This window comes from Devosia sp. Leaf64 (genome assembly GCF_001421945.1).
In the GTDB taxonomy this organism is placed as follows: Bacteria; Pseudomonadota; Alphaproteobacteria; order Rhizobiales; family Devosiaceae; genus Devosia.
Genome location: NZ_LMLO01000018.1, coordinates 170731 through 226583 on the forward strand (window position 1 = coordinate 170731; position 55853 = coordinate 226583).

The window sequence follows — 55853 nt, forward strand, 5'->3', positions numbered from 1 at the left end:
ACGGCCACGCGGCCGTCCTCGTCCGAAATCGGGCTAGCGAAAACGTCGGCAATCCGCTCGTCGCCAAATCGGGACGAGCCAATCCGCACCCGGTATTCCGTCATCGGCGCGCGGCGCGTGATCACGGTCTCGACCAGCGAAATGATGGGCGAACCAAAAGCAATCAGGTCATCGAGCTTCTGCCGCGTCAGCACACTCAGCGACGCACCGAAGAAGGCCTCGGCCGCGTAGTTCACGAACTGGATTTTCCGCGATTCATCGAGCACGATGATCGGCTGCGGCAGCGCCTGCAGCACGGAGCGGGACGGGAAAGATTCGAGGGCAGACATGGCAGCGTTCATGCGGCCACACTCCAGTCATTTGAAAACACCCGCCCGATCAGTTTGATGACCTCTGCCGGCTGGTCATTGTCGAGCAGCGCCTTGCGGGTGGGTTTGTCGAGATTGAGATTGGCCGCCTCGGCATACCAATCGAGGTGCTTTCGCGCGGCGCGCAGCCCGACCTCGGTGCCGTATTCAATGAGCATTTCCTGATAGTGCTCCTGGATCAGAGCGATCAGCGCATCCTCTGTCGGCGCCTCACCAACAGGTTCTCCCGCCAACGCCGCGCCGATCTGGCCGACGCGCCATGGCTGCCCCTGTGCGCCGCGGCCGAGCATCACCGCAGCCGCGCCTGACTGTTCGAGGGCCGTCCGGGCACCAGCTTCATCCAGAATGTCGCCATTGACGACCACAGGCACCGAAACGGCCTCCACGACCGATCGTACAAGCTCCCAGCGGGCCGTGCCCTTATAAAACTGCTGCCGCGTGCGCCCATGCACGGTGATCATCTGCGCGCCAGCGTCGACCGCCATGCGCGCAATCTGCGGCGCATTGAGGCTCTCGTCGTCCCAGCCTAGCCGCATCTTCACCGTCACCGGCGAGCTAGTTGCGCCAACCACCGCCTCAACGATGGCCAGCGCCTGATCCGGCACCCGCATCAGCGCCGAGCCGGCATAGCCGCTCGTCACCCGCTTGGCAGGACAGCCGAAATTGATGTCGATGATATCGGCGCCCGCGTCCGCGGCGATGCGCGCACCTTCCGCCATCCAGGTCGGCTCGCATCCGGCAAGCTGCACCATATGTGGCAAACCGCCAGCCTTGCGCAGCTTCCTGACCATATCCGCATGGCCAGTCCCAAGCGCCGCACTTGCGATCATTTCGGAAACGACCATGCCGGCGCCATAGCGCTCGGCGATCTCGCGAAAAGGCCGATCGGTGATTCCAGCCATTGGCGCGAGCAGCGCGCGATTGCGAAGGCTGTGGCCGCCAATGCTTAATGTGAAGGCACTACCAGACAATCGCCTGCCCCAGAAATGACCATTTAGCGCGAGGTGCCCGCACAATAGTCATTTTTATATCCTGTGCAATACAGAACCAATGCGCGACCACCGGGAACCAGCGGTGCTCTTGCCGCATGGCATGCTCGGGGCTAGACCAGTCAGATGTATGACGGTTGAGTTGCATCTGCCTATATGTCCACACGCCCAAAATCCATAGCCGTAATCATCGTCGCAGCGGGAAAAGGCGAGCGCGCCCAAGGCAGTGGCGATGCAACTCCCAAGCAGTATCGCACCATCGCTGGCCGCGCCGTCCTCGCCCGCACCATCGACGCGTTTCTCGCCTTCGACGCGATCAGCCAGATCCTCCCAGTCATCCACCCCGATCATACCGAGCGATTTGATGCTCTTGGCTTGAGCGACCGGCGCATTCTCGCGCCGATCCCTGGCAGCACTACACGTCAAGCCTCTGTTCTCGAGGGCCTGAAGGCCCTGGCACCCAGCCGCCCCGATCTCGTGCTGATTCAGGATGCAGCCCGCCCCTTCACCGACCCGAAGGTCATTGGCGACGTCATCGCCGTGCTTGGCCAGTATGATGGCGCGCTGCCCACCGTGCCGCTCACCGACACCATAAAGCGCTCGCTCGATGGTCGCGAAGTCGTCGCCACCGAAGATCGCCGCTTACTCTCTGCTGCCCAGACCCCGCAAGGCTTCCGCTTCGGACAGATCTTTTCGGCCCATATGCGCGCCGGCAATGTCCGTCGCGAATTTACCGACGATGCCGAAATCGCCGAATGGGCGGGCATGCGCGTGGCCATGGTCATGGGCGACCGCAACAATATCAAGATCACCCATCCCGAAGATTTTCAGCGCGCCGAGCGCATGCTCCAAGGAGATATCGCCATGGAAACTCGTGTCGGCACAGGCTTTGACGTCCATTCCTTTGAGCCCGGCGATCATGTCTGGCTTGGCGGCGTCCGCATCGAGCACCATTCAAAGCTCAATGGCCACTCCGATTCCGACGTCGCGCTCCATGCATTGACCGACGCCATTCTGGGCGCCATCGGCGAGGGCGATATCGGCATTCATTTCCCGCCGAGCGACATGCAGTGGAAGGGCGCGGCCTCCACTATTTTCCTCAAACATGCCGGCGATCTCGTCGCAAAGCGCGGCGGGCGCATTGTCAACCTCGATGTGACGATCGTTTGTGAAGCGCCGAGGATTGCCAAACACGTCCCGGCGATGTGCACTGTGATTTCCCAGACGCTGGGGATCAAGCCTGATCGCATTGCGGTCAAGGCGACGACAAGTGAAAGGCTCGGGTTTACCGGGCGGGAGGAAGGTATCGTGGCCATGGCAAGCGCAAGCGTAGAAGTGCCGAGGGATGAGTGATGGCAAAATCCCCCGAACCGAGCGTCAGCAAACACATCATCGATCTGCTGCGTGACAGCAGCAAGACGATCGTCACCGCCGAAAGCTGCACGGGCGGCCTGATCGCAGCAGCCCTGACCGACGTGCCCGGCTCGTCCGCCGCGGTCCATGGCGGCTACATAACGTATTCCAATGCCGCCAAGTCGCGGATGATCCAGGTCCCTTCTCGCCTCATCCACGATTATGGCGCGGTCAGCAATCAGGTCGCCCGCGCCATGGCCGACGGCGCCCGCAATACGGCCCGCGTCGATGTTGCCGTCTCTGCCACCGGCATAGCCGGCCCCGATGGCGGCACAGATAAGAAGCCGATCGGCCTTGTCTATGTCGCCGTATCGACTGATCTCGCGACGGTCGTCATCGAGCATCGCTTCGGAGACATCGGCCGCGACGCGGTGCGCAAGGCAACCGTCGCCGCTGCGCTTGATCTTGTGCATCAGGTGCTGACGACAGACGAAGCCGACTGAAGCCTTCAGTCGCCGTAGCGGCGGTCGGCCTCTTCGGCAAAGGCGCGCATGATCTCATCCTGTTTCGCCGCAAAGGCCGGTTCGGCCACAGCGGCGATCAGCATGTTGGAGATCTTGAAGTCAATCTCGAAGCGCACGCGCGTCCCCTGCCCTTCGGCTTCGAACCGCCAAAGGCTGTCGAGATGGGCAAAGGGACCATCAACGGCCTTGGCGGCGATGGTGAGCGCCTCGGTGTCCGAGGTTACGCGGCTCGTATAGGCTTGCGTGATCGGGCCGAAATGCAGCGTCATGCGCGCGAGCCGCACATCCTTGCCCCGCGCCGCAGGATCGGGACGCACGTCCATCGCCTTGCAGTTCGGGATGAAGGCCGGATAGCTTTCGAGATCGGCCACGATATCGAACATGGCGCGCGGCAGATGCGGCACATGCCGCTCGAAGAAACGCTTCATCAGTGTCCGAGCCTGGCCAGCCGCGCTGCCTTGAGGTTCGCAAAATCCTCGCCGGCATGGTGCGACGAACGGGTCAGCGGGCTCGAGGAGACGAGTAGAAAGCCCTTGGCCGTCGCGACCGTCGCAAACGACTTGAACTCTTCCGGCGTCACGAAGCGCTGCAGCGGGTAGTGTTTCTTGGTCGGCTGCAGATACTGCCCGATGGTCAGGAAATCGACCTCGGCCGAACGCAGATCGTCCATGAGCTGCAAGACTTCGTTCCGCTCTTCGCCCAGGCCCACCATGATGCCGGACTTGGTGAAGATGGTCGGATCAAGTTCCTTGACCCGCTGCAACAGCCGGATCGAGTGGAAATAGCGCGCGCCCGGACGCACCTTGAGATACTTGGACGGCACTGTTTCAAGGTTATGGTTGAAAACGTCGGGCTTTGCCGCCACGACGATCTCCAAGGCGCCATCCTTGCGCAGAAAGTCCGGCGTCAGGATTTCGATCGTGGTCTTGGGCGTCGCGGCGCGGATCGCACGAATAACGCCGGCAAAATGCTGCGCACCACCATCGGCCAGATCGTCACGGTCCACCGATGTGATGACGACATGCTCGAGGCCAAGCTTGGCTACGGCCTTGGCGACGTTTTCCGGCTCGTTGGGGTCTAGTGCGGTCGGCAGGCCCGTCCGCACATTGCAGAAGGCGCAGGCGCGGGTACAGATCTCGCCCATGATCATCATGGTCGCGTGCTTCTTGCTCCAGCACTCGCCGATATTGGGGCAACCGGCTTCCTCGCAGACCGTGACGAGATTGTTCTCGCGCACGATCTGCTGAGTTTCCTTATAAACCGGCGAGCCCGGCGCCTTGACGCGAATCCAGTCCGGCTTGCGCAGCACGATGCTTTCGGGCCGATTGGCCTTTTCCGGATGGCGCGGGCGGGCCGCATTATCGATGAGCGTGACCATGATAGTCCTGTCTGGGCGTGTGCCCGTTATATCGCTCCCTTGGGCGGCCGGTTCAACCCGGCCTTATTGCTAGGCTGGTTTGCGAGACTCAGCCCAGGACTTCTTCCATTTCGACCCAATCACCGCCGCGCGACGCCGACATGATGCTGGCCTGCACCAGCGCCAGCGAGCCAAGATTGTCCTGACCCGAGCTGAACCCGGTCGGGATGATCCCCGTGTCGACGACGCCGGCAATGGCGTTGAGCGTACCTGTGCGGTCAGGATATTTGACTGGCGATAAAGAAACCGTCTCCGCTGACTGATCGATCGGCTGTAGCGTCAACACGTCCGGGCCCGCCTTGTCGCGGAAATGATCGCGCGAACTCCAGCGAATCTGGCCCTCGGCCGCATCCATCACCCATTCGCCCGCCCATGGCGTCACCGGACCCGAATTCATCCAACTGCCGCGATAGGACAGCATGGTGCCGCGCGAAAATTCGATCGTCGCAACGCCGCTCGGATGGAAATGGAATGGGCTGCCCGGCGGATTCCACGTACGGCAAGAGAGCCGCACCGGCTCGTCGCCCAGCACATAGCGCATCAGGTCGAAATGGTGTATCGACATGTCGGCGAGGAGCGGATCGGGCATATCCCAATAGCGATAGCCCTGGGTCGGACCATGGCGTCGGAAATCGAGCGACACCATGTTCATGGCGCCGAATTTGCCGTTGGCGATCAGCTCGGCGACCGCGATCGGGCCCGGCTGGTGCCGGTAGTTCTGGCTGACCATCAGCACCTTGCCCTGCTGAGCCGCAAGCGCAACGAGCTCCTTGCCCTGGGCAATGGTGGTGGTGAAGGGCTTCTCGACGATGACATTGTAGCCAAGCTCGAGGCAGCGCTTGACGACCGGATAATGCGCTTCGGTGCGCAGCGTACAAATTGCCAGCGTTGCATCGGTGCGCTTGGCCGCCTCATCGAGGCTCGTAAAACAGAGTTTTGGATCGATCCCAAGTTCCCCTTGAACACGTGCCGTGGCGTCGGGGCTGGTGTCGACATAGCCCACCATTTCAACAGCGTGAACTTTGGGGATAACTTCTTTGGACCAACTGAAACCCCAGTGTCCCAAGCCGATCTGAATTGCCTTGACCATGTGGATAACTCCTCTGGTTTGGTGATCTTCCCAAGCCCGCACTGTCCGGATCGTCGTCATTGCCGGGCTTGTCCCGGCAACCCACTCTCGCGGCGGTCTGCGATTCCTTTGGATCCGCATAGACCACCGGGACAAGCCCGGTGGTGACGACGGACACTGGTCACCAGCGACCGTCGGCCGATCAGATGTTCAGCGCGCGACCATAAGCATCGAGCACGCTTTCCTTCATCGTTTCGCTTAGTGTGGGATGGGGGAAGATGGTGTGGATGAGTTCTTCTTCGGTGGTTTCGAGATTCATGGCGACAACGAAGCCCTGGATGAGCTCGGTCACCTCGGCACCAATCATATGCGCGCCGAGAAGTTCCCCGGTTTTGGCGTCGAAAATGGTCTTAACAAGGCCATCCGGCTCGCCAAGGGCAATCGCCTTGCCATTGCCCACGAATGGGAAGCGGCCCACCTTGATCTCGCGGCCGGCTTCCTTGGCCTTGGCTTCAGTCAAACCAACGCTGGCCACCTGCGGCTCGCAATAGGTGCAGCCCGGCACCTTGGTCTTGTCGAGACCGTGGACCTTGAGCCCGGCAATCTTTTCGACCGTGATGACAGCCTCATGCTCGGCCTTGTGCGCCAGCATTGGCGGGCCAGCGACGTCGCCGATGGCCCAGATGCCGTCGACATTGGTCTTGCCATAATGGTCGATGACGATGGCGCCGCGCTCGGTCTTGACGCCGACCGTTTCGAGGCCGAGGCCTTCGATATTGCACATGACGCCGACAGCCGAGATCAGCTTGTCGCCGGCGATCTGCTGGGTCTTGCCGTCCTTGGTTTCGACATGCGCAACGACGCCGTTACCGGTCTTTTCGACCGTCGCGACCTTAGCTTCGGTAATGATCTTGATGCCGCGCTTTTCCAGACGCTTGCGGGCAAGGCCGGAAATCTCGACGTCCTCCACCGGCAGGATATTCGGCAGCAGCTCGATGACGGTCACTTCGGCACCGAACGAACGGTAGAACGAGGCAAATTCGATGCCGATCGCGCCCGAGCCCATGACCACCAGCGACTTCGGCATTTCGGCCGGCTTCAGCGCTTCGAAATAGGTCCAGATCTTGTCGCCATCTGGCTCGATGCCCGGCAACACGCGCGGACGCGCACCAGTCGCGATGATGATGTTCTTGGCCTTATAGGTGCCTTCGCCGAGCGCATTCTTCGGCACGGGACCCTGCGGCTGAACGACCGGTTTCTTGCTCGGCGCAACCTTGATCTCACCCGGCTTGGTGATCGTCGCTTCGCCCCAGATGATGTCGATCTTGTTCTTCTTCATCAGGAACTGCACGCCATTGTTCATCTGCGCCGCAATGGCGCGCGAACGCTTGACGATGCCGTCGAGATCGAAGCCGAACTTTTCGGCGGTCAGCCCATAGTCCTTGGCATGGCCCATATGGCCGTAGATTTCGGCCGAACGCAGCAGCGCCTTGGTCGGGATACAGCCCCAGTTCGAGCAGATGCCCGCCATGTGCTCGCGCTCGACGATGGCGACTTTCATGCCCAGCTGCGCGCCACGAATGGCAGCGACATAACCGCCGGGGCCGGCGCCGATGACGAGAAGATCGTATTGGTCAGCCATGAGGGCCTCCAGAAAGAGTCGGGCTCAGAGGCCCAGTACTTGTTTGACGAGCGGCACGAGGCCCTCGCCGATGGCGCGGGTATTGGCCGCGTCGAGATGAATGCCGTCGAGCGGCGATGCTTTGGCAACGGTCGCGGCGTCGAAGAAGCCGGTGTTCCACTCCCCTGCCCGCTTGGCATAGTGCGTCGCGAACTGGCTGGATTCCTTCAGCCCGTGCTCATAGCCGCCGAAGTGGCCCATCATGTCAGCATTGTCGCTGTCGCAAACGAGCGGCGGTGCGACGAGAATGATCTCAGGCGCCTGTTCGCCCTTGCCGGCATAATGGCCGCGGATGATCTGCACCAACCGCCGCATGCCGAACGAGGCTTCGATCGCCGAGCCGCAGATCGCGGGCTTGAGATCGTTGGTGCCGAGCATGATGATGACGAGATCGAGCGGTGAATGGCTTTCAAGGATTGTCGGCAGGATGCGCCCGCCATTGCGATCGGCCGCCGCATACCAGTCGTCCGAAACCGTCGTGCGACCACCAAGACCCTCGGCAATCACACGCGCTGCGCCGCCGAGACCACGCTCAAGCGCAGTCGGCCAGCGATCCTCATAGGCATGACGGGGACCACCCGGCTGCGGATTGGCCCCATACGTCAGGCTGTCGCCATAGGCGAGGATGGTTTTCATATCCCCTCCTTAAGCCAGCATCATCACCGGGTTTTCGATCAGCCCCTTGAAGACGCCGAGCAGTTCGGCGCCGAGGGCACCATCGACCGCGCGGTGATCGCAGGAGAGCGTGACCGTCATAAACTGGCCGATCTTGATCTGACCATTCTCGGGATAGACGCGCTCTTCACCGGCGCCGACCGCGAGGATCGTGCCATGGGGCGGGTTGATCACGGCCGAAAAGTGCTTGATCCCGAACATGCCGAGATTGGACACCGAGGACGAACCGCCCTGATATTCATGCGGCGCCAGCTTCTTCGATTTTGCGCGACCCGCCAGATCCTTCACCTCTTCCGAGATTTCGCGAAGGGTCTTGGTGTCACAGGATTTGACCACCGGCGTGAAGAGACCGCCCGGCACGGAAACGGCAACCGCGACGTCCGAACGCTTGTGGTAGAGGATCGAGTCCCCGGCCCAGGTAGCGTTGGCGGCGGGCACCCGCTGCAGCGCAATGGCCCAGGCCTTCATGACGAAGTCATTGACCGAGAGCTTGTAGCCGGGCTTGCCGTCCTTGCTCTTGGGGGCCGCGGTATTGATCTGCTCGCGGGCGGCCATCAGCGCATCGATCTTGCAATCGAGCGTGAGATAGAAGTGCGGAACGGTCTGCTTGCTTTCGGTCAGTCGCGCGGCCACGACCTTGCGCATGCCGTCGTTCGGCACGACCTCGTAGGTGCCTTCTTCGTAGAGCGCCATGACCTGGTTCTTGCTCATGCCCGTCGCAGGCGCAGCGGCAGCAGCCGGCGCACCAGCAGCAGGCTTGGCAGAGCCCTTGCCGGACTTCGCCGCTTCCACGTCAGCCTTGATCACGCGACCCTTGGGGCCTGAACCCGCCACGGAAGCGAGATCGATCCCCGCTTCCTTGGCAAGACGCTTGGCGAGCGGCGAGGCGAAGACGCGCCCGCCTTCAGACTTAGCCGGAGCCGGAGTAGCAGCCTTCGGCGCGCTGGAGCCGGAATTGGAATTGCCAACAGGCGCGGTCGAGGTCGTCGACGTGCCCTTGTCATATTGCAGCGTGCCCGCATCGCCCTTGGGCGCTTCGGTCTTGGCCTCAGCCTTCGACGCCTCGGCAGGCTTGGCCCCGCCCGAACCAATGGCACTGGCGTCTTCGCCTTCCTGCAGCAGGACGGCGATGACGGCATTGACCTTCACATTGTCCGTGCCTTCGGCAACGAGGATTTTGCCGATCTTGCCTTCGTCGACGGCCTCGACTTCCATCGTGGCCTTATCGGTTTCGATCTCGGCGATCACGTCACCGGAAGAGACCGAGTCGCCTTCCTTGACGTGCCATTTGGCAAGCTTGCCCTCTTCCATCGTGGGAGAGAGCGCCGGCATGGTGATATTAATGCTCATTTCGGTCCCTTGTCCGGTTCCGCGCCAATATCGGCGATCTTTTCTAGTACACTCGGGTCGCCGACCCCGCCGTAGCGAAGTCGAGCAACGGGTTTTGTCACGTAACTAGTTTTTGCAATTATTGGGCTTACGACATCGAAAAGACGATCCGCGCTAGGACCGTAGATATAAAGATACCCATCTGATCCATCGACCGCAATTTCATGTCCGTCAACCTGTCCCAACTGCGCGCCTTCAACTGCAGCAGTAAGCTGCTTTTCAAGCTCAACTAGGTTGCCAAGGTCAGTCGAATTATACTGAAAATGCACTATCAGTGCCTGTTCGCCGACCTGCTCGGCACTCGTTGCCGAGGCGCCGAAAAGACCAGCACATAGAACAGAGATAGTTTGCAGCAGTTTCATTCGGCCTCACCCCTGCCCAATTCCTAGCTCCGATAGGTCACGGCATTCACGGCCGCGATCACTTCGTCAACATGGGGCAAGGCCAGCTTTTCAAGGTTCGCGGCATAGGGCATCGGAACGTCCTTGCCAGTCACGCGCAGCACGGGCGCATCGAGATAGTCGAAAGCCTGTTCCATGACGCGTGCGGCGAGTTCGGCGCCAATGCCGCCCTGCGGCCAGCCTTCTTCGACGGTCACGAGGCGGCCGGTCTTCTTCACCGACTCGATGACAGTGTCGCTGTCCATAGGACGAAGCGTGCGCAGATCGATGAGTTCGACGTCGACACCGGCCGCAACCAGCTTTTCCGTCGCTTGGGTTGCGTAGCGCATGCCCATGGAGAACGACACGATAGTCACATCGGCACCCTTGCGGGCGATCCGCGCCTTGCCGATCGGCAGCACAAAATCGTCCATCTTCGGCACGAGGCCGGTGGAGCCGTAGAGAATTTCGTTTTCAAGGAAGACGACCGGGTTCGGCGAGCGGATCGCCGCCTTGAGAAGGCCCTTGGCGTCGGCCGCGCTATAGGGCGCGATCACGGTCAGCCCTGGCACATGGCTATACCATGCCGAATAATCCTGGCTGTGCTGGGCGGCAACGCGCGAGGCGACGCCGTTGGGGCCGCGGAACACCATCGGCGCCTTGACCTGGCCACCGGACATGTAAAGCTGCTTGGCAGCAGAGTTGATGATCTGGTCGATTGCCTGCATGGCAAAGTTCCAGGTCATGAATTCAACGATCGGCTTGAGGCCAGCAAAGGCCGCACCAACTGCGAGACCGGCAAAGCCGTGCTCGGTGATCGGGGTATCGATAACGCGCTGCGGGCCGAATTCCTGCAACAGGCCCTGGGTCACCTTATAGGCGCCCTGATATTCGGCCACTTCCTCGCCCATGATGAAGATATTGGCGTCAGAGCGCATTTCTTCGGCCATGGCTTCGTTGAGCGCCTGACGGACGGTCAGTTCGACCATCTCGACGCCTTCGGGCAGATCGGGATCGTTCTGCGCCACGAATTTCGGGGCTTCGCCGCCGGTCTTGGGCTCGGCGGGCACTGGCGCGGGAGCGGCTTCCGGCACAGCCGACCGGCCTTCCGGATCGGACGAAGTGGCCTGAGCTGCCGGGCGATTGCCCTCGCCGGCTTCTTCGCCTTCGCCGAGGACGAGCGCGATTGGCGTATTGACCTTTACGCCTTCGGTGCCTTCCTCGACGAGGATTTCCTTGACCACGCCTTCATCGACCGACTCGACTTCCATCGTCGCCTTGTCGGTTTCGATTTCAGCCAGCACGTCGCCGGATTTGACGGTGTCGCCGACCTTGACGAGCCACTTGGCGAGCTTGCCCTCTTCCATCGTGGGAGACAGGGCGGGCATGAGGATTTGGGGCATATCAGCTCTCCAGAATAAGCGCGCCGGGCATGTCAGCCGCGCGGCGAATGTCAAAGTGTTCGGCGAGACGGGCGGGACGCACGTGCCAATCGGTTGAGGTGACGGCGCTGACCTGCGCCGGACCCTGACGTTGATTGACGACCCAGCCGCTTAGGATCAGGCCGAAAATGATAAAGACGAGGCACGCGATAACGGCGCGCTTATAGGTGGCAGCCTGCACTTCGCCGCTGAGACCGGCCCAGCCGGAAATCCGCTCGAAACGCCACCAGCCAAAAAGCCAGTCGCGCAGGCTCGGTCCGCTGACCGATGCACGGCGGCTGATCGCCACGGCCTGTCCGGCGGCAAGCGCGCCGGACAACAGGGCAAACAGCATGATAACGCCGAGCAGGATGCCCATCTGCGCTTAGGCCTCGATCGTGATGTCGGTCCAGAGTTCCGAAGCATCGGGTTCTGGGTCGTTCGTCGCAAAATCGGCCGCTTCCGTGACGATAGCGCGAATATCGGTCTCGATCTTCTTGAGATCTTCCTCGGTGACGCTGCCGGCTTCGAGAAGGCGTGCACGCACCTGTTCGATCGGGTCGCGTTCCTGGCGATACTTGGTCACTTCGTCTTTTGAGCGATACTTCGCCGGGTCGGACATGGAGTGGCCGCGATAGCGATAGGTCAGCATTTCGAGGATATAGGGACCATTGCCCGAACGCGCATGCTCGATGGCGCGCTTGGCGGCATCATGGACCATGCGCACATCCATGCCGTCGACCTGCTCGCCCGGAATGTCGAACGAAGCGCCGCGCTTGGAGAAGTCGGTGGTTGCCGCGGCGCGCTCGATCGAGGTGCCCATGGCATATTTGTTGTTCTCAATCACGAAGACAACCGGAAGCTTCCAGAGCTTGGCCATGTTGAAGGTTTCGTAGACCTGGCCCTGATTGGCCGCGCCGTCGCCGAAATAGGCAATGCTGACCGAACCGTCGCCGGTATATTTTGCAGCAAAGGCCAAGCCGGCGCCGAGCGAAACCTGCGCGCCGACGATGCCGTTGCCGCCATAGAAGCGATGTTCATTGGAGAACATATGCATCGAGCCGCCCTTGCCCTTCGACAAGCCGCCCTGGCGACCGGTGAGCTCAGCCATCACACCCTTGGGGTCGAGACCCATGACCAGCATATGGCCGTGGTCGCGATAGCCAGTGATCTGGGCGTCCTTGCCCTTTTCACTCGCCATGGTGATGCCGGTCACGACAGCTTCCTGGCCGATATAGAGGTGACAGAAGCCGCCGATGAGGCCCATGCCATACATCTGGCCGGCCTTTTCTTCGAACCGGCGGATGAGCAGCATCTCGCGGAATGCGTCGAGATCCTGTTCATTGGTGAACTGTGGGACGTTGGGCTGCGTCGTGGCCGAAGTGGCCGTCGCCTTGCGCGCCATGGTAGGCTCCCGTCTAGAATGGAATTTGCCGCTGGGCCGATCAGGCCATCTCCGACACTATAGCGCAAGCTTAGAGCAGATAAAATTGCCAAGAGCAAGCAACGCAGATCAACCTAAAGCGTTGACCCGTCTTCAATAATCTTGATTAACTCGCCGTCGGTTAATTCTTCGAATTTACCGGAAATAGGTTTACCGGTAGTCGGATCCACCATCACGAGGATGTCGTCGGCATTGGCCATGTTGAGCAGTGCACGGGCCCGCTCGGTGACGATATCGGGGTCGAGATGGCGCGGATTCATCAGCGAATTGCGATGTTCGAAACTGTCGATCTCGGCCTGCAGTGCCGAAGACTTATCCTTCAAAACCTGGATGTCGTTATGAATAGCTTCGCGGCTTTCGATGCCGAATTGCCCGCTGATGGCCGAATAGCCAAGATAGCCTTGAAAGGCCAGGAGCGCGATGGCAAGCCCCAAGGGGCGCCAGAAAGGCCGGCGTTTTAAACGAGTTGGCATAGTAGAACCAATTCCCAGGAAGGTTCACTATCTCAGCTATCGATTAATGCGCAGTTAGCTATTCCGCCGCCACGCGTGGCATGGATGTATTTTCGTCAAATAGCGCACTGACCGACTCGCCCGAACTGATCCGGCGCATCGCTTCGGCCAAAGCTGGCGCAACCGACAGAACCGTCAGCTTGCCATGAGCCTGCCGTGCCGCATTGGGCAAGGTATTGGTGCAAACGATCTCGACGACATCAGGCTCCGCCGCGAGCCGGGCCACCGACCCGCCGGCAAAAATCCCATGCGTGCACGCGACCCGCATGGATCGCGCGCCATTGGCGCGCAGATGCTTGAGCAGTTCCAGGATCGACCCGCCGCTCGCGATCTCATCGTCGAGAATGATCACATCCTTGCCGCGCACATCACCGATCACGGCCGAGATCCGCACCTGCGTATCCGAAATCCGCTCCTTGGCGCCCGCCGCCACCGGCAAGCCCAACCGCTTGGCAAAAGCCGCCGCCGTCTTAGCGTTGCCAAGGTCGGGCGAAACCACGACGGAGTTCGAGAGATCGAAGCGCTTGAAATGCTCGGCCAGTTCCGTGAGCGCATGGAGGTGGTCGACCGGCACGCTGAAAAAGCCATGCACCTGCGGCGAGTGCAGCGTCATGGTCAGAACGCGATCGGCGCCCGCCGTCTTGAGGAGATCGGCAACAAGGCGCCCGCCGATCGAAATGCGCGGGGCATCCTTCTTGTCCGATCGGGCATAGGAATAGTGCGGGATGACAGCCGTGATCCGCGCTGCCGAGGCGCCCCGCGCCGCATCGAGCATCAGCAGCAATTCCATTAGATGTTCCTGCACAGGCTCCGCCAGGGTCTGGACGAGGAACACATCCTGTTCGCGGCAATTGGCCTGCAATTGCACTTCAATACAGTCGTTGGAAAAGCGCTTGATCCGCGTCGGCTGCAGCGGAACCTCAAGTTCCGCGCAGATCTGGCTGGCCAGCTCCGGATGCGCACTGCCACTGAACACAGCGATCTGGTTCATGGTGACTTCCTCGGCTGTTCGTCGCGGGATGTGCAGCAGGTCTTACCCTGTCACACCTCAGAGCGCAACGTAGTCGATCTCCTGGAACCGCGCGACTTCAGGCACCCAACGATCCCGCACGAAGGCGACGTGATCGGGATGCACATTATAGCCGTCATAGGCGGCCTGATCGGCGAACTCCATCGAGAAGCCAAAGGCATAATCCGCCTTCGGGCTCACTTGTCGAAGACGCTCGAATTTCTGGACGCCCGGAATGGCCTCGAGCACGAGGGCTGCGTCCAGAAATGCCTGTTCCTCAGACGAACCCGAAGCATGCTTGAGCGAGAAAACCACAGTGTGACGAATCATCGCTTAAGCTCCCACAGCTTCATTGGCCGCAATTGCCGCCATATTGACGATGCCACGGCTCGTCACCGACGGCGCGAGAATATGGGCCGGTGCCTTGGTGCCCATCAGGATCGGCCCGACGGCGAGCGCATTGTTCATTTCCTTGAGCAGCGTCATGGAAAGGTTGGCCGCATCGAGATCTGGGAAGATCAGCAGATTGGCTTCGCCGCGCAGCACCGTCTCGGGCACATAGCGCTCGCGCAGTTCCTGGTTGAGCGCCAGGTCGCCCTGCATTTCGCCTTCGACGATCAGGTCTGGCGCCGCGACCTTCAGCTTGGCATAGACTTCGCGCATCTTGAAAGCGCTGTCGCCATCGCGCGAACCGAAGTTCGAATAGCTTAGCAGCGCCACACGCGCTTCGATATTGAAGCGCTTGAGGTGATCACGGGCCTGCAGCGTAATGCTCACCAACTCATCGGCCGACGGGTTCATGTTCACATAGGTGTCGGCGAGGAAGAATGCGCCGCGCGACATGATCAGCATCGATAGCGCCGAGGCGTCATTGACGCCGTCCTGCAGCCCGATGATCGAGCGGATATCGCGGACGTGCTTGATGAAGCGGCCCTGCAAGCCACAGATCAGCCCATCGGCCTCGCCACGCTTCACCGCCAACGCCCCAATGACGGTGGTATTGGTGCGAACGATCGTGCGCGCCGTATCCGGCGTCACGCCATTGCGGCCCACCAGCGAGTGGAACAGGCTCACATAGTCGCGATAGCGCGGATCGTCTTCAGGGTTGATCACCTCGAAATCGCGGCCCGGCTGGATGCTGAGGCCAAAGCGCTCGATGCGCGCCTCGATGACGGCCGGACGGCCGATGAGAATCGGCCGGGCGATACGTTCTTCAAGCACCACCTGTGCCGCACGCAGCACGCGCTCGTCTTCGCCATCGGCAAATGCAATCCGCTTGCCCTTCCCCTGCGCCCGATCGACGATCGGCTTCATCACGAGGCCTGAGCGGAACACGAAGCGGTTGAGGCGATCCTGATAGGCGTCCCAATCTTCGATCGGGCGCTTCGCCACGCCCGATTCCATGGCCGCCCGCGCTACAGCCGGCGCAATGCGCAGGATCAGTCGCTGGTCGAACGGATTAGGGATGATGTGGTCCGGCCCAAACACGGCCGGCGCACCCGAGGGCGAGACCTCAAGGCCCGGCTCATGCGCGAGCTTGGCGATCGCCCGCACCGCAGCCAGCTTCATCTCTTCATTGATCGTCGTCGCATGCACATCGAGCGCACCGCGGAAAATGAAGGGGAAGCAGAGGACGTTGTTGACCTGGTTCGGATAGTCCGATCGGCCGGTGCAGACCATGGCATCGGGCCGCGTCGCCTTGGCGACTTCGGGCATGATTTCTGGATTTGGATTAGCGAGCGCGAGGATGAGCGGCTTGGGCGCCATCTTCATCAGCATTTCAGGCTTCAACGCACCGGCAGCCGAGAGGCCGAGGAAGACGTCGGCACCTTCGATGACTTCAGCCAGCGTCGTCGCGTCGCTTTCGCGCCGGAATTGGCCGCGCCACTTGTCGTTGACGTCATTGCGCTTATGGGTAACCAAACCGTCCTTGTCCGCTACCCAAATGTTCTCATATTTGGCCCCAAGTGCCACGAGAACGTTAAGGCAAGCGATGGCCGCGGCCCCTGCCCCGGACGTACAAATTTTGACCTCTTCGATCTTCTTTCCGGTCAGCTCGAGCCCATTGAGTACCGCTGCTCCGACAATGATCGCCGTGCCATGTTGGTCGTCATGGAATACAGGGATCGGCATGCGCTCGCGCAGCTTTTCCTCGATCTCGAAGCAGTCCGGCGCCCGGATATCCTCAAGATTGATGCCCCCAAACGTCGGCCAGAGCGGCGCCACGGCATCGACGAATTTGGTCGGCTCGATTTCATCCACTTCAAGATCGAACACGTCGATCCCAGCGAATTTCTTGAACAGAACCGCCTTGCCTTCCATCACTGGCTTCGACGCCAGCGCCCCAATATTGCCGAGCCCCAGCACAGCCGTACCATTGGAGATCACGGCGACGAGGTTCTGCCGCGATGTATAGCGTGCGACCGTTTCAGGATTTTCGGCGATTTCCTCGCACGGCGCGGCGACGCCAGGGGAATAAGCTAGTGCCAGATCGCGCTGGTTGCCCAGCGGCTTGATCGGCTGGATTTCAAGCTTGCCGGGCTTGGGGAATTCGTGGAAGTGCAGAGCCGCGTCGCGCAGGATCTTGCGTTGCTCATTGGGATCGGTCGACACGCTTTCCTCCGGCACAGGCAAATACGTGCCGTACCTGCCACCAATCGGCGCCGAAGAAAAGGGGCGTCAGCCCACAGCCGTCGCAAGAATCAGCGCCGGCCGTCTAAGCAATTGGTCTTGGTTGGTCTCAGGCCGCGTCGGTAACGATTTCGCTGGCGTCAGGCGCATCGCCATAGCCGAGAGGCACGGACTGCAGCGCCAACGCCAACTCCTTGAATGCGCCCACTTTTAGCGCCGGTGCAAAAATATAGCCCTGCGCCTGCACCACGCCTCGCGAGCGGAGATAAACCGCCTGCGCCTCCGTCTCAACGCCCTCGGCGACGATTTCGCACCCAAGGTTGGCGGCCATAGAAATCAGCCCGTCGAGCACGGCAACCTGCGTCGTCCCCGGCTTGACCATATCGACGAACACACGGTCGATCTTGATCACGTCGACACCCAGCGTCGCAATATAAGCCAGGTTCGAGTGCCCGGTGCCAGCATCGTCCATGGCAATCTTGGCACCAAGCGCATGGAGCCCCGAGATGACGCTATTGACCGCAGTCGAGTTCTCGAGCGGTCGGCGCTCGGTGATTTCGAACACGAGCTGATCGTAGCTGATCGGCGAATTCCCGAAGATGGCCTGCACGTCGTCGACAATGCCGACATCGCGGAAATGCCCTTCGAAGAGATTGATCGAAATCTTGAGGCCCGGCATCTTCTGCGCCAGTTCGCTCAGATCATACCGCACCTGCTGCATCAGCGAGAGCGTCATCGGAATCGCCATGCCGCTGTTCTCGGCATAGTCGATGAACACACCTGGCGGCACGATTTCGCCATTGGGCTTTTCCCAGCGGCATAGCACTTCGCAGCCCACAAGCCCGCCAGTGCGGAGGTTGATCACCGGCTGATAGTACGGCTTGATTTCGTTACGGCCGATAGCGCGCTCGAGATCGAAAGACGGCGTCCGCGACCGGCGGGCATAAGCCAGCGTCACAAGAAGCAACATTGCGCTGCCGACGCACGAGAGCAGCGTGAAAACCACATCGAGATCTGCATACCCCGCGCGGGCTTCCGCAAATGGCAGAAGGTACCGCACCTTGATCGGCAACTCGCCGGCATAGCTTTGCACCGCCAGATAATCCTGCCGGTTCACCGAGCGGTCGAAATCCATCGATTCACCCAGGGACAGCACCGGCGTGCCGCTCGTGAGCGCAATGTCGATCATCGCGCCCTGCGGCAGGTTCTCGACCAGCGACTCCTCGGTCGTCGCCATCAGCGGCACGAACGCCGAAATCCGGCGCACCCCACCGAGCGTCTGCGTCACCTTCAGCGCCGGCATCGTCATGTCGGCAAACTTGACCACCGTAATGGTCTCGGTCAGCCCCGGCACGGGCAGAGACGTCGATAGCGGGGAATGCGAGACGCCACGCCCGAACGCGTCGCAATACTGCACGCCGTCCATATTCTCGACGAGGATCTGCTTGACGTTATAGCTGTTTTCGATCGCCGCCTGCGCGATCCCAGTAAAGGTCGGCGTGCAGAATGATGGACTATCCGCAACAACCTTGCGCAACACGCTGACAGCGTTATTGGCGTTGTAATTGATCTCGGCGCTGAGGGCATCCATCCGCGTCTGCAGCGCGGCGGTCTCCTTGGAGCGCACATAGGCGTCGAGTGCGAAGTCGACCGACAGGATCGGCACGAACGCCAAAAGGCCGCCAAGCAACATAAGGACGTGCGAGAACTTGGCCTTCACCGACGAATCCACTTCAACATGGCTTTATTGCATTGTTAAGGCAGCCCCACTTAAGGACCCCTTAAGCACCTTTAGAGCGCTGGGCGAAAAGCAAAAAGCGGGCCTTGCGACCCGCTTTCACCTATGCCGTATCGCTCAAAGTTATTGAACGTTGAGCCGAATGCTGAGCTCGCGGAGCTGCTTGTTGTCCGCCGGGCTTGGCGCGCCCATCAGCAGGTCTTCCGCCTGCTGGTTCATCGGGAAGGCCGTGATTTCGCGTAGGTTCGCAACGCCGCAGAGCAGCATGACGATGCGGTCGATACCGAACGCCGCGCCACCATGCGGGGGAGCGCCATATTGGAACGCACGATAAAGACCGCCGAACTGTGCCTCGACTTCCTCACGCGACTTGCCGGTCAGCTCGAACGCCTTGACCATGGTCTCCGGCTCCTGGTTACGAATCGAACCGGAAGCGATTTCAAAGCCGTTGCAGACCGCGTCATACTGATAAGCCTTGAGCGATAGCGGCTCGGCCGAGTTCAGCCCTTCGATTCCGCCCTGCGGCATCGAGAACGGGTTGTGCGCGAAGTCGATCCGCTTTTCTTCCTCGCTCCATTCGTAGAACGGGAAGTCGACGATCCAGCACAGTGCAAACTGTTCGGTGTCGACGACGCCGAGATCGGTACCAACCTTGGTGCGGGCTTCGCCGGCAAACTTGTAGAACTTCTCCGGGCGGCCAGCGACGAAGAACACGGCATCGCCGTCATCAAGGCCGAACTGGGCCTTGATCGCAGCCGTGCGCTCTTCGCCGATATTCTTGGCGATCGGGCCGGAACCGGCACCGTCCTTGAAGAAGATATAGCCAAGGCCCGGCTGGCCTTCGCCCTGTGCCCAGGCGTTCATACGGTCGCAGAAAGCGCGTCCGATCGGCTCGGCACCGGCCTTGTTCTTGGCTGGAATTGCCCAGACTTCGACCTTGGGATCGCTCTCGATCTGGTTGGCAAAGACCTTGAAGCCCGAACCGGCAAAGTGCTCGGTCACGCCTTCGATCTCGATCGGGTTGCGCAGGTCCGGCTTGTCCGAGCCATACTTGCGGATTGCCGTATCATAAGGAATGCGCGGCCAGCTCTTGGTGACGCGCTTGCCATCGGCAAACTGCTCGAACACCGAAGTCATCACCGGCTCGACCGTTTCCCAGATTTCTTCTTGGGTCACGAAGCTCATCTCGAGGTCGAGCTGGTAAAATTCGCCCGGTAGACGATCGGCACGCGGATCTTCGTCGCGGAAGCATGGCGCCACCTGGAAGTAGCGGTCGAAGCCGGCCACCATCAGCAGCTGCTTATACTGCTGCGGCGCCTGCGGCAGCGCGAAGAACTTGCCGGGGTGAATGCGGCTCGGCACGAGGAAGTCGCGCGCGCCTTCCGGCGACGAGGCCGTCAGAATTGGCGTCGAAAACTCGGTAAAGCCCGCCCCGCCCATGCCAGACCGCATGGCCGAGATGATCTTGGTGCGCTTGAGGATATTGGCGTGCAGCTTTTCGCGGCGCAGATCGAGGAAACGATAGCGCAGGCGAATGTCTTCCGGATATTCGGCATCGCCGAACACCGGCATCGGTAGCTCCTTGGCAACCGACAGCACCTCGATCTCGCGAATAAAGATTTCGATCGCGCCGGTCGGAATGTTGTTGTTCACGGCCGAAGCGTCGCGCAGCTTCACTTCGCCATCGATGCGCAGCACCCATTCCGAGCGCACCTTCTCCGCCTGCGCAAAAGCCGCAGAATCAGGATCGATGACGCACTGCGTGATGCCGTAGTTGTCGCGCAGGTCGATGAACAGCAGGCCGCCATGGTCGCGGATACGGTGGACCCAGCCACTCAAACGGACATTATTGCCGGCATCACCCGCCGTGAGAGCGCCACAGGTGTGGGTACGGTAGCGATGTATCGTCATTTTCTTTTCCGAATTGAGCAAAAAGGGCCGGATTCTCGGGCGCGAAAAGCGCATGGAGCACCCCGCTTGTCAAGCTCTTGGGCATTCCGTGCCCAAGGCGGAATTCCGAGGTGGAGCAATCCTTCAGCACCTGCTAGGAACGAAGTTGACGATATTGAGACGGTAGCCGTATGGACCTGATAGTTTCCACAGAGGCGCTCTCGGCTTTCTGCGAGCGTGCAGCCCAGTTCGACTTTGTAACTGTTGATACAGAATTCTTGCGCGAAACCACTTATTGGCCGCGCCTTTGTCTGATCCAGGCAGCGACCGACGAAGAAGCCGTCCTTATCGATCCGTTGGCCGATGGCCTCGGCCTGAAGCCCTTCTTTGCTCTCCTCGCCAATCCTGCGGTAACCAAGGTTTTCCATGCCGCACGGCAGGATATCGAAATCTTCGTGAAGCTGACCGGTGCCGTCCCTCACAACATCTTTGATACCCAGATTGCGGCCAGCGTCTGCGGCTTTGGCGATAGCGCCTCCTATGACAGCCTCGTCCGCGCCATCTGTAAGGTCGAGCTCGACAAGTCTTCGCGCTTCACCGATTGGTCCGCCCGTCCGCTGTCCGAAAAGCAGCGCCTCTACGCGCTCGCCGACGTCACCTATCTCCGCGATATCTATCGCGAACTGCGCAAGCAGGTCGAACAGACCCGTCGCTGGGATTGGGTCGAAGACGAGCTGACCACGCTCCGCAGCATCGATACTTATGTCGTCCAGCCAGAAGAGGCCTGGGAACGACTCAAGATGAAGATCAACCGTCCGCGCGATCTGGCAGCCTTAAAAGTCCTGGCCGAATGGCGCGAGCGCAAGGCGCAGCTCACCGATCAGCCGCGCAGCCGCATCTTCAAGGATGATGCGCTTTACGATCTCGCCATGCAGCGACCGCTGACCCCTGACGCTTTCGACAAGTTGCGCGCGGTGCCGCGCGGTTTCGGCCGTAGCTCCGCCGCCGCCGAGATCATCGAATTGCTCAAGGGCGTCGAAGCCATCAATAAGGCCGAGCTGCCGGTTCTCCCCGAACGCTATCGCGGCCCGTCGCCAAAAGGCGCCGTCGGCGATCTGGTCCGGGTCTTGTTGAAGTCCGTTGCTGAACAGCATGGCGTCGCCGCACGCATCCTCGCGACCTCCGACGAAATCGATGCGCTCGTTCTCGATGACGAGGCCGACGTCCCTGCCCTCAAAGGCTGGCGCCGCAAACTGTTCGGCGAAAAAGCGCTCGCGATCAAACATGGCCGCATAGGCCTCGTCGCGACCCGCAAGGGCATCGTTGAGTTCACCGTCCCGAAGACCGAAGCAGCAGAATAGATCTCGCGGGTCAGCCGACCTCGACCCGCGAATCCTCATGCTCTGCAAAGCTGGCAAACTGATTGAGCCGGTTGCGCAGATGCTCGCCATTGAGGAAAGCAAAGTCTGATGGCAGCGCGAGGACGATCGTGTTGCCCTCGAGCCGGAACCGGATGCGCGGCAAAACCCCAGGCATGGCGGCGCTCATCGGATAAGCGACGCGGAACATCGCCCCCAAAAGCCGTCCGCGCCGGATCATCTCGGCAGGCGCCAGTGTGTTGAGGCTATTGGCCGATTTGGATTTGAGGCCGTCGTAGCGCACGGCGATCATGTGCGCGAGTACGGCTCGGCCCGGGTGATCGACCCCCGTCAGCGAACCATAGGCCAGAGAATCGACGCTCTGCGGCCCACGATAGTCAGGATGCGCGCGCCAGCCGATATCGGCGAGCAAACACCCAACCTGCCGCACACGCTTTTCTTCGGCGGTCTCGACAACCCCGACAGCATCGAAATATTGAGCCGTGAATTCAATCAGATCCGCCGCATGCGCCGGCGAGCGCGAGCGCAGCACCGAAAGCTCTTCCGCGCCCTGGATCAGCGGATCGACATGCTTTTCCGCCTCGGACAAAAGCCCGTAGAGATAGCCCTCGCGCACACCGAGCGCTGAGAATACGACACTCTCGAACTTTCCGGCCCGCAGCACTTCGGCCAGCACAGCCGCGCCGAACGGCACCAGTTCGCGCCGCGAATTGCTGGCGCTGCCCGATCCGGGATAGCTCTTAAGCGATTCTGCCGCGACGATCTCGTCGCAGACCGAAATCATCTCTTCGGCTGGCACCACATAGTCCTGCACCATATGCAGCGGATAATCGCGCAGCTCGAGATGAAGTTTGGCGAGCGATCGCCAAGTGCCGCCGATCGCAGCGAACTGTTTGCCGGGCACCACATCGGCCAGGAGCGATGTCGCCAGCTTTTCGCGGACCATCGTCGCTGCCTTTTTCGGTGACCCATCGGCGTCGTCCTGCAGGCGGATTACGCCGAGCTCGTAGGATTGGCCCTCGCCATCCCCCCCGACGGAAATCGCCGAGAGTTCGAGACTGCCGCCGCCAAGGTCGCCCATAACGCCTTCAAAGCCGGGAATGCCGGCAACCACCCCGAGCGCCGCATAATGCGCTTCCTGCTCCCCCGAAAGTACCCGCACCGGCGCTTCGATGATCGCTTCGACCGCCGAGACGAACTCTTCGCGGTTGGCGGCGTCGCGGACAGCGGAGGTCGCCAGAATATGCACCTGCCCCACGCGCATCATCTTCGCAACCAGCGCAAAGCGCTTGATGGCATCGATCGCCTTGGCAACGTTTTCGTCGGCCAATCGCCCGCTTTGCGCGATGCCGCGCCCTAAGGCGCAGGCCGATTTTTCATTGTAGAGCGGCGTCAGCGAGCGGGCATGCCGCTCATAGACAACCAGACGAACCGAGTTCGAGCCAATATCGAGCACCGCCACCGGCAATGCTCCTTTTAGACGGCCCTGTGCGGTGGGATCAGCGTCGACCCCCCAGAATTGCGTCAAATTCAACCCTCGTCGCCGTCCCCAATACCCGCACTGCCACGACCGGACAGCGACGGATTGGTCATGAAATAGTCATGCGCATTAAAGGGTTCCGCACCCTCGGCAACGCGTAGCCGATGTGAACTCCCATCGGGCAATACTTCCCAACTCTGCTGATTGTCCCGCAAATAGGCAACCAGGATCCGGTCGAGAATCTGCTTGTGCACGGTTCTGTTGAGAATGGGAACCATGACCTCGACGCGCCCGTCGAGATTTCGACCCATGATATCAGCCGACGAAATATAGACCAGGGCCCGCTGCGATGGCATCGCCTCGCCATTGCCAAAGCAATAAATGCGGCTGTGTTCAAGGAAGCGGCCAACGACCGATTTCACCCGGATATTGTCCGAGAACCCCGGAATCCCAGGCCGCAGACAGCAAATTCCACGCACGATCAGGTCGATTTTCACCCCGGCCTGGCTCGCATCGTAAAGCGCATCGATCACCTGCGGATCGACCAGCGAATTCATCTTGAGCAAAATCGAAGCCGGCTGGCCGCTGCGCGCAAATTCGATCTCGCGACCGATATTGTTGATCAAAGTTTCGCGCAGGTTCACGGGCGAAACCGCGATCGTCTCAAGCTCGGTCGGTCTGGCATAGCCGGTGATGAAGTTGAACACCCGCGCCACGTCGCGCGTCACGGCCGGGTCGATCGTGAAGAAGCTGAGGTCGGTATAAACCTTGGCGGTGATCGGGTGATAATTGCCGGTGCCGATATGGCAATAGCTGACGAGCTTGCCCTTTTCGCGCCGCACCACCTGGCTCATCTTGGCGTGCGTCTTGAGTTCGATGAACCCGAAAACCACCTGCGCCCCGGCGCGCTCGAGGTCACGCGCCCAGCGGATATTGGCTTCTTCATCAAACCGCGCCTTAAGTTCGACAAGGCACGTCACCGATTTGCCGGCCTCGGCCGCCATCACCAGTGCCTTGACGATCGGGCTATCTGAGGAGGTGCGATAAAGCGTCTGCTTGATTGCCACGACGTCCGGGTCGCGCGCTGCCTGCATCAGGAATTGCGCCACCACGTCGAAGCTTTCGAACGGGTGGTGGACCAGAATATCCTTGGCGCGGATGGCGGCGAAGTTGTCGCCATTGTAGTCGCGAATGCGTTCGGGGAAGCGAGCGATATAGGGGGGGAATTTGAGGTCTGCCCGATCGACGTCGCAAATCTTGCGCGCGTCGGCAAGGCCGAGAAAACCCTGCACCACGAACACATCGGCATCCTTGATGCCCATTTGCTCGCCGATCTGGCGCTGCAGGCCGCGCGGCATGCTGCGCTCGATTTCAAGCCGGATCACCTGCCCGCGCCGCCGCTGCCGCAGCGCGCTTTCGAACTCGACCACCAGATCGGCCGCTTCGTCATCGATTTCGATTTCGCTGTCGCGGATCACCCGGAAGGCGCCGGAGCCAACGACTTCATGTCCCGGGAACATCTTGTGGAAGAACAGTTTGACCAGCGTGTCGATGGTCACGACCTCGGTCCGCCCATCCGAAACCAGCCCCGTCGGCAGGTTGATGAACCGATCGAGATTGCCCGGAATACGGACGAGCGCCGTCAGATGCTGATCGCTATCGGGGCGCTTCAATTCAAACGCGAGCGCCAGACCCAGATTGGGAATGAACGGGAACGGATGCGCCGGATCGACCGCGATCGGCGTAAGCACCGGGAAAATCTCCTCCCGGAACAGCTTCTGCAGGTAGGCGATCTGCTCTTCCGACAGATCATTGGATTCGTGAATGACGACGTTCTGCGCGAAAAGCTCTTCGCGCAGCGATTCCCAATGATCCTGCTGGTCGCGCTGCAGGTGCTGGGCGAGCGTCGCGATTTCTTCGAGCTGTTCGGCTGGGCTCAGTCCGTCGGCGCTCTGCTTGGTCAGACCCGCACGGATCTGACCCTTCAAGCCCGCTACGCGGACCATGTAAAATTCATCAAGATTGTTGGCCGAGATCGAGACGAATCGCAGGCGCTCGAGCAGCGGGTGGGATTCATTCCCCGCCTCTTCCAGCACGCGCATGTTGAACTGGAGCCAGCTCACCTCACGGTTGACGAAGCGCGCCGGGCTCGTGCGCAATGCTTCGATATCCGGCCCCGTCGCTTCGGCTTCGGTGATCTCGCTCATGTCATTCATCTTGAAGAGGATCCCACTCCTGTTTGCCAACACTATCGCGCTCTGCGTCGCGAAGCGAAAGGGCCTCGGCCGCTATAGCGCGCGTAATGGCAGTGGCCCGCGCCAGCGCCAGCCTGTCCATGCTCTCGACCAATGCTGTCACCTCCTCGGGGCTCCGCTCCATGCGCGCCACGAGATAGTGGATGATCTTGGGGTCAACCTTGATCTGCCGGTCGCCAAAAAGCTTGGCGAACATGTGTGACAGTTCTATGTCGTCGCTGGCCTCGAGCCGGAACGCCGGCGCCCGCCGCACCCGCGAGCGAACATCATCCGTCGCCAGTGGCCAATCGCCGATTTCGGCTCGCGCGGTCAGCAAAATCGTCCGGTTTCCGCGCATCGCCTGGTTGAGCAGGTGAAAGAAGCTCGGCTCGTCATAACCATCCCGATCGACATCCTCGATCACCAGTGGCCCGCGACCATCCGCCTCGGCCACGGCCTTGATCGTATCCGGCGTCACGATCTCCGCATGGCTGCGATCGGCAAAAATCCGCGCCAGATGCGATTTGCCCGATGCGGCCGGCCCAATCAGCAAAGTCACGGCATCAGGCCAATGCGGCCAGGCCAACACCCGCGCATGCGCCAGCGCATTGCCTTCGCCCACCAGAAAATCATCTGCTGTGTGCGAAGGTGTATGGTCGAATTCGAGCGGTAGTTGCCGCGGGGTCAGGTCACGCAGTGGGGTTACCACCGTGACCACCATGGGTTGATCCGAGATAGAGGCTGCTTCCCTTATATTTGCGCACGCCATAGCGCACGAGCACCCCGCCAATCGCCGCCAGGGGCACCGCCAGCAGTAGCCCGAGGAAACCGAACAGCGCCCCGAAGGCCAACAGCGCGAACATCAACCACACCGGATTGATGTTGATCGAAGAGCTGACGAGCTTTGGATAGAGCACATTGCCCTCTATGAACTGCCAGCCCATGAAGATGCCGAAGACGACGGCGACCATCCACCAGTTCGGCCAGAACTGGACGATGGCGATGCCGACCGAAAGGGCGAGGCCCACGCCAAACCCGACATAGGGAATAAAGCTCAGGAAACCGGCGATCAGCCCCACGGCGAGCCCGAAATTGAGCCCCACCAGCGAAAGGGCGGTCGCATAAAACACCGCGTCGATCAGCAAGACACCGCCCTGCCCGCGGATCACGCCGGCCATGGAGCTGTCGATATCCCGCAAGATCCCAAGAATTTCCGGGCGATGTTTTCGCGGCAGCAGATCATGCACGCCGCGCACCATGCCCTGCCAGTCGAGCAGGAGGTAGAACGTGACGACCGGTGTAAAGATCGCAAAGCCGATCACGCTGATCAACGTCATGCCCGAATTGACGATTTCCGAGGTGACGACACCAACGAGACCAACAAGCTGTCCGAGCATGTCCGACATCGTCCGCTGCACCTGCGCAGCGCGCTCGGGCCCCAGCCATTGGTTGAGTTCCGGCGCCCAGCGCCGCGCGAGCGCTTCGAGGTCGACCGCATAGCCCGGCAAGCGCTGCACAAGGCCCAGCACCTGCGTTGCGACCATCGGCAAGAGCATCACGAAGATACTGATAATGATGGCCAAAACGCTTAAGAGCACCACGGCAGTCGCCCAGCCGCGGCTAAATCGCCACTTCTGCAACTGCGCGACCAGCGGGTTCAGCAGATAAGCCAGCGCCGCCCCGACCACGAAGGGAAGCAGGATGCCGCGGAAGATCCACAGGGCGAGGATCAGGACCACGAAGAATCCGATCCAGATCAGCACTTGATTTCTAAGGTTCATAGCGCCCGGCGGCCCTTGCGTCTGACTATCCAAGAAGCTATCAGGCCCTCAGGCGAATTCAGCAACAAGTCTTGTTCACCTTGTGCACGTGAAACGCCATAAAAACAAAGACCTGGAGCATTGCGCGATTCGAGAACCGCACAAGAAGCTCTAGCGGCCAGCACCGTTAAGTTCAACCAGACCGGGTTTCGAGCGCCACGGCGTCCCCGATATCCCCAGCATTGGCAAGAAGCTCATGTCCGACGCGCAAAACCTGCCATCAAATGGGCTCTCATACAAGCAGGCGGGCGTCGATATCGATGCTGGCAATGCGCTGGTGGAAGCCATCAAGCCCGCCGTGCGCTCGACGCGCCGCCCTGGTGCCGATGGCGAGATTGGCGGCTTCGGTGGCCTCTTCGATCTCAAGGCTGCAGGCTTCAAGGACCCGGTCCTCGTCGCGGCCAATGACGGCGTCGGCACCAAGCTCAAGATCGCCATCGATACCGGCAAGCACGACACGATCGGCCAGGACCTTGTCGCCATGTGCGTCAATGATCTCATCGTGCAGGGCGCCGAACCGCTGTTTTTCCTCGATTATTTCGCAACCGGTAAGCTCGATGTTGCGCAAGGCACAGCCATCGTCACCGGCATCGCCCATGGCTGCCGCCTCGCTGGCTGCGCCCTGATCGGCGGCGAAACCGCAGAAATGCCGGGCATGTATCACGGCAACGATTATGACCTGGCCGGCTTCGCCGTCGGCGCCGCCGAGCGCGAAAACCTCCTCCCCCGCAAGGATATCGCTGCCGGCGATACGCTCGTAGCCATCGCTTCCTCTGGCGTACACTCCAATGGCTATTCGCTTGTGCGCAAGATCGTCGAGCTCTCCGGCCTCGCCTGGACCGACGCTGCCCCCTTCAAAAGCGGCAAGACCCTCTCCGAGGCGCTCCTCGAACCGACCCGCATTTACGTCAAGCCGCTGCTCGCCGCGCTGAAATCCGGTCTCGGCATCAAGGCCCTGGCGCACATTACGGGCGGCGGTTTCATCGACAATATTCCCCGCGTCCTGCCCGATGACCTCGCGGCCGATGTCGATCTCGCTGCCGTCACCGTTCCGCCCGTCTTCGGCTGGCTCTCCAAGGTCGGCGGCATGAGCGAACGCGAAATGCTCCGCACCTTCAACTGCGGCGTCGGCATGCTCGTCGCCGTGACACCTGAAGATGCCGAAAAGCTCGTCGAAAGCCTCACCGCCTCAGGCGAGACCGCCGCCATCGTCGGCCAAGTGACGCGCCGCACCGGCGAGCCGGTGACCTTCCGTGGGCGCCTCTCGCTCTGACCATGTCGAACCCGGGCCGTCTGATCATCATCGCCGGACTGCCCGGGACCGGAAAATCGACGCTCGCCAAAAAACTCGCTCTGCGCTTCCAGGCAACCATCTATTCTCCTGACGACTGGATGGACGCGCTGGGCGTCAATCTCTGGGACAATGCCGTCCGCGACGCCGTCGAACGCCTGCAATGGCAACAGGCGCAAGACATCCTGCGCCTTGGCGGCACCGCCATCATCGAATGGGGCACCTGGGCCCGCAGCGAGCGCGATATCTTGCGCATTGGCGCGCGTGCATTGGGCTCAGCAGCAGAACTCCACTTCCTCGATGCCGAGCCGGCCGTTCTTTACGCCCGGATGAGTGCCCGCGGCCGCGAAAACCCACCCATTACACTGGACCAGCTCCAGGCCTATTCCGCCGCTATCGAGCGGCCGACAGCCGAAGAACTGGCCTTCTACGACGCCCCATCGGAGCCGCTCTCATGACACGCAAAAAGGTCGCCATCCTCATTTCTGGCCGCGGCTCCAACATGTCGGTTCTGATCGAAGCCGCCAAGGCGCCGGATTATCCCGCCGAAATCGTCGGCGTCCTTTCGAACCGGGCCGCCGCCCCCGGCCTCGAAATCGCCAAGCAGCATGGCATCGCCACGGCATCCCTCGCCCAGAGCAAGTTCCTCAGCCGGGACATGTTCGAGGACACGATGACTCAGATCCTTGAAAGCTGGGAGGTCGACATTGTCTGCCTCGCCGGGTTCATGCGCATCCTCGGGGAGGATTTCGTGAACCGCTGGGAGGGTCGGATGATCAACATCCACCCCTCCCTCCTCCCCGATTACCGCGGCCTTGATACCCACGCCCGCGTCCTCGCCGATGGCGGCAAGGTCCATGGCTGCACGGTCCATTTCGTCACGCCCGGTCTCGACGAGGGCCCCTCCATCCTCCAGGCCCAAGTGCCTGTCCTGCCCGGCGACACGCCAGATACCCTCTCTGCACGTATCCTCATCGAAGAACACCGCATCTACCCCGAAGCCCTCAGCCTCCTCGCCAGCGGCAAGATTGCCTTTGCTTGAAAGCCGGCCGCATGAAGCGGCCAGCCGGGTATCATTCTGGCAGGGCCGCGATAAAGGCCTCGACCACTGCAGCGGAGTTGTCCGAGGCAAGGCCCATGAACGTGCCCATCTCGTTCTCCCCTTCCCCGCCGCCTGCCAAGTCAGACAACGAACGGAATGCGATGAAGGGCACGTTGTTGGCATAGGCCACATGCGCAACCGCAGCGCTCTCCATGTCGAGCACCTGCGCATCGAACGTGTCGAAGGCGTAGGAGCGAAATTCCGCATTGTCGACGAAGGCTGATCCAGACACGCCGTTGCCACCGACATAGACCTTGGGCGCAGTCGTAAGGCATGCATTGTCCGGCGTGCAGTCTTTGAGTGAGATGGATTCTGCCACGCCCTCTGCGACCTTGAGCAGATCGGGGTCCACGGCAAACCAGAATTTGTTCTCCGGCTCCGAACCCTCTCGCGTAACTGTCACGTCCTGAGGAAACATCATTCCGTAATTGGGCAGCGAATGTGGCAGAAAGGATGGTGGGGTGAACTCGCCCGGAGCGGTCTCACGCGCCAGAATCATGTCGAGATACTGGCCCCACTGCGTTGGGACGATCACGTCCCCGATATGCCGATCCGGATTGACCCCGCCGGCGATTCCGGAAAACACGATGTTTTTGACGGCGAAGTGGTCGAGCAGCAATTGGCTGTTCATCGCGGCATTGACCATGCTGACCCCCGTCAGAAACAACACCACGGGTTTGCCCTCGATTGTCCCCGTTGCGAAGGTGACGCCGTTGACGCTGAAGTCTTCGCGGTCGCTCATAGCTGCTTGCAGGGCCACCCATTCCGGCGCGAAGGCGGACATGACTGCGGTGCGCGGCGTGTCATCCAACATTTCGGCGCCTGATGCGGTCGAGATGCTTCCGGCGAGAAGAGCGAGGCAGCAGAGTTGTTTCAACATGGTTTTTTTCCCTTGGTCATTGCCCCCCCACGCTAGGTGAGACACTCGTCTGGCGCCACTTCGGCGGGCGCATGGCAGCCAACCGCCGCCCATCACCACGATTGATGCGATCCATCGTCAAAATCGGTTCGACCTTTGTTCCTGCGCGGCGTAGCGTCCGGCCTTCTCAGTGAAAGGCACCCGAGATGAGTCTGCGTGATTGGTTCTGGATTATTCTCCTCGGCGCCATCTGGGGATGCTCGTTTGTCTTCAACGCCATCCTCATCCGCGAGATCGGCCCGCTCTGGGTCACCTCGCTGCGCGTCAGCATCGGTGCCCTCGCCTGCTGGGTCGTCATGCTGGCGCTCAAAAAATCCGTACCGCGCGATCCAAAACTCTGGCTACAGCTCGGCGGCCTCGGCATCATCGCCTATGCCATTCCTTTCGCGCTTTTCCCCCTCGCCCAGGCCCACCTCGCGAGCGGCATCGCCGCAATCATCAATGCCCTGACCCCCATGGTCACCGCGCTGATTTCCCACGCTTGGGTCGGTGGCGAAAAGGCGACGCCCACCAAATTCGCCGGTGTCGCGATCGGCTTTGTCGGGGCTGCCATTCTGGTGTCACCAGCCCTGGCCGGCGGCGGCTCCTCGCAGCTCTGGGCCATCGCCGCCTGCCTCGGCGCCACGCTCTGCTACGCCATCTCGCTCAACATCACCCGCAGCTATAAACACGTCGAACCGACGGCTTTCGCCTCCATCGCGCTCACTGGCGCGGCGATAGTCGCGGTCCCGATCGCATTCTTTTCCGAAGGCGTCCCGGTCATGACGCGGCCCGAAACGTTCGGCGCGGCCCTCGCCATCGGCCTTCTCTCGACCGCCTTCACCTTCCAGATCATGTACCGAATCCTGCCCCGCGTCGGCGCCACCAATTTCGCCACCACGACCTTCATCGCCCCGATCTCGGCACTGATCATCGGCGTCACCGTCCTCGGCGAAAGCATCCTGCCGATCCAGATCCTGGGCATGTTCGTGATCTTTTTTGGCCTGCTGTTTATCGACGGCCGCATCCGCCACATCTGGAGCCGCCGCGCCGCGACCCCATGATTGCGGAACCTCCCGCCGGGCCCATCGTTGGCCCGTCAGGAGGTGCTCATGCCCAATTCACCTGAAATCGATCCCCGGCCCGACGAGCCTGTCGTCCCGCAGCCCGAGCCGCCACAGCCCGTCCCGGCCGATCCAGTGCCCACTGGCCCGACGGAAATCCCTATGCCCGATCAACCTGTCGAAGACCCCGGCCCGTCCGTCGAGCCCGAAGTCCCACCCATGCCCAGCGATCCCCCGCGGCCGCAGGAGATTTGACATGAGCGATCCGCACGATCACGACCCCAAAGTGCCGCACAATCCGCCACAGCCCGTGCCGCCCATGCCGGTCAACCTGCCCACTGGCGATGCGCTCAACCCGCACACCTCGCCCTTGCGGCATGATCAGGATACGGAAAAGCCCGACCCGGCACTACCGCCGGAGCCGGGCCACGATATCAATCCATAGCGCAGTCAGCGCTTATTCGATCCCGAGCTTGCGCTTCATCAGATCGTTGAGGGCCTGTGGGTTGGCCTTGCCGCCCGAGGCCTTCATCGCCTGACCAACGAACCAGCCGATCATTGTCGGCTTGGCGATCACCTTGGCCACCTGATCGGGATTGGCCGCAATGATCTCATCGACGATCTTTTCGATCGCGCCAAGATCGGTCACCTGCTTGAGCCCACGGCGCTCCACGATCTCTGCCGGATCGCCCTCGGGTTCCTCAGCAATGAGAATCTGCAGCACATCCTTGCCGCCCTTCGACGAAATCGTACCGCCTGCAATCAGGTCGACCAGCCCAGCAATCTGCGCCGGCTGCAGATGCGTCTCCCACACCGCCAGACCCTGGCTATTGGCAAACGCCGCGACGTCCGCATTGAGGATATTGGCAACGGCCTTGCCATCACGCTTCGTGCCGCCGTGAGCGACGCAAGCCTCATAATAATCCGCCGTTTCGCGGTCGAGCGTCAGCACCATCGCGTCATAAGCGGTAACCCCATAGTCACCGATAAACCGCGCCTGCTTCTCGTCTGGAAGCTCCGGCAACCCTTCAGCCATTTTGGCAATGAAGGCATCGTCGAATTCGAGCGGCAGCAGGTCGGGATCGGGGAAATAGCGATAGTCATGCGCTTCTTCCTTGGAGCGCATAGACCGCGTTTCGCCGTTCTTGGGGTCGAACAGGCGCGTTTCCTGGTCGATCGTGCCGCCATCTTCCAAAATATCGATCTGGCGCCGCGCCTCATATTCGATCGCCTGACCGGCAAACCGGATCGAATTGACGTTCTTGATTTCGCAGCGCGTGCCGAATTCGCCGCCCGGACGACGCACCGAAACGTTGACGTCGGCGCGCATGGAGCCCTGCTCCATATTGCCGTCGCAGGTGCCGAGATAGCGCAGGATCGTCCGCAGCTTACCCAGATACGCTTTGGCCTCGTCCGACGAGCGCAGATCGGGCTTCGACACGATTTCCATCAGCGCCACGCCCGACCGGTTGAGATCGACAAAGCTCATGTTGGGGTGCTGATCGTGGATCGACTTGCCGGCGTCCTGCTCGAGATGCAGACGCTCGATCCCGATTTCGATCTGCTCGCCATCGACATCGAGCAAAACCTTGCCCTCGCCGACGATCGGATCTTTGAACTGGGAAATCTGATAGCCCTGCGGCAGATCGGGATAGAAATAGTTCTTCCGATCAAACACCGAGTGCTTGTTGATCTGCGCCTTGAGCCCGAGCCCGGTGCGCACAGCCTGGCGCACGCATTCCTCGTTGATGGTCGGCAGCATGCCCGGCATGGCCGCATCGACGAAGCTGACATTCGCATTAGGCGGATTGCCGAAGGCCGTCGAAGACCCCGAAAACAGCTTGGACTCGCTCGTGACTTGCGCGTGCACTTCCATGCCGATGATCACTTCCCAATCCCCGGTCGAACCGGAAATCAGGCGCTTCTTGTCAGGGGTGCGGGTGTCGACGAGGGTCAATTGAATGTCCTGAAAGGCAAGGCAAAATGTAAGTAAGTGCTTACTGAGATTGGCGCAGCGATGCAACCGCGATGGCCGGAAATCCGCCCGCTACCCGCGCTCAATCCTCGCCGATATCGCCATCGAACGGATGCAGTTCCTTTTCGAGATGCACGCTCATGAACAGCTCGTGGGCCGCCCGCGCCGCGGTCCGCAGCGCGAGAATATGATAGCCCTGCCGCTCGTAAAACCGCACTGCCCGCACATTGTCCGCCGGCGTTTCCAGAAGGACCCGCTCAGCCCCTTCGAGCTCGAGCATGGTCTCCATGCGGTTCAGCAGCCGCGCGCCGATCCCATGGCCCTGCATATCGGGCATCACGAAGAGAAATGGAATGTAGTTCCGCCGCCGGGATCGGCAGCACCAGCCGACGACGATCCCATCAATCGTCGCCACCACGCCATTTTGCCAATTGGACGCGGCCGCATGCGACAAGCGCAATCGCTCGCTATCCCGTTGCCCCGGCTTTTCGTCGAGCAGCGGCCTTATCCCGGTATCCCAGGCGGAAAAAGCAATGTGGGCCATGCGCGGCACATCGGCGAGTTCAGCTTTGCGGATGTCGATAACAGCCATTCCAGTCTGCTCCTCGCTCGCCGTGTCCGCGGCGCAGCGTTATCGTGCCCGGCGTCGAGCGGCGATGATGCCCTTTTCGTAGTTCACATTCCAGTCGATCAGCGTCCGCCAGATTAGCTCGGCCTGGTCTTCGTCGAGGTCGAGATCAAGGCTCCGCGCCCGCACCTTGGAGACGACGGCTTCGATCCGCGCCGGGTCGAAGGCTTCGTGCGGATCGGTCTTGATCTCTGCCATACGCGTAACATAGCGGTGACGCTCGGCAAAAAGGCCCAGCAAAGCTTGGTCGATCCGGTCGATTTCGAACCGAACGTCATCCTTGCTTTCACATTCGGCAGGCAGTTTTGCGGCAGCAGTCACGGTCCATCCCCAGATCTTGGTCTGTTGCTGGTTTGCACCGGCCTGAGGTGGATTTCAACCGCTCGCGCGCAGAATGTGGACGCCCCGCAGTCCAAGCGCTAGACAAAGTCCATGTCTAGTCAGTCCGAGACCGCTTGAAGCCCCGTCCTATCGGCGGCGGGGCATGAATGAACCGACCAGCCGCTGAGCGCGATGCCAGCGGCACGGTCTTGTTTGTTCGCGCGTTCAAAAACGCGCCTCTCAGGCATCAGACACAGTGGACATTTCCCGAGACGATCAGCGCGTGCTCCATGCACTCGCCCAAGGCGGCTACATCGCCGTCATCAAAAATTCCCGCGGCAAGATCGCCGAATTCGAATTCATCAACCGCGAAGGCTGGCAGATGAGCGGGCTCACGCCCGTTCTCTTCTCAAAACTCAAAGCGAAAAAGGCCATCAAATCCCAAGGCGGCAAACCCTACCGCATCACCAAGCGCGGACTGGAATTGGTGAGGAGCCAAGTCGATAACCGATAGGATCAAGTCAGAGAAAACTAAGTCGATGCCCACCAAAGGTCACCCCTGCGAAAGCCGGGGCCCAGCCTGAGATCTCAAAATCGACTTGCCCTAAAGCGGCACCGAAGCCAGAAAAACAAAAAGGCCGCAGCACAATGCTGCGGCCCTCAAATCCAAAACCACTTAAAACCCTAGTGCTTGGTCACTTCGCTCAGCGCCGCCGAAATGTGCTCCCATTCGGCACTCACGCTCGCCGTCGCCCGGCGCTTGCCTGCGCGGCGATACCAGTAGTCGGCATTGCCCATATCGGCCTCGATCCAGTGCATCAGCGCATGCACCCAGTCAAAAGCGGGCACGCCCTCCATCGACTGAACGATAGCATGCGCCCTTTCCCATTCGGGCCCGACGCGGAACTCGCCCTTCTTGAGCCACCAGAGCGCCTGCAGCGGCTTGCTCATATCCTTGGGCGGCTCGGACCAGTCGAGCGTCGTAAAAATATCAACGGCCATCGGCGACATTCCTGTTGGCCCGGACGCTGCCATCGGGCGCGTCACAACCAGTTTAAATTTGTGCATGGGGCGCAAATAGTGCGGAACGGCGGCGCAATCAAGCGCTGCCGTCATGCAAGGCCCCGCGGCTTACCACCACTGGGTGGGGGCAAAAGTGGTGCCGGTGCTCTTTTCGATCACCCGCGCCGCCGCAAACAGCGTCTCTTCATCGAACGGCTTGCCGATGAGCTGAAGACCGAGCGGCAGACCCTTGCCGTCCTTGCCCGCAGGCACCGCAATGCCGGGAAGACCCGCCATGTTTACGGTCACCGTGAAGACGTCGTTGAGATACATCGCAACCGGATCGGCAGCCAGGGCCTCATCGCCAATTCCAAAGGCTGCAGAAGGCGTGGCGGGCGTCAGAATGGTGTCGATGCCGGCATTGAAGGCATCTTCAAAGTCCTTCTTGATCAGCGTGCGCAGCTTCTGGGCCTTGACGTAATAAGCGTCAAAATACCCGGCCGAAAGCACATAGGTGCCGATCATGATCCGGCGCTTCACTTCGCGACCAAAACCGGCAGCGCGCGTCAATTCATACTGGTCGGTGATGTCCTTGCCCGAAACGCGGAGGCCATATTTCACGCCATCATAGCGCGCGAGGTTGGACGAGGCTTCGGCCGGCGCTACGATATAGTAAGCCGGCAAGGCGTATTTCGTGTGCGGCAGCGAAATATCCTTCACCGTCGCGCCTTCGGCCTTGAGCCATTCGAGCCCCTGATTCCACAGCGCCTCGATTTCGGCCGGCATGCCGTCCATGCGATATTCGCGCGGCACGCCGATGACGAGACCTTTTACACCGCGCTCGACGGCAGCAGCAAAATCGGGCACGGCGAGGTCGACACTCGTCGAATCCTTTGGATCGAACCCCGACATCGACTGCAGCATTAGCGCCGCATCTTCCACGGTCCGGGCGATCGGGCCTGCCTGATCGAGCGACGACGCAAAAGCGACTGTGCCCCAGCGCGAGCAGCGGCCATAAGTCGGCTTGATGCCAACCGTGCCGGTAAATGCCGCAGGCTGGCGGATCGAACCGCCGGTGTCGGTTGCCGTCGCACCGGCACAGAGCCAGGCCGCCACAGCCGAAGCCGAACCGCCCGACGAGCCGCCCGGCACCAGATTGGCATTGCTGCCTTCGGCGCGATAGGGATTGACCACGGCGCCATAGTAGCTCGTCTCGTTAGACGACCCCATGGCGAACTCGTCCATGTTGAGCTTGCCCAACATCACCGCGCCATCGCGCCAGAGGTTGGCGGTCACGCTCGATTCGTATTCGGGCTTGAACCCATCGAGAATGTGGCTCGCCGCCTGAGTGTGCACACCCTTGGTCGCAAAAAGATCTTTCACGCCGAGCGGAATGCCTTCCAATAGTCCGGCTTCGCCGCGCGCCAGTTTCGCGTCGCTGGCCTTGGCCATTTCGCGGGCTTGCTCGGGCGTCGTCGCCACATAGGCATTGAGCTTGTCATTGGCAGCATCGATCGCGCCGACATAGGCGTCGGTCAATTCCACCGCGGTAAAGCTCTTGTCCTTGAGGCCCTGGCGGGCATCGGCGAGGCTCAGCTTGGTCAGGTCAGTCAACGGTAATCTCGCTCAGATTGTCGCAGCGTGTGTAGAGCGTTGCGCCGGGCGTCGCAACAGCACTGGTGGGTTCGAAAATGCCGGCCAGCGTCATGGCGGCATCATAGGACGAGACCAATTGGATCTGCGTCTCGGAATATGGGGCGATAGCCATCGTATCGGGATAGAGCTCGCCCGGCGCTTCGCAGACGGCATCGACGAAGAGATGGGTCGAGCCTTCGCGGCTTTTCACGTCGAAGAAATTGCATTGGAATTCCATGGACTGGATGCCCTTGGGAAAGCCCAATGCCAGGAAATCGAGGTCCATGAAGGCTTCGATTCCCTTCTTTTCCAGCATGTCGCAGGCGGCCGGATCGGTCACGTATATCTTGCTCTGGTCGATGCGCAAATCTTCCTGCGCCGCCGCAGTCAGCGGCAGCGCGAGCATCGCGGCAAGCGTGACCCCGATCACTTTGGCCATGCAAAATCCTTCGCCGTCAGCGCCGGACAGGCTGTGTAGATCCCGTCATAACCATCGGACTTGGCCATTTCCTCGCCGCCGAGATCGGCGCGCATCGAAATGATCTCGAGGCTCGGCGGAATCGGCTCGCCGGTATCGCCGTAATGGAGATTGATATTCTGGCTGACATTGGTCAGCACCACCTGGTCCATATAGTCCTCATAAGGACCATAGCACCGCGCTGTCGCCAACACTTCGGTGTCGCCGTCATCCCAGCCCATCGCCGAAGGCGACATGCGCACATCGACCAGCCGGCAGATCATTTCCCCACGGACCCAGATCGCCTCGCGCGGCAAGACCGCGCTCGCCTGCAGATCAAACAGCACCGACTCGATGTCGCCCTTGCCGGCCTGATCGCAGACGGCCGGGTCGGAAACATAGATGGTGTCATAGGCATCGTCGGCCAGTGCGCCACCAATGCTGCACACCACCAAAGCCGCGACAATTGCGGTTCTCATGCAACCTGCTCCTGCGGCAGTTTCAGTTCAAAAAACGCCGACCATTCGCTGTCCGGATAGTCGAGAAACGGCCCGCGCGGCGCGAATCCGTAACGCGTATAGAGCCGATGCGCCTCGGCCATGCCGTCGCCCGTGCCGGTTTCGAGCATCACGCTTCCCATGCCACGCTCTCGCGCCAGCGCAACGATCCGCTCCAGCAACTGCTTGCCGACCCGCTGGCCACGCACTTCGGGAACGGTGAACATGCGCTTTACCTCGCCAAGCTCAGGCCCATGCGCCTTGAGCGCGCCCATGCCGACGGCTTTGCCCGTTTCGTCCCGCGCCACGAACAGCGTCGTATCGCTATCGGCCATCTGCTCGACGGTCATCTTGAACTGAAATTCCAGCGGCGACAGCGGCAGCAAATGATCGTTCAACCGCGCGACCAGCCCGCGAACATCGTCCTGCAGGGGCGTCTCGGCAGCGATCGAAATCGCCATTATTCGACCACCTTGGGCACCATGAAGAAGTTGTCTTCAGTCAGCGGCGCGTTCTTGACGATCTGCTCGGGATAGCCACCATCCGTCACGACGTCGTCGCGGCGGCGCAACTGCATCGGCGTTACCGAGGTCATCGGCTCGATACCATCGACGTTCACTTCACCGAGCTGCTCGACAAAGCCGAGAATGGCGTTGATCTCGCTCTGATAGCTGGCGACTTCCTCTTCCTCGATACGGATACGGGCAAGGCGCCCGATGCGCTTGACGGTGGCAGCGTCGACAGACATGGCAAACTCCAGCGAATAAGGCCTTCTTTGCCGCGTTCTTACCAACGGCCAACCCCAAAAGACAATGAAAATGGCTTATGGCAGAGATCAGACTTCCACAGCCAATCCACGCTCGAGGGCAATCAGGCCCGTCCCATCGAGCCGATCCCGCAGCGCCGCAAACGCCGCATCGACCTCGGCTTCCCCCCCAGCCAGCGCCATGAACCGCGGCCCAGCCCGCTCTAAAATCGCGGCACCCCGCTCGGCCAAGCCTTCGCCAATCAGCACGACAAGCGCCTGCCCCACCCAGCGGCCACTCGCCGAAAAATCTCCGCTCGCCAAAACCAGGGGCACCTCCCCATCGGCATCGACGACAATCGCCCCCTGCCCCAGCCCCACCACCTCGGGCTGCCGCATAGCCTCATCCACCTCCAGCATCCGCAACGGCGCCCGCGGCTTCCAACCGTCCGAAGACGCAATCCCGCCACCCCAGCGCGTCACCACATCGGCCCCACTCACCAACTCCGCCCGATCCACCCCAATCAAAGCCCCCTCACCTTCCACAACCACAATCGCTCCCCCCGCATGAATGCGAAACGTATTGCCGCCGAACCAGGTGAGTTTCATGAGCGCGTCCCATCGCCAAAATCTGCCTATGAGCCTATAGAACAGACCGAGCCAAAACCGCGAGCCCCATGTGACCGAGACCGACACCCTAGCCGCCATCCCCCCCGCCGGCAAAATCCTCGGCCTTGATCTCGGCACCAAAACCATCGGCGTCGCCGTGTCGGACGGCATGCGTTACTCGGCCTCCCCGCTCGAAACCATCAAGCGCACGAAATTCACGCAGGATGCCGAACGCATCATCACGCTTGTCGCAGAAAACAACGCCGTTGCCCTGATCCTCGGCCTGCCGCTCAACATGGACGGCACTGAGGGCCCTCGCGTCCAATCCACCCGCGCCTTCGCCCGCAATCTCAGCCAGAAACTCGACCTGCCCATCGCCTTCTGGGACGAGCGCCTCTCGACCTCAGCCGTCACCCGCATGATGATCGAAGCCGACCTCCGCCGCGACCGCCGCGCCGAAGTCGTCGACAAGCTCGCCGCCAGTTACATTTTGCAGGGCGCGCTCGATCGGCTGCGCAACTAAAGGTTGAAAATTCAACTATTGGTTGAACGCCGCGCCCCCCTCGGATAGACCGCAGCAAATCTGAAGGGATCCGCGCATGGCCGATACGCCCGCCCGCACCTCCGGCGACTTTCCCCCGTTCCGCCAACGACACCTGATTTCCATTGCTGATCTCAAACAGCACGAAATCATCGATCTTCTGGACCGCGCCGAGCGCATGGTCCCCGTCAGCAGGCAGGAGCGCAAATCGCTCCCCACGCTTTCCGGCAAAACCCAGATCAATCTTTTCTTCGAGCCCTCGACGCGCACGCAGTCGTCCTTCGAGATCGCGGGCAAACGCCTCGGCGCGCTCGTCGTCAACATGTCGGTCAAAACGTCGTCGGTCTCCAAGGGCGAAACTCTCGTCGACACCGCCGCGACGCTCAACGCCATGCGCCCCGATGTGCTGGTGGTCCGCCATGGCGCCGCCGGCGCAGTCGAACTGCTCAGCCAAAAAGTCGGCTGCTCGGTCATCAATGCCGGCGACGGCGCCCATGAGCACCCGACCCAGGCGCTCCTCGACGCGTTGACCATCCGCCGCCACAAGGGCCGCATTTCCGGTCTCACCGTCGCCATCTGCGGCGACATCGCCAATTCCCGCGTTGCCCGTTCCAATCTGCTGCTGCTCGGCGCGCTCAATGTCCGCACCCGCGTCATCGCCCCGCGCAATCTCCTCCCTGCCGGCATCGAACACCTCGCCACCGAGGTTTTCACAGACATGGAAGAGGGTTTGAAAGGCGTCGACGTCGTCATGATGCTGCGCCTCCAGCATGAGCGCGCCAGCGGCAAGATGATCCCCTCGGTCCGTGAATATTATCGCTTCTATGGCCTTGACGCCGAAAAGCTCGCCTTCGCCAATCCCGACGCCATCGTCATGCATCCCGGCCCCATGAACCGCGGGGTCGAGATCGATCCGGCCATCGCCGATGGCGCCCGTTCGGTCATCACCGATCAGGTCGAAATGGGCGTCGCCGTCCGCATGGCTGTCCTGGATGCCCTGCTGCCTTCGAGGAACGAAGAATGACCCGGCCCCTCCTCATTGAAAATGCCCGCGTCGTCGACCCAGCCTCGGGCACCGATCAGCGCGGCGCCGTCCTGATCGAAAATGGCCGCATCAGCGATCTCGCCCTCGGCGGTCCCGTCGGCGTCCCCGATGGCGCCGAAGTCGTCAACGCCAATGGCCTCGTCCTTGCCCCCGGCCTCATCGACATGCGGGTCTTTACCGGCGAGCCCGGCTGGGAATATCGCGAAACCCTAGCCTCGGCTGGCGAAGCCGCCGCCGCCGGGGGCGTCACCTCTTTCGTCATGATGCCCGATACCATGCCGGCCGTCGATGATGGCGCCGTCGTCGATTTCCTCGTCCGCCGCGCCAAAGCGACCGCCAAGGTCAACATCCTCCCCGCCGCCGGCATCACCAAGGGTCTCGCCGGCGCCGATCTCACCGAATTCGGCCTCATGCGCGAAGCCGGCGCCGTCTGCCTCACCGATGGCCGCAATTCCATCCAGTCGACCGCGCTTCTGCGCACCGCCATGTCCTATGCCGCCAATTATGACATGACGATCGTCCACCACACGGTCGATATGAGCCTTGCCGGCGAAGGCGTCATGAACGACGGGCTCTTCGCCACGGTCCTGGGTTTGAAGGGCATTCCGCGCGAGGCCGAAACCATCCCGCTGTCGCGCGATCTCCAGCTCGCCGCGCTCACCGGCGTCCGCTACCACGCTGCGCAAATCTCGACGGAACCCTCCGTTGAAATCGTCGCCGCAGCCAAAAAGCGAAACAGGCGCGTTACCGCTGGCGTTTCGATCAACAATCTTTGCCTCAACGAAAACGACATCGGCCGCTACAGGACCTACTTCAAGCTCGGCACCCCGCTCCGCTCCGAAGACGACCGCCGCGCCATCATCGAGGGGCTCCGCTCGGGCGTCATCGACACGATCCATTCCGATCACGATCCGCAGGATAGCGAAGTCAAACGCCAACCCTTCGCCGAAGCCTCCAATGGCGCCATCGGCCTCGAAACCCTCCTCGCCGCCGCCTTGCGCCTCGTCCACTCCGAAGACCTGCCGCTGCTGACGATTCTCAAAGCCATGACCAGCCGCCCCGCCGAAATCCTCGGCCTCGATTCGGGCCGCATCGCCAAGGGCGCCCCCGCTGACCTCATCCTCGTCGACCTCGATTATCCCTGGCAGGTCAGCGAAACCGACCTCCGCTCCCGCTCCCGTAACACCAGCTTCGAAGGCGCAAGGCTCGCCGGCAAAGTGATGCGAACGATCGTCGGCGGCGAAACGGTTTTCGTCCACAAGGACTGAGAGCCTCAGCTTTTCCCTAGCCCTTTGTGGGAGAAAAGCCACCGGACCATTCTTCTCCCCCTCGGGGAGAAGGTGGCGCGCAAGCGCCGGATGAGGGGGATGCTTGGAATGAGCTTAACTTCCTCGACTAAACCGATCCTAACTGCCTCCTGTCCACCCTCACTCACGTCACCATCAGGTACCCAAATGACCCTCTCAATGTACTCCGCCTCCGTGCCGGTCTTCACCCGCATGCTCAAGAACCTGCTCGCCATTTTCGATAAGGCCGAAGCGCACGCCGCGGCAAACAACATCGATCTCCAGACCTATGTCGGCAGCCGCCTCGCCGATGACATGATCCCCTTCAGCGGCCAAATCCAGATCGCCACCGACGGCGCCAAGGGCGTCTCCGCCCGCCTCGCCGGCCAACCGCTCCCAAGCTGGCCAGATGACGAAGTCACCTGGGCCGAGCTTCGCGCCCGCCTGCAAAAGGCGATCGACTATCTCGCCACGCTTTCGCCAGAAGCCTTCACCGGCGCCGACACCCGCACCGTCACTCTCAAGATCGGCGGCAACGACGTCGAATTCGACGGCGAGACTTACCTCCTCAACCGCGGTCTGCCCAATTTCTACTTCCACGTGACGACGGCCTACGACATTCTCCGCCACAAGGGCGTGCCGATCGGCAAGAAAGACTATCTGGGCTAAGTCCAAAACGGCGTTCCTACGTGTTGGCAACACCTGAATACGCCGCTTCTGGACCTCGAAAAGCATCCCAGGCCCCGTTCTTCCCTCGGGCTCGACCCGAGGGCCAGCGCGGGAGCCACAAGCCTCTACGCTGATGCGAGCGACCCTCGGGACAGGCCCGAGGGAAACATGGTACGTGGCGCGGTAGCATCCCCACCACCGATCCAACACCTCCCCTTCCAAGGGGAGGCCGGGAGGGGATGCGAGAGCCACAGCGTCAAGCGCCCCAACAAAATCCCCGTCCCCCACTTGCCCCCCTCCCGCCCGGGCGTTAATCCTTCGCTAATAAGGGAGAAACCATGCCGAACGATTTCATTCCGCTCATTCTGGCGCTCGTTCTGGGCTATTTGTCCGGCTCCATTCCCTTCGGCCTCATTCTGACGCGCGCCGCCGGCCTCGGCGATATCCGCAATATCGGCTCGGGCAATATCGGCGCGACCAATGTGCTGCGCACCGGTAACAAGAAAGTCGCCGCCGCGACCCTTGTTCTCGACGCGCTCAAGGCCGCAATTCCCGTTCTGGTCGCCCGCTACTTCTGGGGCGAAGATGCTGCCATGCTGGCTTCGCTCGGCGCTTTCCTAGGCCATTGCTTCCCGGTCTGGCTCGGTTTCAAGGGCGGCAAGGGCGTCGCGGTGATGATCGGCTCGCTCCTGTCCCTCGCCTGGCCCGTCGGCGTCATCTTCTGCGCCGTCTGGCTCCTCATTGCCTACACGCGCAAAATGTCTTCCCTCGCCGCGCTCACGGCCGCCGCAACGGCGCCGATCTTTGCCTATGTCGTCGTGGGCGATCGTCTCGCCGCCACCGTCCTCGTCCTCGCAGTCCTCCTGTTTTTCCAGCACCGCGAAAACATCGCCCGTCTGTTGAAGGGCACCGAGCCAACCATCAGCGGCAAAAAGACCGCCTGATCGTGGAGGGCCGCGTGATGCAGATGCTCACGCCGGCCCAACGCCTCGCCTGGCTGCGCCTGGCGCGCAGCGACAATGTCGGCCCCGTCACCTTTCGCCAGATGCTCAATCGCTTCGGCTCGGCCGAAGCCGCCTTAGATGCGCTGCCTGGCCTCCTCCGCAATACAGGGCGGGCCGCCCGCATCACCAGTCTCAGCCAAGCGGAAGATGAAGTCGCCGCCCTCGCCAAATGGGGCGCCCGCATCGTCGCCATTGGCGAGGCCGCCTACCCCACTCATCTCTCCCACATCCACGGCGCCCCACCCGTCATCACCCTTGTCGGTGGCGATCGGCTCGATTGGCACCGCACGGTCGCCATAGTCGGCGCCCGCAATGCCTCTGCCGCCGGCGCCAAGATGACCTGTATCCTCGCGACCGATCTCGGCGAAGCCGGCTACACGGTAGTCTCAGGCCTCGCGCGCGGCATCGACACCGCCGCCCATCGCGCCAGCCTCACCACCGGCACCATTGCCGTCCTTGCAGGTGGCCTCGACCATATCTATCCCGATGAAAACGTGCCGCTCGCCCAATCCATCCTCGATGCAGGCGGCGCACTGATCACCGAAATGCCGCTCGGCTGGGAGCCGCGTGCCCGCGATTTCCCAAGACGTAACCGGCTCGTTTCCGGTCTCTCCTTGGGCACCGTAGTCGTCGAGGCCGCAAAGCGCTCGGGGTCATTGATCACCGCTCGCCTTGCCCTTGAGCAAAACCGCGATGTTTTTGCCGTCCCCGGCTCCCCGCTCGATCCGCGCGCCGAAGGTGGCAATCTCCTCATCCAGCAGGGCGCCAAGCTCATCACCTCGGCCGCCGACATCATCGAATCCATCGCCGTCGCCGATCCCGCGCGCAGTCTTCTCTTCGATCCCGCCTGGAGCCCCGACCCCAGCGACACGACCATCGAAGACCACCCAAACCCCGATGATCGCGACCGCCTCCTCAGCGCGCTCTCGACCACACCCATGGAAATCGACGAGCTGATCGGCCAAACGCTCATCGCCCCGCCCGCCATGCAGGGCCTGCTCCTTGAACTCGATCTCGAAGGCCGTCTCGAATGGTCCGGCGGGCAGCTTGTTGCCCTTCGTCCCAGTGAGTGATGCTGCGCCCCGTTGACACCGTCCCCTCGGTTCACCATGTTGCGCCACCTCAGTCAAAGCGTTGCGGAATGGGTTCTCCATGAAGGTCGTCGTCGTTGAAAGTCCGGCTAAAGCCAAGACAATCAACAAATATTTGGGCAAGGACTATGAAGTCCTGGCCAGCTTCGGCCATATCCGCGATTTGCCGGCCAAGGATGGTTCGGTCCGTCCTGACGAAGATTTCGCCATGTCCTGGGAGGTCGATACGGCCTCAAAAAAGCGTGTGGCCGACATTGCCAATGCGCTCAAGGGCGCTGACGGCCTGATCCTCGCGACCGACCCTGATCGCGAAGGCGAAGCCATTTCATGGCATATTCTCGATGTGCTGCGTCAGAAAAAGGCGATCAAGAAGGATACGCCGGTCCAGCGCGTCGTCTTCAACGCCATCACCAAGGATGCCGTGACGACGGCCATGGCCAATCCGCGCGAAGTGGATATGCCGCTGGTCGATGCCTATCTCGCCCGCCGCGCTCTCGATTATCTCGTCGGCTTCACCCTCTCGCCGATCCTTTGGCGGAAGCTTCCCGGCTCCCGTTCGGCCGGTCGCGTGCAGTCCGTCGCCCTCCGCGTCGTGTCCGATCGCGAAGCCGAGATCGAAAAATTCAAGGCCGACGAATATTGGTCCGTCGAAGCGTCACTCGCCCAAAACGGCAAGAGCTTCGTCGCGCGCCTTTTCTCGGTGGATGGCAAGAAGACCGACAAGCTCGATATCAAGACCGGCGAAGACGCAGCAGCGCTGAAAAAGCTCATCGAGGGCGGCCAGTTCAACGTCGCCAATGTCGAAAAGAAGCCGACCAAGCGCAATCCCTACGCGCCCTTCACCACCTCGTCTTTGCAGCAGGACGCCTCCTCGCGCCTCGGCCTGTCGCCCAGCCGCACCATGCAGATCGCCCAGCGCCTCTATGAAGACGGCCTCATCACCTATATGCGTACCGACGCCGTGCAGATGGCGCCCGAAGGTATTGCCATGGCCCGCTCGGTCATCGGCAAGCATTATGGCGCCGAATTCCTGCCCGATAAGCCGCGCGTCTACTCCTCCAAGGCCAAGAACGCCCAGGAAGCGCACGAAGCGATCCGCCCGACGGATATGTTCAAGCGCCCGGATGATCTGCATCTCGATGCCGATCAGCAAAAGCTCTATGGCCTGATCTGGCGCCGCACCGTCGCCTCGCAGATGGCCTCGGCCGAGATCGACCGCACGACCGCCGATATCGCCGTCAATGTTCCAGGCCGCACCGTCGCCCTCCGTGCCGTCGGCTCCGTTGTCACCTTCCCCGGCTTCCTCAAACTCTATGGCGTCGAAGCCAAGAGCGATGAAGATACCGAAGACGAAGACAGCCGTGAACTGCCGCCCCTCAAGGTCGGCGATAAGCCGACCCTCCAAAAGGTCGAGATCGAGCAGCACTTCACCCAGCCGCCGAGCCGCTACACCGAGGCGAGCCTTATCAAGAAGATGGAAGAGGTCGGCATCGGCCGCCCCTCGACCTATGCCGCCATCGTCACCACCCTCAAGGACCGCAACTATGTGCGTCTCGAGGGCAAGGCGCTCGTCCCCGAAGATCGCGGCCGCATCGTCACCGCCTTCCTCGAAAGCTTCTTCACGCGCTATGTCGAATACGGTTTCACCGCCGGCCTCGAAGAGCAGCTCGACGAAATTTCCGATGGCAAGCTCGATTACAAGCAGGTCCTCCGCGACTTCTGGAAGGACTTCAACGGCAATATCGACGAGATCAAGGATCTCCGCGTCTCCGAAGTTCTCGACGCGCTCAACGATCTTCTCGCCAGCCGCATTTTCCCGCCCAAGGAAGACGGTTCGGACCCGCGCCGCTGCCCCACCTGCGGCACAGGCACGCTGTCGCTGAAGTTGGGAAAATTCGGCGCCTTCATCGGCTGCTCCAACTATCCCGAGTGCAAGCACACGACCCAGTTGTCGGACGCCGCCAATGGCCAATCCTCTGAAGCTGCTGCCGGCGATGGCGTCCTCGGCACCGATCCCGAATCGGGCGAGGAAGTGCATCTGAAATCAGGCCGTTTCGGCCCCTATGTTCAGCTTGGCGATGGGAAGGAGCCCAAGCGCTCGTCCCTGCCCAAGGGCTGGGAACCGGCCGCACTGACCCTCGAAAAAGCCCTGCAGCTTCTCTCGCTTCCGCGTGAAGTCGGTCTTCACCCTGAATCAGGCCTGCCCATCTCTGCCGGCCTTGGCCGCTATGGCCCCTTCATCCTGCACGATGGCAAATATGCCAATCTGCCCGATGTCGAAGAAGTCTTTACCGTCGGCCTCAACCGCGCCGTCGACCTCCTCGCGCAAAAAGCCGCTGGCGGTTTCAAGCGCGGCGGCACGGCCGTCGCTGCCATCCAGACCTTTGAGCACGACAACGGCCCGATCACCGTCCGCGCCGGCCGCTATGGCCCCTATGTCAATCAGGGCAAGATCAACGCCACGATCCCCAAGGACGTCGCCCCCGAAGCGGTAACCGTCGAACAAGCCGTCGAATGGATCGCCGCCCGCGCCGAAGCCACCGGCACCAAGGTGAAAAAAGCCCCGGCCAAAAAGCCAGCGGCGAAGAAGCCAGCCGCAAAGAAGGCCGCAGCGTCGGAAGACAAGCCAGCGGCTAAAAAAGCGCCAGCCAAGAAGCCTGCCGCCAAAAAGGCCCCCGCCAAGAAAAGCACCGTCACCGATGAAGACGTGCCGTTCTGAGGCACGGAAAAAGCGCCCCCTCCCAACCTTCCCATCAGGGGGAGGTGCAGATCGAGTATGGGGCAATCGCTCGTCAAAACCACCGGACCGACACCTCCCCCTTGATGGGGGAGGCAGGGAGGGGGTGGGGCACAGAGAACCGTACTCTGGCCTTACCCCATCGTCCTCCCCACCACGCCCAGCCAATTCTCCAGCGCAATCTTGCGCACCAACCCCTCGCCATAGCCCTTATCCAGCAGTGCCTGCAGCAGTTTTGGCACGCCCGTCACGTCCTTGATCGGCGCCGGCATCGTCGCCCCGTCGAAATCCGAGCCGAGCGCCACGCCGTCCTCGCCCAGCGCCTCGACCAGCGCATCGACATGGCGAACCATCAGCTCGATCTCCATATCCGGCTCCATCTTCCCGTCCGGCCGCAAGAAGCCGGTCGCATAGTTTAGCCCGACGACTCCGCCGCTCTCCCGGATCGCCGCCAATTGCCAATCAACGAGATTCCGCGTCGATGGACAGATCGCGTGGACATTGGAATGCGTCGCGACGAGCGGCTTGGTCGAGTTCGCCGCAACATCGCGAAAACCCGCCGCGTTGAGGTGGCTGAGATCGATCATGATCCCCATGCGATCACACACCCGCACCAGTTCCTTGCCTGCATCGCTCAGCCCCGGCCCGATGTCGGGATCGACCCCATGCCGAAACGGCACACCCGTCCCAAAAGCATTGGCCCGGCTCCACGTAATTCCCAGCGACCGGAACCCCGCCGCGTAAAGCACCTCAAGCGCGTTGAAATCGGTGTCGATCGCCTCGGCGCCCTCATGATGGTAGATCGCTGCCAGCGTCCCCGACGTCATCGCCGCGCGGATCTCGGCCGCCGTCCGGCAAACCTTGAGCGACCCAGCGCGCTCGAGTTGAAACATCAGTGCCGCCATCGCATTGGTCGAGCGCTGCGCCTCGGCGATATCCAGTTCCGGCGGCAATTGTCCCGCAGCCTTCGCTGGCGTCGAAATATCGCTCAGGCTCGCCTTCAGCGGCGGCGGAAACATCGCGAAGAACCCGCCCACCATCCCGGCAGACGTGGCCCGCGGCAAATCGATATGCGCCTCCGCCATGCCTTCGGTGAACAGTTCCACCTTATTCGACCGCGGATCATCCACCAGCCGCAGCAGCGTATCATTATGGCCGTCGAAAAAAGGAATAGTCATGGAATCGCCTTGGGTTTGAAACGAGCATTGAGGCGGGATTAGTCGCTATGCGCAAGCACCTCAGTAGCCCTCATGGTGAGGTGGGAGGCGCAGCCGACCCTCGAACCACGGGGGCGTGGCACCCAAGCCTCCACTCTCCCGACCCCGTGATTCGAGGCTACGCTGCGCTGCGCACCTCACCATGAGGCCTTCCATAATGAAGTGCCCTTATCAGGCGTTGAATTGGCAAAACCCCGCCAATCCCCTACATATCCATCAACATGAAAACCAAAAAACCAAAAAATACGTCCGGCCCCCGTCGCAGCGTTCAGCCGCGCGCCGGTGAATTGCCGACCCGCGAACAGCTTCTTGCCGCGCTCGCCCAGGACGCCGACATCAAGGGCAAGCGCGATCTCGCCAAGGTCTTCGGCATTCGCGGTGATATGCGGAAGCCCTTCAAGGCCATGCTGGCCGAGCTAGAAGGCGATGGCGTCATTACGCGCACCCGCAAGGCGCTGCGCCGCACCGCCGCCCTGCCCCACGTCACTGTTCTCGATATCCCGTCCGACGCCGATCCCGATGCGCTCCACGCCTACCCGGCCCAGTGGAACGACGAGGAAGGCGAAAAGCCGCGCGTTGAAGTTCTCGTCGGCAGCGACGCTCGCGTAGCGCCCGCCCCCGGCGACCGCATCCTCGCGCGGATCGATGCCGGCGAAGACGACATCCCGCATTACACCGCCAAGCCTATGAAGGTGCTCGACAAGCCCCGTCGTGGGCAGATCGGCATCGTCCGCATGGACAATGAGGGCGCCCGCCTCATTCCGATCGATCGCAAGCAAAAGGAAATGCGCATTCCGCTTGGCGATCTCGGCGACAGCAAGGACGGCGATCTCGTCGAGGTGGAAGTAAAGCTCTCCGGCCGCCTGATGATCCCGCGCGCCAGGGTGACCAATGTCATCGGTAACCCGGCCTCCGAAGGCGCAGTCTCGATGATCGCCATCCACAATCTCGAAATCCCCTATGTCTTCCCCGCCAGCGTCGTTCGCGAAGCCGAAGAAGCCAAGGAAGCGACCCTGAAAGGCCGCGAGGATTGGCGCGACCTGCCTTTGGTCACCATCGATCCGCCCGACGCCAAGGACCATGACGACGCGGTCCACGCCGCGCCCGACGAAGACCCGAAGAACCCCGGCGGCCACGTGGTCACCGTGGCCATCGCCGACGTCGCCGCCTATGTGCGCCCCGGCACGGCGCTTGATCGCGAAGCCTATCTCCGCGGCAATTCGGTCTATTTCCCCGACCGCGTCGTGCCCATGCTGCCCGAGCGCATTTCCAACGAACTCTGTTCGCTCAAGGAAGGCGAGCCCCGCGCCGCCCTCGCCGTGCGCATGGTGCTCGACGCCGATGGCAACAAGATCAGCCACTCTTTCCATCGCATCCTGATGCGCTCGGCCGCGAAACTCAGCTACCAGCAGGCCCAGGCCGCGATCGACGGCAATGCAGATGACAAGACCGGCCCGCTGCTCGACCCCATCCTGCGCCCGCTCTGGGCAGCCTATGACGCCATGGCCTCGGCCCGCGACAAGCGCGGCCCGCTCGATCTCGATCTGCCCGAGCGCAAGATCATCCTCGACAACAAGGGCATGGTCGCCGATATCCGCATCCCCGACCGCCTCGAAGCCCATCGGCTCATCGAAGAAATGATGATCGCCGCCAATGTCGCTGCCGCCGAAACGCTCGAACAAAAGCGCCAGGAACTGCTCTATCGCGTCCACGACGAGCCCTCCTCCGAAAAGCTCCAGAGCCTGCGCGACTTCTTGGGCAGCCTCGACATTTCGATAAAGCAGTCCGATTCTGTCCGCGCGTCCGATTTCAACGGCATTCTCAATCAGGCCCGCAAGGCCGGCAATGTTGAACAGGTCAGCGAAATGGTGCTGCGCAGCCAGGCGCAGGCCGAATATTCGGCAGAGAATTACGGCCATTTCGGCCTCAACCTCAACCGCTACGCGCACTTCACCTCGCCCATCCGCCGCTATGCCGATTTGATCGTGCACCGCGCGCTGGTGAAAGCCCTCGGCTTCGGAGGTGATGGCCTCACCGAGCAGGAAGAAACAAAACTTACCGGCATCGCTCAGCACATCTCGGCTACCGAGCGCCGCGCCATGCTGGCCGAACGCGAAACCTCCGATCGCCTCCTCGCGCAATTCCTCGCGCAAAAGATCGGTGCCCGCTTCGAAGGCCGAGTTTCCGGCGTCACCCGCTCGGGCCTCTTCATCCGCCTCCTCGAAACCGGCGCCGATGGTTTTATTCCGGCCTCGACCCTCGGCCAGGACTATTATCGCTATGTCGAGGAACGTCAGGCCATGGTCGGCGAACGCGGCGGCGAAACATTTACGCTCGGCGATCGCGTCACAGTGCGTTTACTTGAAGCAGCTCCGGTAGCGGGATCGCTCCGCTTCGAGTTGTTGTCTGAAGGCACCCGCGGCAATCCGCCATCTGGGCGCCGCCCGCAAAAACGCCCATCTAAGAGCTTCGGTCCCAAGGGCCGGAGAAAGAGGTAGTTCCATGCCAGAGAACACCACCACTCTCGAAAATCGCAGTGTCGGCCAGGCCATGTGGCGCGGCGCCCTCTGCCGCTGCCCGCACTGTGGCCAGGGCAAGATGTTCCGCGCCTATCTCAAGGTCGCGGACCAATGCAATGTCTGCGGCGAAGAGCTAAGCCATCATCGCGCCGATGATTTCCCGCCCTATATCGCCATCACCATTGTCGGCCACATCATCATCTTCCTGATGCTGCATATGGACATGACCTACCATGTCCAGCCGATCACCTATCTCCTGACGATGATTCCCCTCTCCATCGTCCTCTGCCTCGCCCTCCTGCCCCCCATCAAGGGCTCGATCGTGGGTCTGCAATGGGCCGCGCGCATGTACGGCTTCGGCGCGCCCAGCCGGGCGGACTGAACACTCCTAGCGAAGCCACACCAGACTTCACCCTGAGCCTGTCAAAGGGCGAGGTCTCACGGGCTTTGACAATCTTTGCCAAAAACTGCGATATTCGTTCTTGGAGGCAAATATGGCCACAATGAACGTTTCACTCCCCGGTCCGATGAAAGACTGGGTCGAAGCCCAGGCGCAGACCGGGCGCTATGCCAATGCGAGCGATTATGTCCGCGATCTGATCCGTAGGGATCAGGAACGCAGCGACAAAATCTCAACCATGCAGCGCCATGTCGATGAAGGCCTGGCCAGCGGCGCCGGCACCCTCACGAGAGAGGGCATTTTCGCTGAAGCCAAAAGGCGCGCTGTGGCCGGTTAATCATGGGATTTCGTCTCACAAGGCAGGCCGAAATCGATTTGGTCGAGATTGCCCAAGCCGGCATACGCCTCTTCGGAGAAAACCAGGCCGCGCGGTACCACAACGAACTGTTTGATCTGTTCGATCTGATTGCCGCCAATCCAAGAATCGCCCCGGAGCGGCCCGACATTCACCCACCTGTCCGAATCCATCCCTCCAAGGCTCACCTCGTCGTCTATGTCGTGGAAGGTGCCGGAGACATCTTGATTATCCGCGTGCGGCATGGTCACGAAAACTGGCCCGACGCCTGAGGCTAATCCTCGCCGAGACGCGGCAGCGATTCCGAGCGGTCATGTATGCTGCACCCTCTACCTGCTTGACAATCGGCAGCAAATCCGTAGTTTGCGCCCAAATTCCAGCGCTGCCGTTTCGCAGCGCCCTTTGTTTTATTAAGGACTGCGAAAATGGCAAAAGCCGCCACCATCAAGATCAAGCTCGTGTCGACGGCTGATACCGGCTTCTTCTATGTCACCAAGAAGAACGCACGCACCCAGACCGAAAAGCTTGCATTCAAGAAGTACGACCCCGTCGTCCGCAAGCACGTCGAATTCAAGGAAGCCAAGATCAAGTAATTGATCTGACCTTTCCAAGCGTTTGAAGGCCCTGCACATCGTGCGGGGCCTTTTTCGCATCTGGGGTACCGAAATCTGAGAAAAGCAGAACTCGATGTTAACGGAATGCTAACATCGGCGCGCATAACCATAACCTGTATGACGAAGAGTGGCTGGTCCGGAGCGGCACGTCGAAGAGGCCACTCTCGCCGCGTCCGGACCAACCGCCCTACGGAACTCAGGAGTTGCGGCGGACCTGAGAAAAGCCGTAGGGATCTCTAAGACTGCTGGGCCGTTAGCCGCTGCTGTCTGAAATTCAACCTACTTTATGGCCTGAAAAACTCAAGCGGATCCGTCGCTTGTGCGGCGGTAACCTCTTGTTAATTATAACAGATAACCCTAACGCGTCGCATTTTATCAAGCAGCGTCGAGGATAACCCGGTTCCGCCCCTCGCGCTTGGCACGATAAAGCGCGAGGTCCGCCCGCTTGATCAGGCTTTCCGGCGTATCCGCCAGCGTCTCATTGAACGAAACGCCGACAGATACCGTCACCGTCAACGGCCGCTGCCCTTTGATAGCAAAGGACTTTTCGGCAATAGCCTGCCGCACGCGCTCTGCTACGAGCTCGGCATTCAGCACGTCCGTATCGGGCATCAACACGACGAATTCCTCGCCACCAAACCGGCAGGCCAGATCCACCCCGCGGATATTCCGCTTCATCCGCGCCGAGAATTCTTTGAGCACCACGTCACCGGCATCGTGCCCATAGGTGTCGTTGACCGATTTGAAGTGATCGATGTCGAGAATCATCACCGCCAGGTTCTTGTCCTGACTCTGCGCCTTGCCCAGCAACACATTGAGATGTCTATCGAAATAGCGACGATTGTAGAGCCCGGTGAGGTCATCGGTCACCGCCATGGCGATCGAATGATTGACGCTTTCGCGCAGCTCCATGGCGTAGCGATGCCGCCGGATTTGCGTCCGCACCCGGGCTTTCAGTTCGTTCCGCTCGATGGGCCGGCTGATGAAATCGTTGATCCCCAGATCCAGCGCCCGCACCACTCGCGCCTTGTCGCCGTCATCCGCCATCAGGATAATAGGAATGTTGCGCGAATGGTCGATGGTGCGCACCTGCGAGGCAACTCGGAGCGGGTCGAAATCTCCAAGCGCCATGCTGACGAGCACAAGCTCGTAAGTTATTCCAGTAACTTGGAAAACCGCGTCTGCAGGCTCGTGCAGAATGTCGACCTTGTGTTCTTCCGAAAGATAGCTCTGCACGCGTTCTGCATGGCGGCGATCGCTGTCGATGATCAACACCGATCCGCCGCTCGCCGAAATCGTATCCATCGCCCGCAGCGCATCTTCGATGGCGATCTGCTGGCCGGTCATCGCGCGAGCACGCAATTCGTCAGTCAAGGATTTGAGGCGCGACAGGCTCTTAACGCGCGCCATGAGCTGCGTATCGTCGACCGGCTTTGTCAGAAAGTCGTCCGCCCCCGCCTCGAGCCCCTTCACGCGATCAGAGGGCTGATCGAGCGCCGTGATCATCAGCACCGGCAAATGGTGGGTTTTGGGATTGGACTTGAGCCGCCGGCAGACTTCGAACCCGTCCATCACCGGCATCATCACGTCGAGCAGCACGATGTCGATCTCGGCCGTCTCGCAGATTTCGAGTGCCTGCGCCCCGGAAGATGCTGTCAGAACTTCAAAATATTCGGCCGTTAGGCGCGCTTCGAGCAACCGGACATTCGTTGGAATGTCGTCGACAATCAATACGCGCGCCGTCACGTCAGTTCTCCCGCAATCACGCCCCAGTCCGATCGCTTCAAGCGACCGGGCATACCAATCAGATCAGAGACATGCCCCGATCTGGTCAGGCTGGTCCAATGTAGCGGGCAATGGTTTCCAGAAAGTGAGACACGGAGATGGGTTTACTGATGTAACCCTCACAACCGCCTTGCAGAATGCGCTCTTCGTCGCCCTTCATCGCAAAGGCGGTGACGGCAATCACAGGAATATGCGCGAGGTGCTCGTCATCCTTGAGCCACTTGGTCACCACCAACCCCGAAACTTCAGGCAATTGGATATCCATAAGGATCAGGTCGGGCATATGGGCACGAGCCAAATCAAGCGCTTCGAGGCCGTTCCGTGTCTGGATGACGCGATAGCCGCGCGATTCGAGGAGATCGTTGAAGAGCTTCATATTCAGCTCATTGTCTTCCACGATCATGACAGTCTTGGACATTGGTCCTCACTTGCGCGCCTGGCATGCTGGCCGATTATCCGGCCATATATCCACGGCTCTTCGCTTCCCCGAATGCATGGGGTAACATTGAAACCGTTACAAAACCTCAAATGAGGCCTTTCCGTGCCCCTCGCCAAACCGTCAACGCCCGATCTCGCCACGGTTGCTGACGCCTGCCTCGGTTATCTTGCCGAAAATCCTGAAGAGCTGCTGGCTTTCATGCAGTTTGCCGGGTTCGATCCGCAGTCGCTTCGACAGGCCGTCGGCACCAAGCGCCTGCAAACCGGCCTCATCGATTACTTTGCCTCAAACGAACCGATTCTTCTCGCGCTCTGTGCCAATGCCGGCATAACGCCGGAATCGTTCATGCATCTTTGGCACAAGCTCAATCCAAGCGGATAACGCGGCACGATGGTTTGGCTCTGCCGCGATTGTCTGAACTTTGGATCGACAGCGCCTGAACCGCGCCGCTGTCCGAAATGCGGTTCGCCCCGCATTCGCAGTCACGCGGAGCTTTTCAGCCTCTCCATCGCCCACGTCGATTG

60 protein-coding genes (2 of these 60 only partly in view) are annotated in these 55853 nt (G+C 61.1%); 24 read left to right on the plus strand and 36 right to left on the minus strand.

Annotated features, from left to right (window positions below; all coding sequences use genetic code 11):
* Positions 1–341: the 5' end (the start) of an ATP-binding protein gene (locus tag ASE94_RS09970; RefSeq protein ID WP_244484014.1), read on the minus strand. 790 nt of this gene lie to the left of the window's left edge; only the first 341 of its 1131 coding nucleotides appear in the window; the start codon lies at positions 339–341; the stop codon falls past the left edge of the window.
* Entirely contained in the window at positions 338–1384 is a 1047-nt protein-coding gene (dusB, locus tag ASE94_RS09975) for a tRNA dihydrouridine synthase DusB (RefSeq protein WP_348270966.1), read from the minus strand. Before dusB ends, ASE94_RS09970 begins: the two co-directional genes overlap by 4 nt.
* 129 nt (positions 1385–1513) lie before the next feature.
* Between dusB and ASE94_RS09980 the strand changes: the two genes are divergently transcribed.
* Entirely contained in the window at positions 1514–2710 is a 1197-nt protein-coding gene (locus tag ASE94_RS09980; protein WP_062630274.1) for a bifunctional 2-C-methyl-D-erythritol 4-phosphate cytidylyltransferase/2-C-methyl-D-erythritol 2,4-cyclodiphosphate synthase, read from the plus strand.
* The gene (locus ASE94_RS09985) at positions 2710–3213 is read left to right on the plus strand and encodes a CinA family protein (protein WP_061911567.1); all 504 of its coding nucleotides are present in this window, start codon (positions 2710–2712) and stop codon (positions 3211–3213) included. Before ASE94_RS09980 ends, ASE94_RS09985 begins: the two co-directional genes overlap by 1 nt.
* Positions 3214–3218: 5 nt before the next feature.
* Here the strand turns inward: ASE94_RS09985 and ASE94_RS09990 are convergent, their stop codons facing one another.
* From ASE94_RS09990 to aspS, 16 genes are all read right to left on the minus strand, one after another.
* The gene (locus ASE94_RS09990; RefSeq protein ID WP_061911565.1) at positions 3219–3662 is read right to left on the minus strand and encodes a type II toxin-antitoxin system RatA family toxin; all 444 of its coding nucleotides are present in this window, start codon (positions 3660–3662) and stop codon (positions 3219–3221) included.
* On the minus strand, positions 3662–4612 hold the full coding sequence (lipA, locus tag ASE94_RS09995) for a lipoyl synthase (protein ID WP_062630275.1): 951 nt from the start codon (positions 4610–4612) through the stop codon (positions 3662–3664). Before lipA ends, ASE94_RS09990 begins: the two co-directional genes overlap by 1 nt.
* Positions 4613–4700: 88 nt before the next feature.
* Complete coding sequence (locus ASE94_RS10000) at positions 4701–5741, minus strand: Gfo/Idh/MocA family oxidoreductase (RefSeq protein WP_062630276.1); 1041 nt, start codon at positions 5739–5741, stop codon at positions 4701–4703.
* 181 nt (positions 5742–5922) lie between these two features.
* On the minus strand, positions 5923–7362 hold the full coding sequence (gene lpdA, locus ASE94_RS10005; protein ID WP_062630277.1) for a dihydrolipoyl dehydrogenase: 1440 nt from the start codon (positions 7360–7362) through the stop codon (positions 5923–5925).
* Between the two features lie 24 nt (positions 7363–7386).
* On the minus strand, positions 7387–8037 hold the full coding sequence (locus tag ASE94_RS10010; RefSeq protein WP_062630278.1) for an SGNH/GDSL hydrolase family protein: 651 nt from the start codon (positions 8035–8037) through the stop codon (positions 7387–7389).
* A gap of 9 nt (positions 8038–8046) precedes the next feature.
* Positions 8047–9426: a pyruvate dehydrogenase complex dihydrolipoamide acetyltransferase gene (locus tag ASE94_RS10015; protein WP_062630279.1), complete on the minus strand. Its 1380-nt coding sequence runs from the start codon at positions 9424–9426 to the stop codon at positions 8047–8049.
* The gene (locus ASE94_RS10020) at positions 9423–9827 is read right to left on the minus strand and encodes a hypothetical protein (protein WP_062630280.1); all 405 of its coding nucleotides are present in this window, start codon (positions 9825–9827) and stop codon (positions 9423–9425) included. The genes ASE94_RS10015 and ASE94_RS10020 overlap by 4 nt, the downstream gene beginning before the upstream one ends.
* A 23-nt stretch (positions 9828–9850) precedes the next feature.
* Positions 9851–11248, minus strand: coding sequence for a pyruvate dehydrogenase complex E1 component subunit beta (locus tag ASE94_RS10025; protein WP_062630281.1), 1398 nt, complete (start codon positions 11246–11248; stop codon positions 9851–9853).
* A 1-nt stretch (position 11249) separates the two neighbouring features.
* Positions 11250–11645, minus strand: a complete 396-nt coding sequence (locus ASE94_RS10030; protein WP_061911549.1) for a hypothetical protein — start codon at positions 11643–11645, stop codon at positions 11250–11252.
* Positions 11646–11651: 6 nt separating this feature from the next.
* Complete coding sequence (gene pdhA / locus ASE94_RS10035; RefSeq protein WP_062630282.1) at positions 11652–12671, minus strand: pyruvate dehydrogenase (acetyl-transferring) E1 component subunit alpha; 1020 nt, start codon at positions 12669–12671, stop codon at positions 11652–11654.
* Between the two features lie 113 nt (positions 12672–12784).
* Complete coding sequence (locus tag ASE94_RS10040) at positions 12785–13144, minus strand: septum formation initiator family protein (RefSeq protein WP_062630283.1); 360 nt, start codon at positions 13142–13144, stop codon at positions 12785–12787.
* Positions 13145–13241: 97 nt separating this feature from the next.
* The gene (locus ASE94_RS10045; protein WP_062630284.1) at positions 13242–14213 is read right to left on the minus strand and encodes a ribose-phosphate pyrophosphokinase; all 972 of its coding nucleotides are present in this window, start codon (positions 14211–14213) and stop codon (positions 13242–13244) included.
* Positions 14214–14270: 57 nt separating this feature from the next.
* Positions 14271–14561, minus strand: a complete 291-nt coding sequence (locus ASE94_RS10050) for a Dabb family protein (protein WP_062630285.1) — start codon at positions 14559–14561, stop codon at positions 14271–14273.
* 3 nt (positions 14562–14564) lie between these two features.
* On the minus strand, positions 14565–16844 hold the full coding sequence (locus tag ASE94_RS10055; RefSeq protein WP_062630458.1) for an NADP-dependent malic enzyme: 2280 nt from the start codon (positions 16842–16844) through the stop codon (positions 14565–14567).
* A 127-nt stretch (positions 16845–16971) separates the two neighbouring features.
* Positions 16972–18582: an EAL domain-containing protein gene (locus ASE94_RS10060; protein WP_156352101.1), complete on the minus strand. Its 1611-nt coding sequence runs from the start codon at positions 18580–18582 to the stop codon at positions 16972–16974.
* Between the two features lie 141 nt (positions 18583–18723).
* Positions 18724–20505, minus strand: coding sequence for an aspartate--tRNA ligase (gene aspS / locus ASE94_RS10065; protein WP_062630459.1), 1782 nt, complete (start codon positions 20503–20505; stop codon positions 18724–18726).
* Positions 20506–20681: 176 nt separating this feature from the next.
* Between aspS and rnd the strand changes: the two genes are divergently transcribed.
* Entirely contained in the window at positions 20682–21851 is a 1170-nt protein-coding gene (rnd, locus tag ASE94_RS10070; protein ID WP_062630287.1) for a ribonuclease D, read from the plus strand.
* A 10-nt stretch (positions 21852–21861) separates the two neighbouring features.
* Here rnd and ASE94_RS10075 read toward each other — a convergent pair whose 3' ends face one another.
* From ASE94_RS10075 to ASE94_RS10090, 4 genes are read right to left on the minus strand one after another with little or no spacing between them, the layout of a single operon-like run.
* On the minus strand, positions 21862–23397 hold the full coding sequence (locus tag ASE94_RS10075) for a Ppx/GppA phosphatase family protein (RefSeq protein WP_162236080.1): 1536 nt from the start codon (positions 23395–23397) through the stop codon (positions 21862–21864).
* Positions 23398–23399: 2 nt separating this feature from the next.
* Complete coding sequence (locus tag ASE94_RS10080; RefSeq protein ID WP_244484015.1) at positions 23400–25556, minus strand: RNA degradosome polyphosphate kinase; 2157 nt, start codon at positions 25554–25556, stop codon at positions 23400–23402.
* Between the two features lies 1 nt (position 25557).
* The gene (locus ASE94_RS10085) at positions 25558–26304 is read right to left on the minus strand and encodes a hypothetical protein (protein WP_062630289.1); all 747 of its coding nucleotides are present in this window, start codon (positions 26302–26304) and stop codon (positions 25558–25560) included.
* Positions 26273–27364, minus strand: coding sequence for an AI-2E family transporter (locus tag ASE94_RS10090; protein ID WP_061911527.1), 1092 nt, complete (start codon positions 27362–27364; stop codon positions 26273–26275). The genes ASE94_RS10085 and ASE94_RS10090 overlap by 32 nt, the downstream gene beginning before the upstream one ends.
* 235 nt (positions 27365–27599) lie before the next feature.
* Here ASE94_RS10090 and purM point away from each other — a divergent pair, with 235 nt between their 5' ends.
* Genes purM through purN form a run of 3 tightly spaced genes read left to right on the plus strand, consistent with a single transcriptional unit; the run spans position 27600 to position 29736 of the window.
* Positions 27600–28676, plus strand: a complete 1077-nt coding sequence (purM, locus tag ASE94_RS10095; protein ID WP_062630290.1) for a phosphoribosylformylglycinamidine cyclo-ligase — start codon at positions 27600–27602, stop codon at positions 28674–28676.
* Between the two features lie 2 nt (positions 28677–28678).
* On the plus strand, positions 28679–29152 hold the full coding sequence (locus ASE94_RS10100) for an AAA family ATPase (protein ID WP_062630291.1): 474 nt from the start codon (positions 28679–28681) through the stop codon (positions 29150–29152).
* Complete coding sequence (gene purN / locus ASE94_RS10105) at positions 29149–29736, plus strand: phosphoribosylglycinamide formyltransferase (RefSeq protein WP_062630292.1); 588 nt, start codon at positions 29149–29151, stop codon at positions 29734–29736. Before ASE94_RS10100 ends, purN begins: the two co-directional genes overlap by 4 nt.
* A 31-nt stretch (positions 29737–29767) precedes the next feature.
* Here the strand turns inward: purN and ASE94_RS10110 are convergent, their stop codons facing one another.
* Positions 29768–30676: a 5'-methylthioadenosine/S-adenosylhomocysteine nucleosidase gene (locus tag ASE94_RS10110; protein ID WP_062630293.1), complete on the minus strand. Its 909-nt coding sequence runs from the start codon at positions 30674–30676 to the stop codon at positions 29768–29770.
* A 185-nt stretch (positions 30677–30861) separates the two neighbouring features.
* Here ASE94_RS10110 and ASE94_RS10115 point away from each other — a divergent pair, with 185 nt between their 5' ends.
* Genes ASE94_RS10115 through ASE94_RS10125 form a run of 3 tightly spaced genes read left to right on the plus strand, consistent with a single transcriptional unit; the run spans position 30862 to position 32203 of the window.
* Positions 30862–31758: a DMT family transporter gene (locus ASE94_RS10115; protein WP_062630294.1), complete on the plus strand. Its 897-nt coding sequence runs from the start codon at positions 30862–30864 to the stop codon at positions 31756–31758.
* Positions 31759–31806: 48 nt separating this feature from the next.
* Entirely contained in the window at positions 31807–32013 is a 207-nt protein-coding gene (locus ASE94_RS20980) for a hypothetical protein (RefSeq protein WP_156352102.1), read from the plus strand.
* A gap of 1 nt (position 32014) precedes the next feature.
* On the plus strand, positions 32015–32203 hold the full coding sequence (locus ASE94_RS10125; protein WP_062630295.1) for a hypothetical protein: 189 nt from the start codon (positions 32015–32017) through the stop codon (positions 32201–32203).
* A 12-nt stretch (positions 32204–32215) separates the two neighbouring features.
* Here the strand turns inward: ASE94_RS10125 and gatB are convergent, their stop codons facing one another.
* From gatB to ASE94_RS10140, 3 genes are all read right to left on the minus strand, one after another.
* Positions 32216–33715, minus strand: coding sequence for an Asp-tRNA(Asn)/Glu-tRNA(Gln) amidotransferase subunit GatB (gatB, locus tag ASE94_RS10130; RefSeq protein WP_062630296.1), 1500 nt, complete (start codon positions 33713–33715; stop codon positions 32216–32218).
* Positions 33716–33815: 100 nt separating this feature from the next.
* Positions 33816–34325: a GNAT family N-acetyltransferase gene (locus ASE94_RS10135; RefSeq protein WP_062630297.1), complete on the minus strand. Its 510-nt coding sequence runs from the start codon at positions 34323–34325 to the stop codon at positions 33816–33818.
* A gap of 39 nt (positions 34326–34364) precedes the next feature.
* A complete protein-coding gene (locus tag ASE94_RS10140) occupies positions 34365–34682 on the minus strand; it encodes a chorismate mutase (RefSeq protein ID WP_061911506.1) in 318 nt (105 codons plus the stop codon).
* A gap of 256 nt (positions 34683–34938) precedes the next feature.
* On the opposite strand from ASE94_RS10140, the gene ASE94_RS10145 reads away from it, so the two are divergent.
* A complete protein-coding gene (locus ASE94_RS10145) occupies positions 34939–35196 on the plus strand; it encodes a YjhX family toxin (protein WP_062630298.1) in 258 nt (85 codons plus the stop codon).
* A gap of 170 nt (positions 35197–35366) precedes the next feature.
* Here the strand turns inward: ASE94_RS10145 and ASE94_RS10150 are convergent, their stop codons facing one another.
* From ASE94_RS10150 to ASE94_RS10180, 7 genes are all read right to left on the minus strand, one after another.
* Entirely contained in the window at positions 35367–35684 is a 318-nt protein-coding gene (locus ASE94_RS10150) for a hypothetical protein (protein WP_061911621.1), read from the minus strand.
* Positions 35685–35813: 129 nt separating this feature from the next.
* Positions 35814–37298 (minus strand): Asp-tRNA(Asn)/Glu-tRNA(Gln) amidotransferase subunit GatA, encoded by a 1485-nt coding sequence (gatA, locus tag ASE94_RS10155; protein WP_062630299.1) that lies wholly within the window; start codon positions 37296–37298, stop codon positions 35814–35816.
* Positions 37291–37758, minus strand: coding sequence for a hypothetical protein (locus tag ASE94_RS10160; RefSeq protein ID WP_062630300.1), 468 nt, complete (start codon positions 37756–37758; stop codon positions 37291–37293). The genes gatA and ASE94_RS10160 overlap by 8 nt, the downstream gene beginning before the upstream one ends.
* Positions 37746–38255 carry a hypothetical protein gene (locus tag ASE94_RS10165; protein WP_061911498.1) on the minus strand — a complete coding sequence of 170 codons (510 nt, stop codon included), beginning with the start codon at positions 38253–38255 and terminating at the stop codon, positions 37746–37748. Before ASE94_RS10165 ends, ASE94_RS10160 begins: the two co-directional genes overlap by 13 nt.
* A complete protein-coding gene (locus ASE94_RS10170) occupies positions 38252–38734 on the minus strand; it encodes a GNAT family N-acetyltransferase (protein ID WP_062630301.1) in 483 nt (160 codons plus the stop codon). Before ASE94_RS10170 ends, ASE94_RS10165 begins: the two co-directional genes overlap by 4 nt.
* Positions 38734–39021 carry an Asp-tRNA(Asn)/Glu-tRNA(Gln) amidotransferase subunit GatC gene (gene gatC / locus ASE94_RS10175; protein ID WP_062630302.1) on the minus strand — a complete coding sequence of 96 codons (288 nt, stop codon included), beginning with the start codon at positions 39019–39021 and terminating at the stop codon, positions 38734–38736. Before gatC ends, ASE94_RS10170 begins: the two co-directional genes overlap by 1 nt.
* Before the next feature lie 87 nt (positions 39022–39108).
* Positions 39109–39627, minus strand: a complete 519-nt coding sequence (locus ASE94_RS10180) for a hypothetical protein (RefSeq protein ID WP_062630303.1) — start codon at positions 39625–39627, stop codon at positions 39109–39111.
* Positions 39628–39697: 70 nt separating this feature from the next.
* Between ASE94_RS10180 and ruvX the strand changes: the two genes are divergently transcribed.
* The 7 genes from ruvX to topA all read left to right on the plus strand — a co-directional run bounded on the left by ruvX (position 39698) and on the right by topA (position 47982).
* Positions 39698–40150, plus strand: coding sequence for a Holliday junction resolvase RuvX (ruvX, locus tag ASE94_RS10185; RefSeq protein ID WP_062630304.1), 453 nt, complete (start codon positions 39698–39700; stop codon positions 40148–40150).
* A gap of 76 nt (positions 40151–40226) precedes the next feature.
* Positions 40227–41192, plus strand: a complete 966-nt coding sequence (locus tag ASE94_RS10190; protein ID WP_062630305.1) for an aspartate carbamoyltransferase catalytic subunit — start codon at positions 40227–40229, stop codon at positions 41190–41192.
* Positions 41189–42481: a dihydroorotase gene (pyrC, locus tag ASE94_RS10195; RefSeq protein ID WP_062630306.1), complete on the plus strand. Its 1293-nt coding sequence runs from the start codon at positions 41189–41191 to the stop codon at positions 42479–42481. The genes ASE94_RS10190 and pyrC overlap by 4 nt, the downstream gene beginning before the upstream one ends.
* Positions 42482–42667: 186 nt before the next feature.
* Positions 42668–43168, plus strand: a complete 501-nt coding sequence (locus ASE94_RS10200; RefSeq protein WP_061911485.1) for a DUF1993 domain-containing protein — start codon at positions 42668–42670, stop codon at positions 43166–43168.
* Positions 43169–43506: 338 nt separating this feature from the next.
* A complete protein-coding gene (plsY, locus tag ASE94_RS10205; RefSeq protein ID WP_062630307.1) occupies positions 43507–44112 on the plus strand; it encodes a glycerol-3-phosphate 1-O-acyltransferase PlsY in 606 nt (201 codons plus the stop codon).
* Between the two features lie 17 nt (positions 44113–44129).
* Positions 44130–45245: a DNA-processing protein DprA gene (gene dprA, locus ASE94_RS10210; RefSeq protein WP_062630460.1), complete on the plus strand. Its 1116-nt coding sequence runs from the start codon at positions 44130–44132 to the stop codon at positions 45243–45245.
* A gap of 79 nt (positions 45246–45324) precedes the next feature.
* The gene (topA, locus tag ASE94_RS10215; protein ID WP_062630308.1) at positions 45325–47982 is read left to right on the plus strand and encodes a type I DNA topoisomerase; all 2658 of its coding nucleotides are present in this window, start codon (positions 45325–45327) and stop codon (positions 47980–47982) included.
* Between the two features lie 152 nt (positions 47983–48134).
* Here the strand turns inward: topA and ASE94_RS10220 are convergent, their stop codons facing one another.
* Entirely contained in the window at positions 48135–49178 is a 1044-nt protein-coding gene (locus ASE94_RS10220) for a dipeptidase (protein ID WP_062630309.1), read from the minus strand.
* Positions 49179–49438: 260 nt separating this feature from the next.
* On the opposite strand from ASE94_RS10220, the gene rnr reads away from it, so the two are divergent.
* The 5 genes from rnr (at position 49439) to rpmG (ending at position 53084) form a co-directional block, all read left to right on the plus strand.
* On the plus strand, positions 49439–51715 hold the full coding sequence (gene rnr, locus ASE94_RS10225; protein ID WP_062630310.1) for a ribonuclease R: 2277 nt from the start codon (positions 49439–49441) through the stop codon (positions 51713–51715).
* A 4-nt stretch (positions 51716–51719) separates the two neighbouring features.
* Positions 51720–52118, plus strand: a complete 399-nt coding sequence (locus ASE94_RS10230; protein ID WP_061911475.1) for a DUF983 domain-containing protein — start codon at positions 51720–51722, stop codon at positions 52116–52118.
* A gap of 112 nt (positions 52119–52230) precedes the next feature.
* Positions 52231–52473, plus strand: a complete 243-nt coding sequence (locus ASE94_RS10235; RefSeq protein ID WP_062630311.1) for a type II toxin-antitoxin system ParD family antitoxin — start codon at positions 52231–52233, stop codon at positions 52471–52473.
* A gap of 2 nt (positions 52474–52475) precedes the next feature.
* Entirely contained in the window at positions 52476–52763 is a 288-nt protein-coding gene (locus ASE94_RS10240; protein ID WP_062630312.1) for a type II toxin-antitoxin system RelE/ParE family toxin, read from the plus strand.
* Between the two features lie 153 nt (positions 52764–52916).
* Positions 52917–53084 (plus strand): 50S ribosomal protein L33, encoded by a 168-nt coding sequence (gene rpmG / locus ASE94_RS10245; RefSeq protein WP_046104197.1) that lies wholly within the window; start codon positions 52917–52919, stop codon positions 53082–53084.
* 396 nt (positions 53085–53480) lie between these two features.
* Here the strand turns inward: rpmG and ASE94_RS10250 are convergent, their stop codons facing one another.
* Complete coding sequence (locus tag ASE94_RS10250; protein ID WP_062630313.1) at positions 53481–54851, minus strand: PleD family two-component system response regulator; 1371 nt, start codon at positions 54849–54851, stop codon at positions 53481–53483.
* An 85-nt stretch (positions 54852–54936) separates the two neighbouring features.
* On the minus strand, positions 54937–55308 hold the full coding sequence (locus tag ASE94_RS10255) for a response regulator (protein WP_061911469.1): 372 nt from the start codon (positions 55306–55308) through the stop codon (positions 54937–54939).
* 123 nt (positions 55309–55431) lie between these two features.
* Here ASE94_RS10255 and ASE94_RS10260 point away from each other — a divergent pair, with 123 nt between their 5' ends.
* Together ASE94_RS10260 and ASE94_RS10265 are read left to right on the plus strand one after the other, a co-directional pair.
* Positions 55432–55710, plus strand: a complete 279-nt coding sequence (locus tag ASE94_RS10260; protein ID WP_061911467.1) for a DUF3572 family protein — start codon at positions 55432–55434, stop codon at positions 55708–55710.
* A 9-nt stretch (positions 55711–55719) separates the two neighbouring features.
* Positions 55720–55853 carry the start of a DNA polymerase IV gene (locus tag ASE94_RS10265; RefSeq protein ID WP_062630314.1) on the plus strand. The gene runs 1195 nt beyond the window's last position, so the window shows 134 of its 1329 coding nt (coding positions 1–134); the start codon lies at positions 55720–55722; its stop codon lies beyond the right edge, outside the window.

Bases quoted from the DNA above. Each gene is read 5' to 3' on its own strand.
- ASE94_RS09980 (WP_062630274.1), top strand. From the start codon at position 1,514: ATGTCCACACGCCCAAAATCCATAGCCGTAATCATCGTCGCAGCGGGA.
- ASE94_RS09985 (WP_061911567.1), top strand. From the start codon at position 2,710: ATGGCAAAATCCCCCGAACCGAGCGTCAGCAAACACATCATCGATCTG.
- ASE94_RS09990 (WP_061911565.1), bottom strand. From the start codon at position 3,662: ATGAAGCGTTTCTTCGAGCGGCATGTGCCGCATCTGCCGCGCGCCATG.
- lipA (WP_062630275.1), bottom strand. From the start codon at position 4,612: ATGGTCACGCTCATCGATAATGCGGCCCGCCCGCGCCATCCGGAAAAG.
- ASE94_RS10000 (WP_062630276.1), bottom strand. From the start codon at position 5,741: ATGGTCAAGGCAATTCAGATCGGCTTGGGACACTGGGGTTTCAGTTGG.
- lpdA (WP_062630277.1), bottom strand. From the start codon at position 7,362: ATGGCTGACCAATACGATCTTCTCGTCATCGGCGCCGGCCCCGGCGGT.
- ASE94_RS10010 (WP_062630278.1), bottom strand. From the start codon at position 8,037: ATGAAAACCATCCTCGCCTATGGCGACAGCCTGACGTATGGGGCCAAT.
- ASE94_RS10015 (WP_062630279.1), bottom strand. From the start codon at position 9,426: ATGAGCATTAATATCACCATGCCGGCGCTCTCTCCCACGATGGAAGAG.
- ASE94_RS10020 (WP_062630280.1), bottom strand. From the start codon at position 9,827: ATGAAACTGCTGCAAACTATCTCTGTTCTATGTGCTGGTCTTTTCGGC.
- ASE94_RS10025 (WP_062630281.1), bottom strand. From the start codon at position 11,248: ATGCCCCAAATCCTCATGCCCGCCCTGTCTCCCACGATGGAAGAGGGC.
- ASE94_RS10030 (WP_061911549.1), bottom strand. From the start codon at position 11,645: ATGGGCATCCTGCTCGGCGTTATCATGCTGTTTGCCCTGTTGTCCGGC.
- pdhA (WP_062630282.1), bottom strand. From the start codon at position 12,671: ATGGCGCGCAAGGCGACGGCCACTTCGGCCACGACGCAGCCCAACGTC.
- ASE94_RS10045 (WP_062630284.1), bottom strand. From the start codon at position 14,213: ATGAACCAGATCGCTGTGTTCAGTGGCAGTGCGCATCCGGAGCTGGCC.
- ASE94_RS10050 (WP_062630285.1), bottom strand. From the start codon at position 14,561: ATGATTCGTCACACTGTGGTTTTCTCGCTCAAGCATGCTTCGGGTTCG.
- rnd (WP_062630287.1), top strand. From the start codon at position 20,682: ATGGACCTGATAGTTTCCACAGAGGCGCTCTCGGCTTTCTGCGAGCGT.
- ASE94_RS10080 (WP_244484015.1), bottom strand. From the start codon at position 25,556: ATGAGCGAGATCACCGAAGCCGAAGCGACGGGGCCGGATATCGAAGCA.
- ASE94_RS10085 (WP_062630289.1), bottom strand. From the start codon at position 26,304: ATGGTGGTCACGGTGGTAACCCCACTGCGTGACCTGACCCCGCGGCAA.
- ASE94_RS10090 (WP_061911527.1), bottom strand. From the start codon at position 27,364: ATGAACCTTAGAAATCAAGTGCTGATCTGGATCGGATTCTTCGTGGTC.
- purM (WP_062630290.1), top strand. From the start codon at position 27,600: ATGTCCGACGCGCAAAACCTGCCATCAAATGGGCTCTCATACAAGCAG.
- ASE94_RS10100 (WP_062630291.1), top strand. From the start codon at position 28,679: ATGTCGAACCCGGGCCGTCTGATCATCATCGCCGGACTGCCCGGGACC.
- purN (WP_062630292.1), top strand. From the start codon at position 29,149: ATGACACGCAAAAAGGTCGCCATCCTCATTTCTGGCCGCGGCTCCAAC.
- ASE94_RS10110 (WP_062630293.1), bottom strand. From the start codon at position 30,676: ATGTTGAAACAACTCTGCTGCCTCGCTCTTCTCGCCGGAAGCATCTCG.
- ASE94_RS10115 (WP_062630294.1), top strand. From the start codon at position 30,862: ATGAGTCTGCGTGATTGGTTCTGGATTATTCTCCTCGGCGCCATCTGG.
- ASE94_RS20980 (WP_156352102.1), top strand. From the start codon at position 31,807: ATGCCCAATTCACCTGAAATCGATCCCCGGCCCGACGAGCCTGTCGTC.
- ASE94_RS10125 (WP_062630295.1), top strand. From the start codon at position 32,015: ATGAGCGATCCGCACGATCACGACCCCAAAGTGCCGCACAATCCGCCA.
- ASE94_RS10135 (WP_062630297.1), bottom strand. From the start codon at position 34,325: ATGGCTGTTATCGACATCCGCAAAGCTGAACTCGCCGATGTGCCGCGC.
- ASE94_RS10150 (WP_061911621.1), bottom strand. From the start codon at position 35,684: ATGGCCGTTGATATTTTTACGACGCTCGACTGGTCCGAGCCGCCCAAG.
- ASE94_RS10160 (WP_062630300.1), bottom strand. From the start codon at position 37,758: ATGGCCAAAGTGATCGGGGTCACGCTTGCCGCGATGCTCGCGCTGCCG.
- ASE94_RS10165 (WP_061911498.1), bottom strand. From the start codon at position 38,255: ATGAGAACCGCAATTGTCGCGGCTTTGGTGGTGTGCAGCATTGGTGGC.
- ASE94_RS10170 (WP_062630301.1), bottom strand. From the start codon at position 38,734: ATGGCGATTTCGATCGCTGCCGAGACGCCCCTGCAGGACGATGTTCGC.
- gatC (WP_062630302.1), bottom strand. From the start codon at position 39,021: ATGTCTGTCGACGCTGCCACCGTCAAGCGCATCGGGCGCCTTGCCCGT.
- ASE94_RS10180 (WP_062630303.1), bottom strand. From the start codon at position 39,627: ATGAAACTCACCTGGTTCGGCGGCAATACGTTTCGCATTCATGCGGGG.
- ASE94_RS10190 (WP_062630305.1), top strand. From the start codon at position 40,227: ATGGCCGATACGCCCGCCCGCACCTCCGGCGACTTTCCCCCGTTCCGC.
- pyrC (WP_062630306.1), top strand. From the start codon at position 41,189: ATGACCCGGCCCCTCCTCATTGAAAATGCCCGCGTCGTCGACCCAGCC.
- ASE94_RS10200 (WP_061911485.1), top strand. From the start codon at position 42,668: ATGACCCTCTCAATGTACTCCGCCTCCGTGCCGGTCTTCACCCGCATG.
- plsY (WP_062630307.1), top strand. From the start codon at position 43,507: ATGCCGAACGATTTCATTCCGCTCATTCTGGCGCTCGTTCTGGGCTAT.
- dprA (WP_062630460.1), top strand. From the start codon at position 44,130: ATGCAGATGCTCACGCCGGCCCAACGCCTCGCCTGGCTGCGCCTGGCG.
- topA (WP_062630308.1), top strand. From the start codon at position 45,325: ATGAAGGTCGTCGTCGTTGAAAGTCCGGCTAAAGCCAAGACAATCAAC.
- ASE94_RS10220 (WP_062630309.1), bottom strand. From the start codon at position 49,178: ATGACTATTCCTTTTTTCGACGGCCATAATGATACGCTGCTGCGGCTG.
- rnr (WP_062630310.1), top strand. From the start codon at position 49,439: ATGAAAACCAAAAAACCAAAAAATACGTCCGGCCCCCGTCGCAGCGTT.
- ASE94_RS10230 (WP_061911475.1), top strand. From the start codon at position 51,720: ATGCCAGAGAACACCACCACTCTCGAAAATCGCAGTGTCGGCCAGGCC.
- ASE94_RS10235 (WP_062630311.1), top strand. From the start codon at position 52,231: ATGGCCACAATGAACGTTTCACTCCCCGGTCCGATGAAAGACTGGGTC.
- ASE94_RS10240 (WP_062630312.1), top strand. From the start codon at position 52,476: ATGGGATTTCGTCTCACAAGGCAGGCCGAAATCGATTTGGTCGAGATT.
- rpmG (WP_046104197.1), top strand. From the start codon at position 52,917: ATGGCAAAAGCCGCCACCATCAAGATCAAGCTCGTGTCGACGGCTGAT.
- ASE94_RS10255 (WP_061911469.1), bottom strand. From the start codon at position 55,308: ATGTCCAAGACTGTCATGATCGTGGAAGACAATGAGCTGAATATGAAG.